Genomic DNA, 57,671 nt, shown 5'->3' with positions numbered 1-57,671 from the left:
CGCAATTGCTGTTGCAGCTCCTTCAGACGTTTAAGCAAGACCTTCACCGCAACGCTGGTGTTGTCGCTCGTTTGCGTTTCGGCCTGTGCGCCGGCACTCCCTCCCAACCCTATTGGGCCCGTTTTAACCCGGGCGCCGCCTTCCTTTGTCCCCTGCGCTTGAGCAGCCACATCCTCTGTCGCATCGCCCAAAGCACGAATGGTGGTCGCAGACTTTCCCCCGATGGTGATGCCCGCGGCATTTGGGAAGCCAATAGTTAACGACATGTGAACTCCTGCAGAAAAAGATCCCTTGAAGGAGCATCGACCGACGCACGCGTTTCTTTAGTCATTAACGACGTTTTGATGCGTTGAAATCTTAAACAGGACTGCCATCCGTTTCGGAGAGCCGAACGCAAAAGCCGAACATGTTCGGCAATCCGAACATCCAGCCTCGAAATCACATCGGACACAAACAGCAATACCATTACAAATCATTAAGTTACGCGTGTTTTTCGATTCAAAGTATTACTGGTACAGATCCTGCTCTTCTCCTCGTACCCCGACGCTCAGATTCGCCAGGGGCATATCTAGATGAACCTGCATCAGCACCGTCTCACAACTAGAAGAGAAAAATAATGACATCTGCACTCAAGACCTTTGTTCCGGGCGCCTTGGCCCTCCTGCTGCTTCTGCCCACTGCCCTTCAGGCCAAAGAAGCCGAAACCCGACAGAAACTGGCCAACGTGGTGATCCTGGCCACCGGCGGCACCATTGCCGGCGCTGGCGCCAGCGCCGCCAACAGCGCGACCTACCAGGCGGCGAAAGTCGGCATTGAACAGTTGATCGCCGGCGTTCCTGAACTGAGCCAATTGGCTAACGTTCGCGGCGAACAGGTCATGCAAATCGCCTCCGAAAGCATCACCAACGAAAATCTGCTGCAACTGGGTCGCCGCGTAGCCGAACTGGCCGACAGCAAAGACGTTGATGGCATCGTGATCACCCACGGCACCGACACCCTGGAAGAAACCGCATACTTCCTGAACCTGGTGGAAAAAACCGACAAGCCGATCATTGTCGTGGGCTCCATGCGCCCGGGCACCGCGATGTCCGCCGATGGCATGCTGAACCTGTATAACGCGGTGGCCGTGGCCGGCAGCAAAGATGCACGGGGCAAAGGCGTGCTGGTGACCATGAACGATGAAATCCAGTCGGGTCGCGACGTCAGCAAAATGATCAACATCAAGACCGAAGCGTTCAAAAGTGCCTGGGGTCCGCTGGGCATGGTGGTAGAAGGCAAATCCTACTGGTACCGCCTGCCGGCCAAGCGTCACACCATGGATTCCGAATTCGACATCAAGACCATCAAGAGTCTGCCTGACGTCGAGATCGCCTATTCCTATGGCAACGTCAGCGACACCGCCTACAAGGCCCTGGCTCAGTCCGGCGCCAAAGCCATCATCCACGCCGGCACCGGCAATGGCTCGGTATCGTCGCGAGTGGTCCCCGCCCTGCAAGCCCTGCGCAAGGATGGCGTGCAGATCATTCGCTCCTCCCACGTCAACGCCGGCGGTTTTGTATTGCGCAACGCCGAACAGCCTGACGACAAATACGACTGGGTCGTGGCCAACGACCTGAATCCGCAAAAAGCCCGGGTCCTGGCGATGGTCGCGTTGACCAAAACCAATGACAGCAAAGAGCTGCAACGGATGTTCTGGGAATACTGATTCACCCTCGCCCGACCGGATCCGGTCGGGCACCACGTGCGCCATTCGCCAACCCTGGCGAGTGGCTGCCACTGGATCTGACAAAAAACTCCCTTCGCCTTACGCCAAATGCAACAAACCGTTGTCAGAGGATTTTCTCGATTTTTAAGCAGTTGCGAAATGGCCTACAGTTAAATACTGTATGCACGTACAGCTTAATAAGGAAAACTCCGTGGACACCACCTCTACCTCTCCTGACACCTATGTACGCATGGGCCTGCGCGTTCAGAAAATCATCAACTCTCCCACCGCACAAAAGGCCAGGGCAGCGCTGATCTTCCGCCTTCCTGATGAGCCGGTGGATGAATGGGAACGCTTGCTGGAAGAAATCGACGAGAACGACAACGTCACCCTCGCCTATCGCGACGATGGCGGCGTGCAGATTTTCTGGGTTGTGCCGAAGGAAGATTGAGTCGATGAGTGTCCGCTGGCTTGCTGTGTTGTTTCTGTTTTTTGCCATGGGCGCGCAAGCCGATGCTCCGCGCACGTTCACCGAAGCGAAAAAGGTCGCATGGAAGCTCTACGCCCCCCAATCCACCGAGTTTTACTGTGGCTGCAAGTACACCGGCAACCGGGTAAACCTGGCCGCCTGCGGTTATGTGCCACGTAAAAATGCCAAACGCGCATCCCGCATCGAATGGGAGCATATCGTTCCGGCCTGGCAAATCGGTCATCAACGCCAGTGCTGGCAAGCGGGCGGCCGCAAGAACTGCACCCGCTACGACCCGGTTTACCAGAAGGCCGAGGCTGACTTGCACAACCTGGTGCCCAGCATTGGCGAGGTTTATCTACTAGCGTCCGTGTAACCCAGTTTTGTTGACAACTCATTGTGGCAAGCTAGTCTGAACCTGTGCTTGCTCAGAGGGTGCAGCGTATGCGTATCCAATTAGTTTCAGGGATTCGATGGGCTGGCGGCGTGTTGAATTCCTATGTACTACTTGCGGACGGCCCTCTTGAGAATGATTCAATCATAATAGAACCTTCATTGTATTTGCTGAAGGTAGCCAAAGAAAGTATTAGTTTAGAAACAGTTCGCGCTAAAGCAAACGATCTAAAAACATACTTCGAAGCATTAGAAGCAAAGAATTTAAGTTGGCGTGATATAACAGACAATTTAATGTCCGGCTACATAGAGTCTACGCTCCACCTTGAGTTAGGCCTGAAAAAAAATTCAATCGATCGTCACTGCAGTACTTTCAGTGGTTTTTACGACTTCGCGACCAACTATGGGCTGACCGAAAAAAACTTTGACTTTACCTACACATATAAAACAGCCGCAGGATCATTTGAGCAAGCACAAAACAAAAGAAAATATTATTATGAACTTCATAAAAAATACATCAACCCGCAAATTTTCGACATAATATTATCCAATGCCAATGAAACTGAGGGCTTCCTAAGAGATCGCGACGAACTTGTTTTACTTATTGGCTATCACTTAGGCCTTCGGAGTGCGGAAGTTACTGACCCAGAAAACCTAAGAATCCCAATAATAAAACAAGCAATTACCCAGGCTTCAGGTGCAAAAAAAATTAATATCTCTTTGGACATTATTGGAAAAGGCGGGCGGAAGCTTCGAACAGTTGATTTGAACCCAACGATTATCGAAAAAATTTCTAATTTCATCGAGGGCTCCCGTAATAAAATACCTGGCGAACTGCTGATCTGCTCAATCACTGGCGATCCGCTGTGTAAATCTCACGCTTCTCGTGTTTTCAACAAAGCAAAGAAAGTTTCGCTTCACACGTTAAAGCAAAAATTCAAGGAGATGTTAAATGATAGATCAATGCTATACACCATCTCCTTCCCATCAATTAAAAATTTGTGCTTCCATTGCTTGCGCCATACCTTTACAACAGACCTAGTTACCTTTTGCTACGAAAATGGAATTGACCCAAAAGTTTACATTCCGGGTCAACTAGGCCACGAAGACTACCGAGTTACTAAGCAGTACATTCTCTTTGAAGCAAATATTTACAACCGAGATATTCTTCGCGGAAAACTGAGCCAAAGCGAAGGTGATCAAAAATGAAGGATCCCGAACCGAAATCAAATACACGGCAACCAGCATCCCAAGCGCACGCCGCGCATATAGTCTATAAAAGCCCTGAAAACAAGGAAATAAAAAAAACCATAAAAATACCTCACTCTTTCAAAGGCATGCTGTTACTTCAAGTTATTATAAAATTCTTGCAGGCAAAATCAGCATCAAATGACCCAATGCTCTTTAAATACCCTACAGTAGCTCAAAATTTTATCGACTATATATGCGACAATTACGCCTCGCCTAAAGAGGTACCTTCGATAATACTAAAGCTGTATGCCAATCATTTATCCACCTCAAAAAAACTCGGTAGCACTAGGACGTTGTTTGGAACTCTTTGGTCAATGCTTGCCTGGGGTGATGAACAACCTTGGATGAGCAAAATTAGCTTATCAGAAAAAACACGCTATTTAGTAGTACTTGCAAACCGACCTACGATATCAAGAAATAGTGAACTTGACGGAACACGCCTTGCAATGTCAGAACTTTTGACATCACATAGTCATGATGACGGCATACTCTTATCATCGCTACAAAAATTCTGCTTAGGCTTCCTCAACGTATATCAGAGGCATCGACAAATCATATCTGACTACCCTGCAGTCAGGTATAGAACGACAAATTTAGACCAATCCGAGCATAAAGATATAGATTGGTACTTTCGCAATCCAAACATGCTCGATTACGACTCAATTTTTAATGCGATTGTAGCCAGTAAAGATTCATCTTTGATCGAGCGAGTTCTGATATCAAACAGTAAATATCGTGAGAGGTTAATAACCGCTTCTGAGCCGGACAATCTTGATGAGCTATATCGAAAACTGAAAACTTGCGTTAGATCTAATGGCGCAATAACACCTGCACACAATTTGAATGACACGAATCAATACGTAACCTTTGAGCAATTAGATTTTAGGAGTATCCTTGCAGCATCGGAAGCTGAAGAAATATGTCTACGCTGGTTACTAGCTACCGATCGCATTCAACTCAGCGGCCAAGAGAAACTCATTGTTGATGACATCGAAATAACGCCTACCCATGCAACCATTCATTTTTTAAAAAAACGTTCAGATACCGAAGATCGAATAAGCACTATGCATCGCCGAAAAAGCTGGCAATACAAGATGCTTTCCTACTACAAGGATCTTAAGTCAAACTTTGACAGGTATTACTCTAAAGATCCTGCAAACCAAGAAAAATTCTTTCAATATAAAAACCCGTTCACTAAACATCAAGATCTGAGTTCAATATCCTATAGGCCAATCATACTTGCGTGCTGGCCTAATACTCAGCTATTTAAAGAAATAGGTCGCCTCCATCCAGGTTCTGATTACTTTCAACAATACTACCAACTACTCGCACTGCAGAACTCTAAATACTACCTAGGCAAAGAAAAAGAAAAAGAAAAAGAAAAAGAAAAAGAAAAAGAAAAAGAAATAAAATCGCTTTCCGACAAACCATCATCTCCAGACAAGCTAGAGCGCGCGCATAAATTAACAGTCAATGTTATCGCTCAATCTCGAGCTATAATAGATCCTGATGAGCCAAATACAAAATCGCCTTTCGACCGATACTCACGCGCAGAAGTATCAGCAGACGCCACTGCTCATTCAATAGAAACAAAAGAATTTACTTACAAAAACCGGAGCACAACAATCCACAGAGTTTCGAAACGCTCGAAATTTGTGGAAGCAGTAGGAAGCCTTCAAGAGGTAGATGCGCGAAAATTAAATTACCTCCTCTCAAAAACCAAAAATATAACTTTACAGGAAGTCAACGACACCTTAGGTGTGGAGGTTAGTCACTTCCAGCAAAAAGACATCTCATTTTTCAATGAGATGGTCGATGCAGCTGAGGCTAAGGGATACAAATGCGCACCATTTGGATATTTGGATTCACCTCAAAAAAATATTCGCATCGTAGTGATGCTTCCAGTAACAGCAGCGCTGATCTTGTCTTACATAAGCAAATGTGAAGAAGAGTTGAAGGAAGCCCAACCCATTGAGCGACAAAGGGCGCTTTTGTTGGAGCATGCTTACGCTACAATGACATTGCGTAAATTCGACCAGCGGACTCTAGAGGAAGGTAAGGCTATCCAGGCTAACACCACTCTTCCGACGCCGTTCATCTGAGGTGATCAATGTCCAAATCAGAAACGGGATTTAGAAATAAGCTAGGTGATCCTAAATTCTTGGTCGAGGACTACATCTCAAACAAACAAAAAAACATTAGTTTTGATTGGAAGTGTGACAACACCAAACGTCACTGGGCACAGCAAACCTTTCTTCAATTAAACAATGTAGTTCTATCTGAACGCGGCAAAACCATCAAAGTAAAATCACTCGTTAGCGCGGCGACCGACTCAACCAGCTTGAGAAGAATATGTGAATATTGGGAGCTCCATCATTCAGCCAAGCCACTTTGGAACTGGAGCAGAAAGGATATTATTAACTTCCTGCGGACTCTGCTACCAAGAGTTACATCCGTAATAGGAAAAGCACCAATTTACTCGTACCATACATTCAGTCTTTTTTGTATTATTCTAAATGGAAGTCACAAAGCGAAAGTTGAAGGAAAAGCCGCAGATGGCCCGAGCATTGCAATCACAACCAAGATAAAAAGGGAGGCCGCCGAGCCTATTTTGGCAAAGTATGGCCTCACATATGGCGAGTGGATGAGAGGCAAGAGTTATCCCTCTGTCCCTTTTGGCATTGCGGCTTCTCTGCTAAGCAGATCGATTGAGATCATAGAATCTGAAGTTACTTCAATAGCATTATGTGTATATACCACTTGGAGAAACAGACCTCCGACTGAAATTCCGTGTTGGTTTGGTAGGCCTGGAAAAGTTGGAGACACAGTTGAGCGGTACCATAACGGACTCGGAGATCAGTTTGGCTTAGTTAAAGTACTTCATGACAACGGACATTTCCTAACACACTTACCATGGAAGAGCGCCGGACAATTTGTCAACTGGTGCGACAAGGTTATGGATGCCTCATCATGCATATTTTTCATTCAAACCGGTTACCGGTATTCTGAATGGATGTCGTCGCGCTCAACGGAGCAAGCCCGCGACCCTCAAACAGGGACAGCGTTAATTTATCAAACACTTGATAAAACCTTAGGAGGCATGCGCGTGCTTCGCCCTCTCCCGCGCCTTAGCAAGAAGGCCTTAGATATTTCTTGGGGCCTTTCGTTTCTTGACACCAAAAAAATCCCGCACTCTATAATCCATAGATCTGGCCGTATACCAACATGTGAAAATAAAGTGTATTGCCGTATAGATCCGGAGCAGTTCATTATCAATGGTTATGGATTCTCGTACCAAGCACTAAAGGATAGACTAAATAAATATTACCAAGAAGAAATTATATCCAAGCTGCCTGAGGCAGGTACTATTCATCCTAAAGTGGCTTTTCACCAGTTTCGCCACGCGTTCGCGGAGTTTTCAATTCGCCGTTTCGACGAAGATGTTCATGAGAAGCTTCGCGAGCATTTCTTTCACTTAAGCTCTAGCACCACTGAAATTTATGAGAGAAATAAACTTACTGATGAAGTTCGAACCATTGTTGAAAAAAATTATCTCCGAGAACTTTTCGGAAAAATTGCAAGCGGAGCTCTTGAAAATCGCTTTTGGGGCCCGGCATACCTCAGGTTGAAAAACTTGTTGAGTCAAGTCAAGTTCGTCACACCTGCGCAAGCCGAAGAAATATACAATAATCTACTCGATACTATAGAACGAATTATTGCTTTCGAGTGGGGATACTGCGTCTATTTCAAAGCATCAAAAAATGAGGCTCGCTGCCGCGATCCCCAAACGGGACTTCCCCAACTCGAAGGTGGTGGCAGTGCCGAGCGCTGCACCTCCTGCCCCAATAATATGGGTAACAGCATTCAAAAAAACAATATTCTACGAAGGATCGTTACTCATAATGAAATCGCCGCAACACATGATATTAAAGCACTAGGCAAACTAAGTGCCGACATGGCTGAACAAATGTCCTTACGAATCGAGGTGCGGTGATGGTTATTAGACTAGATGACTTCAGAAATAAACCTGCAGAACCTTCGATACCTTCATGGGCTAAATCTAAAACTGCTCAGAAATTATATCTAGCCGCACTAACAGAATACAGCGCGATAGAGAACAAGATCCGGAACTCTAAAAAAACCCCCATACGCGAACGACAACTTATACTTCGCCAAATTGCCAGTCAATGCAACGTTAGCCCAAGCACAGTAACTGAACGCCGACAACCCGAATTGATCGCTTTTATAAAAGATCTTAACAGCGACTTAACATTAATATTTGACGAAACCCAAGCAACCCGCAACGTGAGTGGAAAAAGACTAACAAAAGAACAATTAATTTTACAGAACAGAAAATTATTAGATGAAATCACCCGGCTACATAACCTAAATTTATCAAACGCATTAAGCGTTGCGCTCGACCATAGCTTAACGGAAGAATGTCGAAATCAAGCCTCAACAATATCCGCATTAAGAAAAGAAGTTAAACGACTTGAAACTGTTATCAGCGAGCAAGCCCAATTGAATCAAAGATACATTGACTCCACTGAATAGCAAATTCATCCATTTAAAAATAAGTAACCCAACCGCTCCACCTTGGCTCTACAACTAATATCACTCACCATTCGAAGACTCATACCAGGAGATTGAAGTCATCTTACTCTTACATACGACAAGCTTACGTCTTTATACAAAACTTCGCAGAAGCAGTTAGCCACAATTAATTTAATCTACGAGCCAACTCCGAAAAACCTCAGACTACCAGCTAGCCTAGAGCTCTTCTCATCGAGATCTTATTCAACTCCAACAAAAAATCGATCAGAAGGTGCATAAAACTTTTACTTTATAGTCGACACAATCACCGCCTCATCCTTGACGGAAGGTGATTTCATCCCGTTTTTTTACTTCAAGAATCTTAAAACCAAAATACGCAAAAAAATCCCTCGTAAAATCATAAAGTTAAATCAACCCAAAAAAACATATTATATTAATTGACAAAAAAAACAGCTTCGCAACCTTGCAAAGCTGGCAAAGCTATACCAATACTCAATCTGCGAATTCAAGAAATCTTACGGTGTAGTGATGAACGACTATAGCTACTACGAGCAGATTCTGGTCTTACTTGCGAGAGCCTCATTGTTGCCCGCTGGTGATCTCGATCAGAAATCTATTCTTACGGAAGCTGGAGTCCTTATGTGGCGATTCGACAAACGACTTTATCCAATAGCAGCAGAAGAATTATATTCGCTTTTATCCATTGATCTAAAAAAGTGGTTCCCGGAGAATAATTTTTTTAATATTTCTGGCTGCCTATTATTGAACAACAAGCCCACTCAACTCGCGGACAATATTTTGATTGATCTAGATGGTAATGCGCTTGAAAAAAGGGATCGGATGATTCAGGAAGCCCTAGAAAAGGAGGCTGCTTATGGCTCGAACATCACTAACTATCGAGAACTAGTCGCCCGCTACGACTTAGACAGCATAATAGGCCGACACAGCTCGCTCCCTCAACACTTGATCTCCATATTCTACGAAGACATTTTGCCGCCATTTCATAGTGAGTACATACATATCTGCTCTTTCTGCAAATACCCACTAGATCAAGCAAATTTTATAATGAGCTGTAGTTCTCCATTCTGCCCTAATTACTATTTTTCGGTCATGCCTCCGCACCAAACCATTCCCCCACAGACAAAATACAGACCCCCAATCAGGGTGATTTTTGAAAACCAACTAAAAATCAAACATCTTTTTTGGAGGACGATCCGGTGCCCGATGATAATGGAAAAAAAACTTCTAAAAGGCCTTACGCTTGTGACACCGCCGGACTATAAACCATCACTTTCTTACAGCGAAAATTTTCCAGGCGTGACACTCACCAAGGATAATACACTCATAGAATTCGAACCAATATCCGTTAACAACCCAATTTCAGTCCTTGATTACTTCACCTTAAATATCCCCAACCACCCGAAATGGATTGTTGTACCACGCGGGCTTGGCTCCTCATTTACTTTTTTAAAAAGGAATCTTCCGAAAAATTTCACTGTTGTCACAGCTCATAGCTACAAAAGAGTCTATCTTTTTGAGTACCACGGGATAGGTAAATACCACCTGCACAAACCATGGGAATACAAAAATAAAACCCCGCACCATTAGTCTTTATACAATCACTCTATTTTGCTAGGAGACATAATGAAAACAATCAAACGATCACCATCCATTCGAATTTGCTCACGCTTTTTCCAACCAGAATACGACATGATCAAATCTGAGGGAGGCAACCTCATCTACACAGTTTATGCGGCGCCTCAGCGTATTGATGCCGAGCTTAAAATGCAGTTCTTGGGGTTACAACGTTTTGCTATTGTGTGGGACACTAATCCGCAGTTTGAAATTTTTCAAATAATTGAACGGGCTCTCGTTGCTGATGTGCTTTCCCCCGTTTCAATGCTCTATCTCTCTCCTGAAAAACTCACTATAGTCGCTTCCTCGCCGCACGGGAAAAGCGAAGATGAAATGTCTTTCTTCTATGATCGGCGATGGTGTGATTATGCGCTCCAGACTCAATGGGGAAATTGGGAACTGCAGAGAGTAGAACCTGAGCAACTTGCATTATTGGAGTCGAGCAATCCAATCCGCCTTTATGGCGATGAGATCCTGGCTGCTGAGAATTTTGGCGTATTTGATTATGAGGAACAGTACCTTGCTTTCAAAGACCTCGATGACTTCTGATTGGTCACACAACAACGAAATCGGAATCACGGACTTTCCGACCCATATGTTCCTGTTTAAGGATGATTGGTCGCTTGAGAACGTCTTCGGTTCAGATCTCCTCGAGGAGGCTTACGCGAAATCGAAACAGCTGCAAGAAACGCCAGATCTATTTGACGATGATGTGGATTTTGGGGGCGAGTCGACCACGTCTCCATAGCGCGAGCCTGTTAGCGTTTGTATCGTGTCCCCTGCACTTGAACTACACCGAGAATGGAACATTCCTTCTATCGTATCTTGGCTGTTCTTTGCGTGCCCTGACAGGCCGGCTGTCGTGACTCTGGCCCGGCGATACTCTCTCGTCCTGGCCCCGTCAGGCTTTCATACTCACGCCTGCGCGCTCCGCTTGCCTCGAAGACGAGACCAATAACGCAACGAAAGCGGAAAGCGATCAACCCTGTTTGTGCACATCGAAGATAGGATGACCACTCTAACAGGGGCATTGGCGATGGGACACCAAACCATAACAAGGGAATCGATTTCGTGAACAACAACTACGTCACCCAAGCCAAAGGCATGCTGTCTGCGATTGGTGTCCATCAGCTTTCGGAAGGTGTATGGGCATTCACGGATGTTCACACTGCCAGCCAAGCCTACATCCATCACTCACTACAACCAGTCGCCCTTGCCGCCTACGCAGCGGTTAACGCCACGTTTGCTGCTGGCCGTTTTCCCAACTGGGCGTTGGTCGATATGGTGGATAAAGTGCCTTGCATGGACGGTGCTGAGCTTACGGCGCTGGCGATGGTTTGCGGAGCTTCCAACCCTTCATTCCCCAGTGCAGAAGAGCGCGGAAGTATTTTTGGGCAAGCAGTGTGGGGCATCGTAGAGGCTTACTCGCTTGAGGGTTGTTTTGAGCACGTCGAACGCGCCTATGGTAGTCAAGGCAGCCATTACAACTTGCGGCCTCGCGGCTTCAATTGGGCTGGCGGAGAAGAGCCTGTCCCCGAATCCTTGAAAGCAATGCGCAAAAGCTATCGTGCAATGTCGCCGCTGCAACAGATCATGGTTTTAACGATCATGCACTTGTACAACCCGAGTAAAGACAAGACATATCTGACTGGGGGCTGTCCGACCAAAATCCCTGCCGCCGAAGCAATGAACATCCTTCGCAGAAATGGGTCGGCGCTCCCGGCTTGGGGCCACCTGGTTACTCATTATGCGGGCTGGTAAGTACACAATTACCGACTTTGCTATCGACGAGAGCCTAACACCTAAGGAAATGAACACTGACAGTATGATGTGGTAGCAAATGCCCGCAAGCCGGGCCCAAGGGCCCGAAATCACGACGTCTTTAGATAGCTCCAGACCTCCCACCCTGTAAGCAGCCTCATGAGTCCACGCAGCGCGACGGAGCTGATCCTGTCGACCTACCATGTACTTAGGGGGCATGATCAGCTCGAACAGTTGCACGCTAATCGTGGATCGAATAAACGAGCTCACTGGGGCCTGGAGTAGTGGAAAATAGTGATGATTGACGCGAGTCGTCTCTGGCAACGCGAACGCAAACGTCGCTACGCTTTGTGGAATTTAGAAAAGCTGCAACCTGGATCTGATCGAGCGATTCAGTACCTTGCGATTCTTGATGAAATTGAGCGTCAAGATCGAGATGACCCCATTGGCGATGCAGTCGCCATGTCGGTTGATGAGCTACAAGAATGTGTCCCAGAAACCGAGATCGTGGGAGTCAGCGGATCCCACTTTGTAGTCGTGCTTGACGAGCACATACCAGAACCGTGGAAGACGCGTTTCGAAGAAGCGAGCACCGGGTCTACTCGATTGCGGCAAGGCTGTTATGCGAGAGATTGGCGTCGGTTTTTACGACTATGGACAGCCGAGATGCAGCACCTCGCAGCGCATAGGGAGATGCGTTAAGCCCTGGCCTGACGAATCTCACACAAGAGCTCCTCTCTCCAATCGACCGATAAGATCGAGGACAGCCTCGGTTTCTGCCCTCGTCCCAAACATATCCAGCGGACACTTCGAACCTAATCCTGCGTGCAGTAAGTAAGGAGGGCGATTTATAGCAGCTGCATGCTGCCCAAATCCTCATGACGCCCGCAATTCCATTTGCCTTTTCTCATTGCCCCAATGGATCGCAAAATCAATCTCTCGCGATACTGGGCGTCCACACTCTCGCAAGAACCTAACAGCTAGGAGGATCTGATCAATGGCCTTCGAGATTTCACTTTCGGAAGGTTTGATGAAGCGGCCCTGAGGAAAAAGACCATCCACATACATCTTCTCATCGGTAGGTACGTCGCCGGGATACGTCATCATGACTGAACCGGGCCGAAGGCCTCCTAAAGAGTGCGCCATCGGATCGTAGAACACAGCAACGACACCTCTGCCCATGGGTAAAGATAGCTTCCAAGTTGACTTCGGTATCCATATTCCGGCCAATTTCGAATCGCGGAGAGCGAGCCGTTGCTGTTCTTCTTCGATGATGGCCAACATGTGTTCCACGTCCTTGGGCGACTCACTGTCGAACCGACTTTTTACTGGATCGATAAGCTCTACTAAACCAGACGCTGTGACGAACCCATCCTCCGTTTTGGTGATTTTCCTAGCCTGGACTCCGGAGGGCTCGGATGAGCCTGACGTATAGATCGAGAATGTCTCACGGTCGGCGGCGAGGACTACGCAATCCTCCATACTGATCATTGCGATGAACGTCATATGTAACTCCTTGTTGTGGCCAATGGTTATTTCGTCCGCCTCCTGCGCAACGAACCCCTTGCAGGCTATGTCGCTCGCTACTACGCAGTGCCGCTGGAAGCGCTGGTGTCCGTCATGGAGTAGTTACCTCTCCCGCCAGGCAGCTTGAACATGAACAGCCTCTTACCCTCACCGTACTCGCCCTGCATCTGAATGCTTTGAGGAGATAGAGTAAAACGGTAGTCGGGCGTCACGCGAAAGCGCTGCATGAAGTGACGGCTCCAACACATAACGTGAAGACGTGAGGTCGAGCCGGGCTTTAGCCCGAAGGAGCGACGGTTTTTTACCTTCTCATGTGCGAAGGCCAAAGGCCACACTTTACCAATGGCTAAGACGTACAGCTCTACCTCTTATTCGAGAATCAAGTAGCAGTAAATAAGGCCTTTCGTAAGCCTACCTATTGGGCCTTGTGACCGTCATCTCCTGAGCTCAATTATTCAAGCTTCTCGATGACCGTACTAGTCAACTGATCCCTAAAAGGTTCACCTGGCACGTTGCCCTTTTCGAATCCTGTCCAAGATCGTAGGAATCTCATCATACTCTTCGTACCAAACTACTATTACGCCTAACTCCCGCATGAGCTCCTCATTCGTACTATGGTGACGATCCAAGAAGCGGTTAATTACTGCGCTTGGCAACTTTAAAGCTTTGTCGCTTCCTCCTTTCTTAAACTTATCCGAATTCAATCGACGCATAAACGCAAAGTGCTTCGGTTTCTCTAGCGATTTTGAGGCTATTTCTAGCAATCTTCGCAGATTTGGATCCGTTAGCGAGAGCCCGACCATAAGACATGATGTTTCTTTAAAGATGCTGAGTTGCACAAGGTTAGACCAGTGATACGCATCTCGATAAATCTGATGATATCCCTCTTCCGAAAACACCAACGTACATCTATCTAAATTCGAGTGCTCCTCTCTATTTTCGGGGAGGAAACCATGCACATGATAAACCGGGAGTTCCTCAGCCAAGGGAGTTTCAAACTCCTCAAACACACTTTTGTACACCAAGCCCTTACTAATTAAAGCCCTCTCTAGTAAATCATCGAAATTATACGTAATTATCGATTTAATTTTGGCCCCTGTTCGCGTTGGGGTGCATAACGAAGCGACGGCTGTAATGAGCTTTGACTCAATGGGATAATCGGCATTGCGCAAAGCGTAAAGCTGTTTTGTAATCGCTTCCACAAAATTTTGCTGCTCTTTTGGTGAGCCTGCGGAAAGTCCCTTCCGAATGTATCTAGCCAACATCAGCGCAGACGGGCCATCCACCTCCATCAACCTCCCAACTATCTGCGCCACCTGCGCGGTATGACCCTCTCCCTCACCGATGTTCTCCTCGGCAAGCATTGATACAAAAAGTGAATTAAGAAGAGTATTCCAATCTGGTAGTCCCGCACTACTAGAGACACCGGCGCCTAGAGCCAATGAAAAGCTTCCTGACCGGTATTGTTCTGACAGCGCCTGAACTATTTGCTCCCGTTCTTCAAGCCACGGCGTTATGGTACGAGAGGCAGCTAATTTCAGTCGAACAGAGAATAAATTTTCAGTAACTTCTTCAAGATCTTTTTCGTGTTTAAGAATCAACTCCCGTATCTTCTCTTCCCCCCATACATGGATAGGATTGGCAGCCAGCCTATCCCAATCGCTGAGAAAATACTGAACGTTGACATCTTTAAGCTTAGGGGCCACCACTAACAAGCCATAACCAGCACCAACCTGTCTAGTATAATTATTAAAAAGTTTTTTTAGCTTATCCCTACTAACAGAGAAAATTATTTCCACAACAAGCGGAGTGGCAATATCTCCAATCCCCAAAGGAGCACTCGCATCAAATGCAGACGTTCGGCTTTCTTGACCAATAATTTCCTGACCTTTGGTTTTAGCCTCAAGCTCTAACAACTTAAGAATGAAAGCTTCAAGAAAGTAATATCCTCCTGAGCCATAGGAGGCCAATCGCTCTTCCAATGCATAGAAATCCATATAATTCAGCTCAATTATTTATTAATTCGCAGTCTACGCCGCACCTAAGGTGCTAGGCGCTCCAAAAAGCAAAGCTATCACATACATCAACTTCTAAGAAGAGAAAGGAAAGGCCTGCAGACCCCGTTGACTGAGTGAATGGCCTGATTACTCTTAAAAGCTCGTGATTGCTCAAAGCCTTCGCTAATTCTGGTCTCCCTGTTCTGTATTAGGGGATAGATTGGTATTCCTGGATTGAGAAAAAGCACTTTCACCTCCAACTGAAAACCCTCGCAAAACCGAGATTGAGGGAGTCAGCGGATCCCACTTTGTAGTCGTGCTTGACGAGCACATACCAGAACCGTGGAAGACTCGTTTCGAAGAGGCGAGTACTGGGTCTACCCGTTTACGACAGGGCAGTTATGCGGGAGATTGGCGCCGTTTTTTACGAATATGGACAGCCGAGATGCAGCACCTCGCGGCGCATAGGGAGATGCGTTAGACCCTGATGGGGGTATTCGTGAGTCTCGATTGTCAGAGGGTGCCTAGGTGACAGAGTCTATCAATTAGTCCGTCTGACGGGTCTCACACAAGAACGCCCTTCTCCAACTGGCCGATAAGATCCAGGACAGCTTTCGTTTCCACCCTCGTCCCCAGCATGTCGATTGGACGCTTCGATCCAAGCCCTCGAACCGGAGAACTCATCCATTTCGTTGCTGCGGCCTTATCGTTTTCGAGGAGGGAAAGTACGTCCTCAAAGACAGCTACCAATGCAACGAGGCGGTCGCTTTCTACGGCGTTGAACCGCCCTGCTTTCGCTCTACGCGCGAACGTCGAGGGTGCTATGCAAATAGCCTTGGAGATGACGCACCGCTGCACCTGCAGCACGCTCGCTATCCGCTCGAGGTATTCGAAAGGCAGTCCTTCATGTATTAGGTCATGAAGCCTGGCACCGCGTGACGGCAGCCCGAGGCTCATCCAAATGCTCGGTGGGATCTGGGGCCCTGGTTGGTATTCCTTGATCGATGACAGCACTTTCACCTCCATCTGAAAAACCTACCACCAAGCCGGGCCAGGTGGCCCGAACCAGCGACATATCCTCTCGCCGCCACACACCCACTTGGTTTCTTTCGAAATCTGCACTGGGCACATGACAAGCGCTTCAACCACGGATAGTGTCACTGCCATGAACGACTCAAAGCCTACCTCACCTGTTACCAGGATCCTCGCTCGCAATGAGTCAGAGCGCACACACTCCTCCGAGGGTGAGCGGGAGCTTTGTGAGTTTCTGACGCTGCTGAAAAATGACATCCAGAGCAACCCTGAGAAACTGGTCGCTCTCGATTCAACTCTCCTGGCTCGCCTCGACTCGTTGATCGGCGGTATGGATATTGACATCAACTCTCCGCTTTCAACGGATGATGAGTGAGCAATGCCCTCTGACAGATACTCACGCAGATGACTGAGCACTGGCTCCTCCCCTCCCTCCCCGATTCGATTCCTACATCGACTCTGGCTCGAGCAGATGAGCTTGTAAGGAAGACAGCGTTCCTCGCTGGTATGGTCGCGCCAGAGACAGCTTCATGCTTGAGTGAGCTGCTTGAAGTCACCAACGCTCATTACTCGAGCGTGATTGATGGGGGCCTTTGTGAGCCAGAGATTCTGGAGCGTGCGTTCATACTTGAGCACCATCAGAGCGCCTTCGGTGACATCCCAGAACATCGTCGACGTATCGTGGCGGTCTTGTGTCAGCACTACCATCTGCTCCATAGACGAACAGAACGTGATGGCATTGCGGCTTTTGCGCGGGGGCTTACGTTCGAGCATTTCGCACTGCTTGGACTTCACCCACACCTGTGGTCGCTTTCGCGAGGCCTGGGTCGAAGGCTCGACGAGTATCAGTCTGCTACCGCGATGAATGATCCGACAGGTAAAGATGAGCATGAGGGTGCTCAACAACTCTTAGTCGGAGGGCAGCTTGCCTTCATCGACTTCATGCTTGATGTTTGTCATGACGAAGTGGATTACATGACTGCTACCCTGGATCGTCGCAGGCTTCGTGAGTCCGTCACTCGTGCGTACAAAACAAACTCGCGTTTGAAGGAGTCAAGCATTCGACCAGAAACGATGCCGGCGTTGTTAGCGCTACTGATCCAAGGCGCATTGCCTCGCAGCGAGTTCGTAACCTTTACCGGTCTTCCGTCTGAAGCAGCGAGCGACCAGCTTAAACGGCTGATACACCTCGGCGTCGTGGTGAGCCCACCATCTAACCTCCATCGGCTGGAGATTGGTTTACCTGTTTGGTTTGCTCAAGAGATTTTTCGGGTTTGCAGTAGCGTTGTCAGCTGATAGCCAAGAAGCAGCCTCATTGAGCCGGGCCTATTTGGCCCGAAGCAGCGACCTTCTCCGAGTGTTCGCGAAATCTATCTGGCACAGCCGTGATATGGATAGGCATTGGGGTCAACATGGCAGGAGTTGGAATGAAAAAATCGCTTTCATACCTTCGCCCTCAAGACTTACCTCGACTGGTCGAGTCAGCAAATGCAGCAATGATGGCTGAATTCCATCACAGTGGTTGGAGTGCCGGGGCGGCTCAGCTAGAGTTCCGTCATCTATCAGCCTGGCGCTCAGTCGCTGAGCAGTCATCAGGGAAGAGACCATGCAAATTCAGCATCTGGAAATCGCGAACTTCCGCAAGCTCCTGTCTGTACGAATCGACCTCGCAGCTGAGACTACCCTCCTTGTTGGAGCCAACAACAGTGGTAAGTCCTCTGCCATGTTGGCCCTGCGCAAGTTCCTATTGTCGAAAGCATCGATTTTCAGACTGCAAGATCTGACTCTGAGTCATCTCGCCACAATCGATGTGATTGGTGAAACTTGGGAGGCTGCAGATAATAGTTTTCAAATCCCCGTTGCAAATGACTGGGCTGACTGGCTACCAACGCTGGATGTATGGCTAGAAGCATCTCAGGGTGAGCTTCACCACATCCGTGATCTCATTCCTAACTTCGCGTGGAAAGGCGGCCATGTTGGCATGCGGTTCCGCTTGGAGCCGGACGACATGCCAACACTGTTCGCTGATTACCGTAAAGAACGGGCGCGTGTGAAGCTGCTTCAACAGGAAATTCAGAAACAGACAGCCCAAGGTACTGAACCGCCCTCGCTTCCTCTTTGGCCGCAGAGCCTGCATGACTACCTGAATCGAAGAATTGGTAGAACCTTCAAGATTCGATGGTACCGCCTTGATCCAAACCAGCTCCAAGACCCTGACCCTGAAACTCGTAAAGCGAACCAGCAGCCACTCGCAGCCACTGTCACACCACTTGAGCGCAACCCCCTTACTGACTTGATTCGAGTCCATGAGATCAATGCTCAACGTGGCTTCGGTGACAGCGCTGATGAGGGCGTCTTGGAAGGAGGGCATGGCTCGGGTAAGAAGCTTTCGGAGCAACTGCGAGCGTATTACAGCAGGCACCTTGATCCAGGTGATAGCCCAGATGTCTCGGATCTAGAAGCACTCAGGGCAATCGAGGCTGCTCAAACAGCGTTCGACACGCGCTTGAGTACGAGCTTCGCTCCTGCGCTCAGGGAAGTGGCCGGCTTGGGCTATCCGAATAACTCCGATCCCTCTATCCGAGTCGCAACCCGCCTCGCCCCTACGGACGGAATGAACCACGAAGCGGCTGTGCTTTTTGAGCTGGATTCCGTCGGAGGAGCGCCTGGAGCGCCAGCTCTCAGGCTTCCCGAAACGTCCAACGGACTGGGATATCAGAACCTCATTTCAATGATATTCCGATTGATGGCGTTTCGAGATGAATGGCTGAAGAAGTACAGGAGTCCTGAAGAGCAGAGCGCAACCGGTGTTGAGCCTATCCACTTGGTTCTCATTGAGGAACCGGAGGCTCACCTACACGTCCAGGTTCAGCAAGCATTCATAAAACACGCCTACCATGTGCTGTGCAGCGACCCACTGCTAGCAAAGTACCCCAACCTCAGAACACAGCTAGTGGTCAGTTCTCACTCCAGCCATGTGGCTCATGAGATTGACTACGAAAACCTAAGGTACTTCCGCAGACTCCCCTCTGGCATGGCCGGGGTACCAATTCCGGTCTCTACCGTGTCGAACCTTAGTACCGTCTTCGGCAAGCCCAATCAAACAAAGGAATTTGTTACCCGTTACCTTCGCGCCCAACATGCCGACCTATTCTTTGCGGATGCGGTGATCCTGGTCGAGGGAGCTGCTGAGCGCATGATGCTTCCTCATTTTTTGAGGCAGCACTTCCGCTTTCTTGACCAGTGCTACATCACCATCTTGGACATCGGGGGAAGCCACGCGCATCGTCTCCGGCCACTGATTAATGCCTTGGGTATTGTCACTCTGGTGATAACCGACTTGGACGCCGGCATACTTCAGGTTGGCAAACCTGTCGAGCGGAAGAAAGGCCAATCCACTAACAACCCAACAGTGCGCCATTGGATGCGAGCAGCAGGCCTTGGACATGATGTGGATTCACTACTGGATCTGCCCTTCGACAGTAAAGCTCAGCAAATTGACGATCTGTTTTCGATCAGGATCGCTTATCAAACGCCCATTACCGTCCGCTTACCCAAAACCGGGATGAACGTCGAAGCATTACCAAATACGTTTGAAGATAGCCTTGTGCTGAGCAACACCGAGCATTTTGCTAGCAAAGCAGGACGAGGACTGATGCGATCCTTTGCCAAGGCGCTACGTGAGGCTGAGACATCCCTCGAGCTTGGCACAGAGCTGTTCACCAAGCTCAAGGATGGTGATAAGGCTGAGTTCGCCCTGCACGTTCTCGGCGACTCTAATTTCGCCCAGTTGACCGTGCCTACTTACATCCATGATGGCCTGGCATGGTTGCAGTCCAAGCTCGAAAGAAAAAGCAAAGAGCTACTCGTCATCCCATCAGCGATTGTCGAGGTGACGCCATGAGCCCCCAGCCGGAAGCTGCTATGGATGATGTTCCAGATGCCGATCAGGTTATTCAGGACTGTCTGAATTTCGACCATCCGAAGAGTTTTTTCCTATACGCCGGCGCTGGCTCTGGAAAAACCCATTCGTTAGTCGAGGCCGTGAAAAATCTAAAGAATAGGGAGCGGCAACGACTGACGTTTGAAGGTCGTCAAATCGCGATCATCACCTATACCAATGCGGCGTCCGAGGAAATTTCCCGCCGTCTTGAACACGATCCTCTAGTGATTGTGTCAACCATCCACGCCTTCTCTTGGCGGATGATTCAGGGCTTCAATGACGACATTCGCGAGTGGCTTCGAGTAAAGCTGACCAACGACATTGGAGAACTGGATGAAAGGCTTGGGAAGGCCCAACGGCAGAACAAGACATTTCTAGCAAACCAAGCCTCGAGAGATAGCAAAGCTCGACGGCTCGATTCGCTGGGTGAGATAACGACATTCACTTACAGCCCTACTGGTGACAACCGAGGTAGGCAGGCTCTGAATCACAGTGAAGTCATCCAAATGGCGGCTGCGTTTATTCAACAGGCACCACTGCTGAACGTTATGGCAGATCTGCACCCGGTACTTTTGATCGATGAGAGCCAAGATACCTACGGGCCGCTCATGGACGCTTTTCTGCGAGCACAATCCCTCATCCCTGACCGGTTCTGTCTCGGGCTTCTCGGCGATACCATGCAGCGCATCTACACCGATGGGAAGGTGCGTTTGGAAGACGCGATCCCTCGAGACTGGGCCGTGCCCGAAAAACGTGTGAACCGTCGCTGCCCCACACGAGTCGTTGATCTTATCAACGTAATCCGTGCGGGCGGAGACAGTCACAAGCAAACGCCAAAGCCGGACGCCATAGAGGGCACGGTTCGAATGTTTTGCACCCAACAGCCACCAGGTCAAGGTTTCGGGTTGGAGGAAGACATAGCCCAGCGCATGGCAGCCATCACCGGCGATGCTCAGTGGGCAACTGGTAAGGATGGAAGGAAGACCCTCATCCTTGAACACAAGATGGCTGGACGTCGAATGGGGTTCGAGGGTGTGTTTACACCGTTGTCTAGGGTGGAGCACCTACGAACGGGGCTACTGGACGGAACACTGCCGATCTTGAAACTGTTTTTCGAACGGCTGGCCCCTATTCTTCAAGCGGCCAAGACGAACGATTTCAGTCTCATGGAAGCTGTGCGGCTTCAGTCTCCGCTTCTTGACCCGAAATCCATGAAAGAGGCGCCTGACCAGTTAGCCTTGCTTGAGAAAGCAGGAGGCGCTACTGAGTCGCTGTGCAAACTGTTCGATGACAACGATCCCCTAATAGGAGACGTCGCTCATGTGCTGCTCCAAACAGGCCTTCTAGATCTCCCTGACCGACTTGTAGCCGCTCTACTGCTGGGCGTTACGACTGATGACCCTCCCGATACATCGGATCGTGATGCATTAGAAACCCATGCGTATCAGGTTCTACTGGGGCGTCCCTTCTCGGAAATGGCTGCGTTCGCTGGCTATACCGAGGGGCTATCCCCCTTCGACACGCACCAAGGTGTGAAGGGGCTGGAGTTCCCCAGAGTCATGGTCATCCTCAATGACGAAGAAGCAGGTGGTTTCCTTTTCAGTTACGACAAGCTCTTGGGCATCAAGCCAGCTTCTGACAGCGACATAAAAAATCAACGTGAGGGCAAAGATGATTCCTTGGCTCGCACTCGTCGCCTGCTGTATGTCACTTGCAGTCGGGCCGAAAAAAGTCTCGCGATTGTGGTTTACACCGCTCAGCCGGGAATAGCTAAACAACGAGTGATCGAAGCTGGATGGCTGAAGGCTGAAGAGGTTGAAATTCTGTAATGGCGCCAATCGGTAATTGGGGCTGAGGGAGTCGCTGCAACCCCAAGTGTATAGGGGACACTCCCCTCTATACCCACCGAGCAAATCCTAGCTGATGGGTGATCAATGTTGACGCGTTTGACAAAGAGGCGAACGTGACGTGAGCGTCGCAGATGGAACGATGTGACGTGGGAGAGCGCACCGCGTTAGGGCTACGAGGTAGCGGCAGCAAGGTTTGAAGAATGTGGTTACTGAAGGAACCGATGAGGCTGAACCGCCCTCTAACTTCGCAGTGATCGCCGCTCGATCAGCCCGCACTGACACGAATAACGGCCTTCTAGCAGTCCATTAGGTGCGTTTGTTATAACTAAATTGATGGACGGGTGGGGTGATCCGCTGCCGCTTAATTGCTATCATTTCACTACCACTATGACGGTGGTTCCCAAATACGGAGCACGACTGTGCAACATTTCCGACTCCAGGGCAGGAGCGAGCAGGACGTTAGGGTTGGCATCAACCGTGAGCGTCTTGAACACGCCCGAAAAACACCAAAACATAAGCTCCCGCAGGGCATGTCGTTGGACGAGATGCGTAATCACATCCTTGCAGTGGCCGAAAAATCGAAACAGCAGTAGGCCACCAGCAAGGATGCCAGATTGACGTACACTGTCCACTTCAATACCCAGTTCGCGGTCGAGTTTGCCAACTATCCGGTGCTCCAGCAGAATGCCGTGTTGTCTTTTGCGCAGACATTCCAGCAGCACGGGCTGAGCGATTTCACTTTGTATCCGGGCAAGATTTCTCCATCGTGGGCAGGCTTGGAACCTACCGATCCTAACTACGACTACACCATGAGCAATGCGCTGTGGCACTACCACATTGGCATTCCGAACTACAACATCCGGCATAGCAAATACATGACGAGTGATGTTGTTCTGCACTTCGAATGGCCAAGCAAGGGTAACGAAATCAGCCTCGTGGACACTTATGACCACTACCGCGCGGATGGAAGCTTCTACATTCCACCACATCAGTATTTGAGCTCGAAACCATAGTCGCATCCGGGGTCTAGACCGGCCCCACCTCGCAGCATCGTCGCCCCCGCCTTCCCCCACCTGTTTGATTGATCGTCACTAACTCGTAACCACACACTCGCGTCTTCTACCCTACTCGCTGACCAGCCAATAGGCTTTCGCAGCTCCACCTTGCCGTGCGTATCCGATACAGAACGCCATCAGGTCGCTCAGCCGCTCATCAACCATGGATCGGCGAATTCCGGGCTGGACGCCGATGACCGAAAAACTGAGCTGTGTTGCTTGGGTCGACGTCAGAAGCTGAGCAGTATCTCGAAGATTGCCGCTTACGAAAAATGAAGGTGACGTATGTCGGCGATGCATGCGATCTTCCATGTGGTGCAGAAGCGTAGGCACATCGCAGTAATAAACTGACTTTACCAACTGGCCAGCGACTTCATACACATCCCCTACCCGTCCGCCGTTAGCCGGGCCACCAGCGCCTTTGCAGTGATACAGGCTGACGTTCACTTCCCCATCGCCGCCTCTGGTTACACAAATGTAATCCGCCGCTTCGCCTGTCCTGTGGTCGTAGAAGATTGCCTGAACATCAGGCAATGTCAGCAGGTGCTGTTGCAGACGCTCCTGCACCGTAGCTCTGCCCGCGAGCAGTGCTCGCCGCTGCACTGTCCTGGGCGTTGCGTCATTAGGCAAAAATTCAACCGTGATATCACAATTGCCCCAGGCAATGGCTTCAGTGTCTCCAGCTACGAGCCTGAGCGTTTGCTGTAGCGGAGCAGCCATGAGATTCATTCCTTCGAATGAAGATTTGTCGGCAGCATAGAAAACGGGGCAGTGCTCACATAGCCAATCAGCGAGGGGCATCCAAGCGTCATGCGCAGATTCAATTTCAAGCGTTGCCGCCTGATCCAGACATGTGATCACTCTCCCCTGAACAAGGTTGAAGCACATCTCAACAACCCCATCGACGTGCGCTACTGCAAACCCCATCCTCCCCGCTTGTGGATCGCTTCGAAAATCCTGCAAATCCCACTCAATCAGTTTTGAATACTTATAGGCTACCTGAGCAGTCGGACGATAACGAGTTTTCGGATTGGCCTTGAAGCCCTGCTTCGGCCAGTTCGCCGCGATGACCATGTCAGGCAGCCGGCGTAGAGCGGTGGACGTTCTGACTATGTCGAGGTGAGTAGCACTGAACGGTATATCCCCTGCTATCCGAGTATTGAGAGTGCGTATCCAGTCCACAAAATCGGGAATCGAAAGACGCTGATTACTCCAGATTCTAGAGCTACTGCTGGCCCCTACAGTCTCTTTGATTTGTCCGTTCATGCCGCTCCCGAAAAAGTGCCCCTGTGCGTAAGCACGACTATCCCCAGACGTCACCGCACGCTCCGCCTGAGGCCCAGTCAGCGTTCGGTAGGTCTCACTCTGTGAATTGAACGTCGTGTTCTTGAGTCCAACATTGAAAAATTTCACGCCTTGCAATCCTGCTCGGGCGCGGCTTGTCTCCTCATAACTCAACGGCCGGCAACTGTCCGGGCAAACGACATCCATGATCGCGAGGTAGAGTTTTTCCGTTCGCAGTGTGGAGCCGATGTAGCAGAAGTTGGACTCAGGAAAAAACATCAAAATGAACACTTCATGGCGAACGTCTATCAGCGCATCCAGGATCGTCCATTTCGGGGGGGCTTCATCAGCAGTAAGTACCACTGAGACGGAGCCATCAGTTGTTCCCCACTGTTTCACCACCCGAAGCCGGCGCCCGACCTTTTCGCCGAATAATGAGAAATCGGGGGCTTGGGAGCAATGAAACACTCGAACGTGCGCGTATAGGTGAAATGAAAGTGGTGAGACAGATTCGTAGTTTGATTCGGTGATCCTGCTGACGGGCAGGCTTTCCATGAACGCTTGGTCTTCCACGGTGCCTTGGATCTGCGCGAAGGCGGCGTCGTCAATCATTTGCGCCAGCTCTACCCCTTCCTTAAGCAAAGAAGCTGTGGCCTCACGTATTCTGAAGGTAGGTGCAATGAGTGTCGGCTGCCCCGTGGCGGCATCAATTCTTGCAAACCGCCCGATGAATTGGATGGTAGGCACCAAGGATTTATGTGGAGCATGCAACGCAGCCACTTTTAGCTTTGGAAAGTCATAACCCTCCCCGAACATGTCCACACATACGATTGCGTTTAGCTCACCGGAAATGAGCTTGCCTTCAACGTCATCTTGCTGGCGCTTCGTCAGCCGGCTGCTGATCGCTTCGACCGTAATGCCCAGCTCACGGTACAAAGGGACTAGGTTTTGAGCTGCCTGGATTGTTGAGGCACGGATGAAAAGTCTGTGATCAAAGCCGTTGGCCAGGTCTTCATTCAGTTGTTGAACAGCGGCCCTGGCAATCACCTGATCAACGTGTGCGTCGTCGAGTTCGTTCTCGATTGGCGCTGCACAGAATCTGATGGGATCGAAAGCGCCCTCAGCGACGGCTCTCATCACCGGGTATCGGTAAACCAGCTTGCCAGGGATGAGGCGCCCATCGCGCCGGAATGGCGTGGCGGTCAGGAATACAAATTTAGCGCTGGTGTAGTGTTCGACATACGCGACCCATGAGTCGGCGGGAGCATGATGCGCCTCATCGAAGATAATCAAGTCAAACAGATCTGGGGCGGCCCCTTGAGCGATCGCGGGTGATGAGCTCCCTGGCGTGGAAACAACCACATCAAACTGCTCAAGAAGGCGCCAATCCGCTTCAGACTGTGGACGCTTAGCGTGAAGGTGAACAGATGGGAGCGGCCCCTCAGCTGGTAGCGCCCCGATTCGCCTCAGCGTCGATAGCACCGAAAAATGAGAGTGTACCTGTCTCCTCAAAGCGCTGGATGGCTCGATGATCAAGACGCGGGCAGGCCCAAGAAGCAAGGGTAACGCCATCATCAAGGAAGTTTTGCCATATCCCGTGGGCAGACAAACTATCGCCGGATCATCTTGTACTGAAAAGTGAGATAGCACAGCATGCATGCCGCCCAATTGACCCGGCCTGAATCCAGTATTGGGACTTCGATACTGCTGAAAAAGACTTAGGGTACCTGCTTGCTCACCAAAAAAACCTGGCACGGCAGCTCCTCCTTGGAATTAAAAAGCTCCTAGCTAAGCCTAACCCGATAATAGCCTTAGGCAAGTATCAAACTAGCAGCATAACCCAATGCCTTCTGGTGGTGGCTGCCGGCATCAACATTGCTGATCACCTCGGAGTTCGGCAAGAAAAACCCACCAAACCGATTGCGCCAACAATATTCCTACAAGCTACATGGTTACGGCCATCTCATGCTGCTTCATCGAAATGAAAACATCGCGGCCTAGACGACGCGCAAAGGCATTGAGCAACTGGCATCAATGATGGAGGCCATGATGCCAGCTGCCCGACAGCTGGAACGGGAGTAGCGTTCAGACATTCCCGTACTATTCTCTTCGTTTTCATGGAGGAATCGAGATGTCGAATGCTGATCTGCTCCCCTCCCTGCTCGTAAAAATGAATCAGAACCAACTCGGCCTAGAGGCCGCCATCATGGAGCTCACGCTTTGGGTGGAACAGCGTGGATCAGGGGACGTAGCCGAGAACGTACGGGGCGCACTAGAGGTCATCACAAGGGACGAAGAGTTCATCAATATGACTCTCGCGGTGCTTATGGCGCCGGAGTAACCAAGCCTCGACGTGGTTAACCTTAACCGCTAGAGCCGCCTGCCAGCCACGTCAGCCTGCTGTGAAGCTATATGTTGATTGCCTACCTGGTTGCAGAGTAGAAAAAACAAAGCCCCGGAGGTTCGCGGCTCCAGGGCTTCTATTTTCGCCTCCATCCCTTAATGGTTTGACGAACGTAGCCAAGACATTACCAGCGTCGCTTTGGTATTTCACTACGACTTTGGATAAACGTGTTCGATCAGCGAAGCATCGAGGAAAACGTTATGTCGTGTTTACCATGAACGCCGTTTCAACAGGAGGACTGCAAATGGATCTGAAATTCAGTCACGTAGATGTACTGGTCAAGAATCTCGACGAAGCCTGCACTTACTACGCGCAGATATTTAACGCCAAGATCTCCAAAACGCTCATCTGGGAACGAGGTGGTCTGCATGTGCGCTACGCGATTGTGTTGATGGGCCGGGAGCGTTTCATGTTGGTACAGCCGTTGGCGGGGAACCTGAAAGAGCTATTGGATACGTCGGGTGAAGGGATGATTTACCGCCACTGCTACTCGACACCGGACATCGAGAAAGCCTATGACGATTTGATGGCCGCAGGTGTTCAGCCAGAAGACGAAAATGGAAAGCCATTGGCTCGTGCGAACCTGCAATCCCCATCTGGAGCACGCATCATTTGGTTGCCCAAACGCTTCGGGCACTTCTCTATTGAGATACTGGAAGATAAAACGCTGGAGGCATTTATCGAGGCTGCGTTTTCCTAAGAAAATTCTGCAGTGGGCGTGGGCGTCGTGAGTACAATGCGCGCCCTTAATTGGCTAATACTTTCCAATGAAAAAACTGCTTTCCGTAGTAGCGCTGCTGACCTTCTCAGTAATCCCCCCCGCCTTCTCAAGCCCTCCATCGACCTTTTCCGAAGCCAAGGTCATCGCCAAGCAAAAGATCTACCTCGACCAGGCGAACAGTGCCATGGGCGAGCTGTATTGCGGCTGCAAATGGACATGGGTCGGTAAGTCGGGTGGTCGGATTGATGCTGAATCTTGCGGCTATCAAACAAGGAAACAACAGAGCCGCGCAGAACGGACTGAATGGGAACACATCGTTCCTGCCTGGACATTCGGTAACCAACGCCAATGCTGGCAGAACGGTGGTCGAGAGCATTGCGTGGATGATGATCCCGTATTCCGAGCGATGGAAGCTGATCTGTTCAACCTCTACCCATCTGTTGGGGAGGTGAATGGTGACCGCAGCAATTTCAACTACGGGATGGCCTCCGGGATAGCGCCGCAGTATGGGCAATGCAAGACGCGGGTTGATTTCGAGCAACGTGCTGCGGAACCGCGCGACGAAGTCAAAGGGCTAGTCGCTAGGACAACGTTTTACATGTTCGATAGATACAACCTGAGCATGTCTCGTCAGCAGCAACAGCTACTGATGGCCTGGGACAAGCAGTACCCGGCTTCGTCCTGGGAGAAAGAGCGAGATCGACGCATTGCAGCAATCATGGGGCATTCCAATCCATTCGTGACTGGCGAGCGTCGATGGTCGCAAGGATACAAGGCAGTTGGTGAGGGGGTGGTTAGTGCCCTTCCCGTCAACCCTCCGCGAGTAGCAGCCCAACAAACCCTGGCGAGCGTGACCGGTACAGGTGTGATAATCGGTAATCGGAAGAGCCAGGTGTATCACCTCTCAGTGGGGTGCCCTGGTTATGGTCAGGTGTCTGCGAAGAATCAGATTTCCTTCACATCAGAAGCTGAGGCCCAGGCAGCGGGATATCGAAAGGCAGGCAACTGCAAATAGTTGCTGCTTGTTGAAAGTCGGCCTTGCGAAACCGAGGCCGGCCCCCAACATTAGACTTAGACATGCGTCCTGCTTTTGCTATTTTCATACTTGATAACGTCATTAACCGCAGGCGGTTCCAGCTAAGGCTTAGACGCCCCCATCTTTCACCATCCAATGAGCCAACCGCTGACTGCCAACCAGGAGTAACAAATTGCTGACCCGTCCCGACAAAGACGCGCTACGTGCGATGCTGGAATCGCAAGTCCAAGAAAAGCTGCAGCACGACCCAGACGCGTTAACGACATATGCAGCCAAGCCTGTACCAGAGCGCAAACCGTACACCAGCAAACCCACGGTTCAAGACAAAGCATTTCACAAAGAACTCGAGCAGATGCGTGCGGACGCTGAAGCTGGAGTGATACACGCGCCTAAGTGCGAGTCTGAGGATGGAGCTGCTCCTAGCCTTAGACTTGATGATTACCCGGGTCTGTAAGATGTACTGCTGAGAATCTACAGGCGGGAACGGTTTGCCGGCCGAAAGCAACTGAGACCACACGTGAGAAAGCCACCTATGAAAATCATGATCGAAGAATGGGATGGTGATGGTGCAATCCGGATTCCCGATGAGGCACTGCAAGAGCTGGAGTTGGATGTCGGCGACGCGGTGTATCTAATTGAAGAATTTGTCGGCAACACGCGATGCCTAGTCCTATCAAAAACGGCTCAAATCGCGGATCGAATAGACGAGCTCACTGAAGCCTGGGATAGCGGACAGCTTGGTAACGCCCAGGAGAAATGAGACAGCCGTAATGCGCTTCCTTGACGCCCTCAAGGAAGGCCACCTGCAATTATTGATGGGCGAGAGCTGCCTCGATCAAGCGTGCGTTAGGTACGGCTCGGCGCACGTCTACTATGGCGCTCTCAATTGCGTCATCTGCCGAAGGTGCTTCACGGATGAATTCAAGAGCTAGGCGCCCTGGCTGCCCTACTCCGACCAATGCATCATCGCAGCCTTCCTCAGCCAAGCGTTCCACAAGCGTGTCCATATCGCTCTCGTCAGACGTCAGTTGGTAATGAAGGGTGAAGGTAAAGACCATCTATAACACTCCGCTTCAGCTAGACCCTGCGTGTTTTCTATTTTCGCACGACGCGAACAGCAGTGAGCCCTGGGACTGCGAAAACATGGCAACACCGGGGAGAAATAAGGCAGCGCAGGCATGACAGGCATAATTGCGGAGCGAGTCGCCTAGGCTACCTATCACCGGGGGGTAGACGATGCTAGGAATGTCGCATCCATCATTAAGGAGATGCTCGGCTGATTAAGTGAGCCGGGCCCATTGGCCCGAAGAAGCGACCTCTCCATTTATGTCACCCCGCAGCTCAGCTAGGGCAAGAGATGACTCGGACGCAAAATAACTTGAACACAACCTGTCCTCTCACCGCCCGCGAGGTCTGCCAGGTGCTGACGGAAGTCAGCGCTCGGCACTCGTACTTTGCAAAGAGCCTGCAGTCACTATCTTCAATGGCTATGACACAATCGGCTACTGCGAGTGCTGCAGTTCGCCTGACGGACGAGTTGGGACATTTGAAGATGCTTCTCGAAATCCAGGCTTTGGTGATCCTTGCTCGGAACAACTGCTGGGTGGCATTTGCTTTTTTTGAAAAATTATTGCCAATACCCATCGGCGTGGAGCTGTAGGGTTTTCCTACAAAATTGATCTCCCACAGTAAATGTGAGTATTCCTGTGGGAGCGGCTGAAGAGCGACCCGACTTGCCCGCGAAGACTGCAGTGCCGACGACACAATCCTGACCAGATATCAATCCAACTGATACCGAAAAGGTAAGTCCGGCCCGGTTTTACCGCAGGTCAGGGCAGCGGCGCTGATGGCAAAGGTGAGCATTTCGTCGATCTGTTCACGGCTCAAGCGTTGCAAGCCCTCCACCGAATCCAGCTGCTGTTCAGTCAGCCAAGCGATCAATGCCGCTTGGAAGGTGTCGCCGGCGCCTACGGTATCGACCATCACCACGGCACGGGCCGGCACCGACCAAGTGCCATGACGGCGGCTGAAAACTGTCGCGCCCTGACCGCCACGGGTGAGGAATACCAGTTGGCAACGGTGTTCCAGCCAGCCCTCGATCACGCTCTGCGGATCACGCTCGGGATAGAGTAGGTGCAGGTCTTCGTCACTGACCTTGATCAGATCGGCATGTTCGACCAGAGCGCCGATACGTTCACGCCACAATTCGATATTCGGCTCTGGGTTGAGTCGCACGTTGGGGTCGAGACTGATCAGGCGTTTGCCACTTTCCCGGCAGACCAGAGCCAGTAGGGTATCGGCAATCGGCTGCACCACCAACGAGAACGAGCCGATATGCAGCCCTCGCACGTCAGCGCCCAACTCAGGCAAATGCCCCGGCAACAGCTGACGATCAGCGCAGCCTTCGCCGCGAAAACTGTAATGCGGCGAGCCATCGGCACCAACGGCGACCATGGCAAGGGTGGTCGGTGCGTCGAAGTCCTGAAGGTAGTCCAAACGCACGCCCTCCTCCTGCAATACTTGCTGTAAACGCCGGCCCAGGTAGTCGGTGGACAACCCGGCAAACAGCGCCACGTCGATACCCAGGCGCCGCAGCCCGACGGCGACGTTGAACGGTGAACCGCCGGTAATGGCCTTGTAGTTTATTTTTGAAGCTTGAGCTCCGGGGTCGTTTTCACTAAAGAAATCGAACAGCGCTTCGCCACATACCAAATACATAGTCGTTTGCTCTTTAAAGGTTCGCTACAGGTTGTTGATAGCGTTAATAGGTCTGTTGATAGGCAGCCACGCTGGCTGCGACGGGTAATGTTTCGCTGGCGTGACTGGCACAGCGCTCGCACAGTTCGGCCTGTCAATAAGCAGAAAATGGCCGCCGACGCCTCCGGACTGGATTTTGCCGGTGGCGATGTCGCCCAGCATTGTCACCGCTGCCGCTGGAGACCAGTGCCTTGAGGTTGAGACCAACTGCTCGGCGATCTCTAAAAGTATCGTGCCTACAGGTGTATAGAATTGGATCAATTGCGGCAAAGCGGACTCCAGATTAGCGATAAAAATACTAGCTAAGCGAAGCTCTTGGGTAGCGGCATGATTCTCTCTCAAGGAGAAGAAGCGGGTTCTTCATCTGTGATCGTAAAGTCAGCACTACTGCTGGCCGAAATCACAAATTCGGCATTCGGAAGGTCGTTGCAACGAACTTTTTCATAGGAAGTAGACTCATCGAACCCGAAGGATCTCCATCGATCAAGCAGTCGCGTCTCCAAGGTTTTACGGTCAACCTGCAGCATAATGGTGGTGTCAAAACAGTCCCTTAAGGACGACCATGGGGCAAGATTTAATAGAAGGTAGTTTCCTTCTACGATGAGATATTTCACGTCAGAGGAAACCAATCGTCCTGCGGCACGGGATATCTCCAGGTTACGATCGAATACTGGAACGGCAACCGTTGGTTCGTTGTTCGCACGAAGCCGCAGCAGCAGACTCCTGAAGCCACCCACATCGAATGTATCGGGGGAACCCTTACGATCTAAAAGGTTCAAGGATCTAAGAACCGCGTCATCATAGTGAAAGCCATCCCCGGGAATGACCGCTGCACTCCCCGGCATAATACTATTAAGGGCCTCTACCAAGGCCTCAGAGACGGTGGACTTACCTGCACCAGGCGGCCCCGCTAGCGCAACGACAATTCGATTACCAGACAGAGCCTTAACGTAGTCAAGTAGCTCTATGCTTACTATTGTGTTTGCGTTGGAAAACATGCCAAGTTTCTCGTCAGCAAGCGTCGCTCAGGCCCCCATACCGGAGATACGTGGAGCTTGAACAATACTTATGGATACATAATTACAACAGGTTCAACAGAATCCCTAGCAAGCAAACCTCTAAGATGCCCATAATTGAAGCACATCTATGGGCCTGATACTTAACTAGAGCCACCGGAAGATCATTAAATTTAGGCTGTTCGGCTACTGCGAGTACCTCGCAGCAGCCATTACCCCCATTCCAGATGTGGCTAGATACCCCTATGCCACCTGACTAAATCGCTTATTAGTCATTGGTCAGCTTGCCAGCCTTTGTACTCCATAACATTAGTTCGGGTTACAAGTGAGGGTTGAAGCAGTACCGTTGTGCTTTGCAAGGATTTGCCATTCAGCAGGTCGTTACCCATCGTTACGGCCTGTTGTGCTTGGCCCCAAGGGGACTGAGAGGCAGAAGCCTGGATCTGTGTATCGCTTTTGAGTGCTGTCTCTATATCGGGAGCCCCATCCACCGATGCGATAATGATGCCTTTACGCTTGAGTTGTTTTGCTGCCAGGTCTGCACCTATGGCTTGGGGATCATTGATAGCGAACACCGCGTCGATTTTCGCAAAGCGAGTCAGGTCGCCTTGCATCACGCTGTAGCCACCTTCTCGCGAGCCTTTGGCATCCTGATTATCAGACAGTACCTTAATATCAGGTGCCTGTGCGAAAACACTCTTACACCCATTGACACGATCCAAGACTGCTGAAGTCTGCGTACCATTCTGGATAATAACGTTACCCTTGCCACCAAGTTTTTCAGAAATGTACTGACATACAATCCTGCCGGCTTCGACGTTATCTGTCTGTACCGTGGCGTTGGCACCTTGCACCATAACATCTACACCCACAACCACTATGCCTGCCTTTCTCGCTTTCGCAATCGCAGGCGCGATTGCTACAGGGTCGACGGCATTGACAAGAATCAAGTCTACGCCCGATGAAATGAAGTTATCGATCTGAGTGAACTGCTTGTTTAAATCGTAATCGGCCGAGACTGAGGTAAATTTTGCTGCTGGATTGATATGCAGTGCCTCCGCTTTAGCGCCATTTACCATCGCTACGAAATAAGGATTTCCCAGCGAGCCAACAGTTATCCCGACGGATTTCAACTCTCGCGCTTGAGCGGTGCTAAATGCCAGTAGTGCACAAACAGCGGTAAATATTATTTTTTTCATGGGTGCTGCCTCTTATTATTGGAGTTTGTTGCGGTAATTATATTTATGATTCAGGTTCGTGCGCCTGTCTGCCGAAAGCGATCGAGTGCTACCGCTCCGATAATGACGACACCTTTGATGATGTATTGCCAGATATCCGAAACTCCCAACAATATCAGGCCGTTGGAAAGTGTAGCGATAATCAAGGCGCCAATTAGCGTACCGATGATGGTGCCGACGCCTCCTGTAAAACGTGTCCCTCCCAGGATAACGGCTGCGATAGCGTCGAGCTCATAGGACTGCCCCATTTGCAGTCCGTTAGCAGCCATCAGTCGAGCGGAAGTCATGATGGCCCCCACACCCGCCAACAAACCGGATAGTGCATAAACAAATAACAGGACTTTCCAGACCTTGATTCCCGATAACCGTGCGGCCTCAGGATTGCCACCCACTGCGTAAATTTGTACACCTAAAACTGTCCGTCGAAGAATGAGCCACGAAAGAGTAACCACTACCATCGCGATTACAACCAACCATGGCACCCCAAACAACGTATCGTTTCCAATGTAAGCAAACGATAGATCGGGATTGAAAACCGTTTTGTCTTCGCCGATTAGGCGTGCGATTCCACGCATCGCAGTCAATCCGCCTAGGGTGACTATAAACGCAGGCAGCTTCCCAAAAGCGACCAATGCACCATTGACGAGCCCTAGCAGCAATCCGACTCCAAGCCCAGCAGCGATGGCCAGGGGAGCGAACCCCGGGACTTGCGATACCAATAGCGCCACTACTGCAGAAACAGCCAGAATCGAACCAACCGAAAGATCGATTCCACCTGTCAAAATCACGAAAGTTAAACCTGATGCCAACACCACATTGATAGAGGCTTGTTGACTAATTATTGAGAAATTCTGAGCCGAGAAAAAGCTCTCGCTCATCAGGCTAAAGCCCACACAAAGGAGCAACAATACGGGCAGCATGCCCGCCACCCTCATCATTTGGCGCATTTTATCCTGCGCGGTAGCTCCAGTGATGTTTCGTACACCAGGTGTGGTGAAGTCACTTACTAATTTTCGTTGCAATGGGGAAGTCATTGGACTAAGTCTCCGTTGGCTAGAGTCAACCTGTCGCTGCCTGTGGCAAACGCAATAATGGTTTCAGGTGTGATATCAAGACCGCTGTGGCCACCGAGTTCGGTGACAAGTTTTCCTTCACACATGACCAATACACGGTCAGCAATTCCAACGATTTCTGGTAGCTCACTTGAAATCATCACTACACAAACGCCAGATGCGGCCAATGCATTGATTATTTTATATATTTCTGTCTTAGCTCCAATATCTACACCCGAGGTAGGCTCGTCGAGGAACAATACCCTGGGTTTCATCTCAAGCAGACGAGCCAGCAAAACCTTTTGCTGGTTGCCTCCAGACAACGCTCCGACATTGATATCTGAGGACGCTTTGATATTGAGTGTTTGAATTGCTTGTTCGGCGCGTCCAGTTCCGGCCGTTCGGCTCACAAAGCCCGCAAATAGAGCATCACTTCCCACAACACATACATTGATATTGTCGTGGACACTCATGTCGAGAAAAAGGCCCAGTGCTTTGCGGTCTTCTGTTAGATAGGCGATACCTGCATTACCTGCATCGCGAGGAGAGCGTATGACTACAACTTTACCATCAACTTCAATCTGTCCACCTGAGTAAGCATCGACACCTGCGATTAATCGGGCAAGTTCTGTTCTCCCTGAACCTACCAGTCCTGCAATGCCAAGAATTTCGCCGGCATACAGATCGAAACTGCAATCTTTAATATTGGAGCCATCTGTAAGGTTGCGAACACGTAGTATCGGTTTCTCATAAGAACACGAAGGACGCTCATGGGCATAGAAACCGGAAACATCGCGGCCAACCATCATCCGGACTAAGGTTTCAGCTGATAGCGTGGCACGATCCAGCGAACCTACGTAATGACCGTCTCGGAGCACCGAAACAAAATCGGACAATGCGTATATCTCAGCCATTCGATGGCTGATATAGATGATCGCGACGCCATCATCACGTAACTGGCGAATCAACGTAAATAGACTTTCAGTCTCTTTTGAAGACAGCGGCGTTGTAGGCTCATCCATCACCAGGATTCGCGTATCGGCATGAATTGCACGGGCGATTTCAACAAGTTGTTGGTCGGCGATCGACAATGTACCGACCAGCGCGTGCGGATCAAATGTGACGCCAAGTCGCTTTAGTACAACCTGCGCGCCTTCGGTCATTGCCTTGTGGTTTACAACCCCACATCGACGAATTTCTCTACCCAGGTAGATGTTCTCGACCACGCTCATATTCGCGCACAAGCTGAGTTCTTGATAGATAACTGAAATGCCATGGCGCTTCGCATCGTTCAGGCCATAGTTTCGAATATCACATCCATCGATTCGGATAGTGCCACTGTCGGCTATATAGGCCCCCGACAAAATTTTCATCAGAGTGGATTTACCGGCGCCGTTCTCGCCCATTAGCGCGTGGATTTGTCCAGGGAAAATACTGAGGTCGATGTCATGCAGGACGCGCACCCCATTGAATGACTTCGAGATGGAACGCATTTCCAATAGGGCAAGAGGTGGACTTTCAGAGCCAGTGCTCAGCATTGCGGTTAACTCCTTATCTGCCGATTTGAGAAGCAGTGAAACCTCTCATCGGTGTTCTTGTTCGAGAAACATAGTCCAAAGGAAAGCGCTTGCGCAAGCGCTTTCCTTTGCATACGAAGGAAAGATGAAAAGGCTAGGAAAGCGCTTGCGCAAGCGTTTTCGTCTCAGCTATGCTTTTTTCAACAGCGTCCCTGCGTCCCGTTAACGGTTCGCTATGTGATCGCAAAAATAATAAAAAGGAGTGCCCGGCTATGCTGCATAGCGGATTCCACCATCTCGCCTCACCCACTTTAGGTGCACAGCGCACCTCGCTGGGTCTCTCTCGAAATTGCGGGCCCGCCCCGGCATCAATTCCTAGAGCCTCCGACACATTTTCTCGCCGTGAGCTTTACAATGGCTTACCGCTGGGCATGAGTTCAGCGCTATCCATGAAATCACGTGAGAAAGGAGTGGTGCACAGTGGGCGCAAAGATGAGTGATGTAGCGCGAGCCGCGAACGTATCAATGTCTACGGTATCCCACGTACTCAACGGTACTCGCAAAGTGCATCCTGACACCGTCCGTAGCGTGAATCAGGCTGTAGAGTCCGTAGGCTATATTCGAAACTCGCTCGCTCGATCTCTAGCTCGCTCCTCTTCAGGTGCTATAGGGGTGGCGATTGCTACGCTGTCGAACTATTACTTCAGTGAAACAGTACGTGCCATCGAAGCGGCATGTGCGAAAAGCGGCTTGATGATGATTCTGGTCAATACGCAAAAAGATCCTGAACAAGAGCTTAAAGCGGTCAAAGCACTGCATGAGAGACGTGTTGACGGCATTGTACTCGCCTCGGAGCATGATCCAGAAAATAGAGTATTTAATTACTTAAAGGCCAACAAGATACCCACGGTTCTCATCGATCGACTTCTGTCGACGTCTTTCGATCAGGTGGGGGTAGAGAATAAGCAATCATCTCAAGAGTTGATTGCACACTTGATTAAACTTGGACATCGGCGTATCGGGATGGTATCCGGACGATTGAGTCAGTCTTCTTCTCACGAGCGAATTGACGGTTACCGTGCGGCCTTGGCTGATGCAGGAATTCAGTACGAAGATCAATTAGTTTGCTGTGGTGAATCGGCGATTGAGCCGGCAATGGAAGCGACTCGCCGTCTACTAGCGCTAGAGCACCCGCCTACCGCAATAATGACCGCTAACAACTTGATGACCATTGGTGCAATGCAGGCCCTTCGTGAAGCAAGGCTTGAGGTGCCAAAGGACATCGCACTGGTCGGCTTTGACGACTTCGAATGGGCGGATGCTTTTAGCCCTCGACTGACAGTTATAGCGCAACCTCTCGAGGAACTCGGGGCCCAGGCTGTGAAGCTTTTATTGAAGCGTATCAAGCAACCTGATGGGAAACGTCAGACTATTCGATTGAAACCCTCTTTAATTCAACGAGATTCTTGCAGCGCTCCCAAATGACTGTACTCGGGGATTTATCCTGAGGATCTAGCGGTTGCAGGCGTGAATTATTTGACTCTTGTCCACGTCTCGCCGCCTAGATAACTTTTAAACTAAATGATCCGCACCTGGCTTCCATTTGTCGCGCACGCATATGTATGTTTATTTTTTACTTAAACAACCGACTTTCGGTTTTGTTTTCTTCAGGCCTCAATGATTTCGCTAAAGAGATAGGCGTCTATTTAAATTGCAATGAAAAACTCTGACCTCGTGGAGTGGAGTCCGATAGCCGATTGTAACTACAAACCGTAGAACCTATTTCTGCCGGGGCGTTTCTGCGTGTGCAAAATTACAAAACTCCAAAATTTTAATCGTTGATTGAGACGGCTGAAGCCGTATTGGCAAAGAGAGGCTGAGCATGAATAACTACAACAAAACGAATGATGTGACTGCATTGCCGGCATGGCGCAATCTGCTCGACCATCGGGAGAGCATGAAAAATTTTAGTATGCGCGATGCCTTTCAAGATGACAGTAAACGCTTTCAAGACTTTTCCTTGGCGGGCTGCGGGCTGTTTCTGGATTACTCCAAAAACCTGATCACTCACGAGACGCGTTCATTGCTTGTAAACCTTGCTCGCGAGGCTGGCGTGGAGCAGGCAGCGCATGCCATGTTCAGTGGAGAAAAAATCAACTGTTCCGAGGGGCGCCCTGTGCTGCATACCGCGTTGCGGCGACCAGTGGGGGAACCTTTGATGGTCGATGGCCGCAACTTGATGCGCGATGTGCATGGTGCTCTGGCCCAGATGACTGACGTTGTGAGTCGTATCCATAGTCATCTTTGGCGTGGTTACAACGACAAGGTCATCACTGATGTCGTAAATATTGGTATTGGTGGCTCATTTCTGGGCCCTGAGCTTGTCTCTGAAGCACTCGCGCCCTTCGCTCGGCATGGGGTGCGGTGCCATTACCTGGCTAACATCGACGGCAATGAGTTCCGAGAGGTTACAGCCGATCTGAACGTAGAAACAACGCTGTTCATCATCTCCAGCAAAACCTTCGGCACCCTTGAAACGTTGAAGAACGCGCAAGCTTGTCGAAGCTGGTACTTGGCTAAGGGCGGGACGGAAGAGAAGCTATATCGCCACTTCATTGCGGTGACAAGCAATCGTCAAGCTGCGCTGGATTTCGGCATCCGTGAAGCAAACATTTTTCCTATGTGGGACTGGGTCGGTGGCCGTTACTCACTATGGTCGGCAATTGGCCTGCCGATTGCTCTGGCCATTGGCATAGCTAACTTTAAGGAACTGCTGTCCGGCGCGTACGCTATGGATCAACATTTCCTGAATGAGCCATTGGAACAGAACCTTCCCGTTCTTTTAGCGGTACTCGGCGTTTGGTATCACAACTTTTGGGGTGCGCAAAGCTATGCGTTCTTACCCTACGACCATAACCTGCGCAACTTCGTGAAACATCTGCAGCAGATGGACATGGAGTCCAATGGCAAAAGTGTTCGTCATGATGGCACGTCAGTTTCCTACACCACTGGCCCAGTAATCTGGGGTGGCGTGGGATGTAACGGACAGCACGCTTACCACCAGTTATTGCATCAAGGGACGCCTCTCATTCCAGCCGACTTCATTGTGCCTGTGGTCAGCCACAACCCAGTGGCTGATCATCAGGAATGGCTGTACGCCAATTGCTTGTCTCAAAGCCAAGCGCTGATGCGAGGCAAAAACCGCGCTGAAGCTGAGGCAGAGCTAAAAGCCAAAGGCCTTTCGTCCAGTGAGATTGAACGACTGGCGCCGCATAAGGTGATTCCCGGTAACCGGCCAAGCAATACAGTTGCTCTTGAGATCATCAATCCACATAGCCTTGGTGCGTTGATCGCCCTTTATGAACACAAGGTCTTTGTCCAGGGTGTAATTTGGGGAGTCAATTCGTTTGATCAATGGGGCGTGGAGTTGGGCAAGGAGCTAGGCAACAGCGTCTACAACCTTCTGACTCGCTATGACGCGGAACCGGCAGATGATTCCTCGACGCAGGGCCTTATAGATTTCTTCCGGGGACGTCATCGTGGTTAGAGCCTCAAAAGATTGGGTGGGACTAATGCCTTCCAGTCTTGGAGAAAACGAATGCCATGTAGTAGTGCCTCTGCGCATGTATTCACTCGCGTTGTACTTCTGAGGCTACAGGGTGATCGACCGGCCCTGCACCGTGATTAAGTTAGTTTGGGCTTCCAGGTTCGTGACCTGAATATACATTCCAAAGGGTAAAACTTACGACGATTAACCAACTCATTTTTTAAGTAATCGCTTGCTTACCGTAGTCACTCCGCACTGGCACTGCCTGGATTCTTCTCATGCTTTGGCTCAGGTAATACGGTGCGTTTTCTATTCGATTTAACCTATTTCCCATTCGGGAACTTGTGCGTGGAGCCAGTTGCGTACTTGGTTACAAAGCGTGCTGACTCGCGTTATCGACCTTGTCCAATAAGTATAAAAAAACAAAAGGTGTTATGAATGAACGTTAAAACTCTCAGTGCAGTTCTGGGTGTGTCCTTTGCTGTCGGCTTTCTGCCTGTTGACGCGTATTCAACAGACTTCAGTGGTTATTTCAGAACCGGAGTGGGGGATTCTACTCAAGGAGGGACACAGTCGTGTTTTCAGCTACCGGGCGCGCAGTCCAAATATCGCCTTGGCAACGAATGTGAGCAGTATATGGAGCTGGATTTGCGCCAGGATCTACTTTCACTGGACGACGGCTCGTTGCTTAGCGTGGAAGGCATGGCACAGTTTTACAACGAGTATGGCCATGAACCAAAATTTGACGGAGAGCACGGTTATACGCGGATGAGTCAGCTCTACGCAGAGTGGAGCAAGATGCCGGCATTGAATGGCGGCTCTTTCTGGGCGGGCCGTCGTTACTACAACCGAAACGACATCAATATTTCCGACTACTTCTACTGGAACCAAAGCTCAACGGGCTTTGGGTTCGACCAGGTCGCATTGGGAGATCTGAAATACAGCTACGTGCTCTCACGCAAGGACAACGTCTTCCAAAAGGATTTTGTTACCCGTCATGATGTGACCGTCAGCGGATTCAACACAAATCCCGGTGGCGAAGTTCAGCTGGGCGTCAGTTATCTGGATAAGCCAAGCCGCGAGGATGCTCATCAGGGCTGGTCAGTGGTTGCCCAGCACAAGCAGGTCGCGTTCCTGGGCGGAGTCAACAAGTTCGCTGTTCAATATGGCCGAGGGCCAGGCACTGCATTGGGCTATACCGGTGATACCACGTTGGATGAGAGCAACAAAAGCTGGCGGCTCGTGGAGTTTTTCGATTGGCAATTGACTCATGCTTTCAGTGGTCAAGTTGAACTGGTCTATCAAAAAGACACGCGCCCTGAAGGTGATGATCAGAACTGGTTATCCATTGGTGTTCGGCCAATTTATGCGTTCACGGATCAGTTCAAGCTGATCACCGAGGTTGGGCGCGACCAGGTTGAAGCCGCAGACGGTACCCGAAAACTCACTAAGTACACCATCGCGCCGACTTGGTCACCGAAGGGCCCGGGATTCTGGGACAGGCCGGAATTTCGTCTGTATTACACCTACGCTACCTGGAACAAGGCTGCGCAACGCGCCGCCAGCTTGCAATCTCCGGGATCGGCTCTATCTGATACCGGTGCGTTTGGTACAGACTTGCAAGGCTCCAACGTAGGGGTTCAGATCGAGTATTGGTGGAAATAAACTCCCTTGTTGACGCCGATGCCAAATTGAACCAAATGCCGACGCAAGACCGACCCACCTCCAAATCAGCACAAATTCAGCAAAGGCAACGGTTTGTGAGGAGTCAGACTGGGTCAGTGACATCTCGGCAACTGGGTGTATTCGGCTTCGGCACCAACACCTACTGCCCCAGAGGGCATACACGGGGCTGTGGGCGGGTGTTGGTTAGCGGATGGAAGAGACAGGCGTCGAAAAAAAAGGGCCTCAGTCGAACAGGTGCATCAGGTGTCCATCCAACATGGGTTCTGCAACCTGCAGCTCAGGTAAGCAAGGCCGCTTTGTACTCAATCCAATATTACTTGGTCAGCCAGGACTCAACGGTCACGAGGCCGCACTAAGCCCTCCAGGACTTTTGCTACGCTGACCTCTTCCACGGAGGAATCACAATGTCGAATGCAGACCTGCTCCCTTCCCTACTGTCCAAAATCTATCAAAACCAGCTCGCACTTGAGGCTGCCATTATGGAGCTGACGCTGTGGGTCGAGCAGCGCGGATCAGCAGAGGTAGCCGGCAACGTTCGCGGTGCTTTAGAGGCAATCAGTAAGAATGAGCAATTCATCGGTATGACGCTTGCGGTGCTCATGACACCTGAGTGAGTAGGTCTCGAGTTTGATAGGCTAGCCGGGCCATTGGCCCGAAGGAGCGACCTCCCCATTACGTCACACCACAGCTTAGCTATGGGTATGCGATAACTCGCACGCAGAATGATTTGAACACAACCTACTCTCCCACCTCCCGCGAAGTCTCTGTCCTCACGCAGAGAATCATTGCGCCCTGTCATAAATTGTCTCAGCTCAGTCCTGCATAATTGTTGAAATCATGGAGTCATACCGGTACTCCTAAAGCACCAGTTTCAGCAGGGAACGCATCATGCATTCAAGATTCAGGGTCATTGAGACCACCGGACTGGAAGATGGCAATAAGCGATACAGGGTCGTTGATCTCGTTGAAGGAGGCTCAGCTAGCAAGCATGGTGTGTTTAAGGCCAGAGCAGATGCAGATGCTGTTTGTTCGCTCCTGAATGCCGAACATACGCGTCAGAGTGCTGTCGGTCGTATGTCTCGGAGCCTTTGATCCACTCGCTTCGGAACGCCAAGCGCCGGATGGTTTGTAGGACTGCTCATACCTACATCGCAGTCACGGACTTTCACTCCGAAAGTACGTTTTGAAGGCGCTCCTAGTTAAGTCGATGACACTCATCCTTGACCTCTTCTCGGGCCTGATAGGTCGTCTTCAGTCGTGAGCTTCGTACAGAACGCTACGAGCTGCTGCCCTCCGCCACAGGCAACAATCGGCCAATAGCGGACGTTTGAGTCTGAGTCTCGCCCGGCTCGACTCCGGAGACGAATCTGCTGAGATAGGCGAAAAAAGGCGCCAAATTGGCGCCTTAACGTTATTAAGCGATTTTGATCACAACCTTTCCAAATGCTCCCCTCGCGAGATGCTCGTAAGCTTCTCGTGCTTTCTCGAACGGATATACCTGATCGATCACGGGACGGATCTTGTGTTCGTTGAGGAAAGCGTTCATCCGGTCGAATGATGAGCGCGGCGCCACGGCGATACCGCGAATGGTCGTCTGGCGGAAAATGAGTGGCATCAGATTGAGTTCAACAGTTTGCCCTGTCAGAAAGCCGATCTGCGCAATACGTCCCGATGCCTTGGTTGCTGCGACCGATTGATTGATGCCGCTGCCGCCGGCCACATCGAGTAGCAGATCCACGCCCTTGCCTTCGGTCAGCTTCAGCACTTCGTCCGCCCATTTCGGAGTCGTCCTGTAGTTAATGCCCGCCAGGGCCCCCAGCCCCTTCACGGTTTGCAGATTCTGGTCGCTACTCGACGTTGCGATGACCTTAGCGCCAAGCGCAGTCGCGATCTGCACGGCGAATATCGACACACCTCCAGTGCCTTGAACCAATACGGTTTGGCCCGGCTGGATTTGTCCAAAGTCCACCAGCGAATACCAGGCCGTCAGCGCAGCAATAGGAAGTGTTGCCGCCTCTTCGTCGCTCATGTTGTCGGGTGCACCGACGGCGCTGTCTTCATGGATGATCATGTATTCGGCCAAACCGCCGGGCAACGGCGAACCGAAGCAGTAATCGGGTTCGTTCGGCCCCGGCTCGCCATCTAGCCAACGTGAGTAAAGATGCGAGTTGACGCGATCACCGACTTTGAAACGCGTGACGTTGTCACCGACAGCTACTACCGTTCCGGCGGCATCGCTCACCGGTATCAGTGGTTTGGGCACCATGTGCGGCTCATAAATGCCGTCGACGATTGCCTTGTCGCGAAAGTTGAGCGAGACAGCACCGACCTTGACCAGCAACTCGCCAGCCTTTGGTTGCGGGGTCGCTACCTCTCCCAATTGCAGGTTGTCGAGTCCGAAATCTTTCAATAACCAAGCTTTCATTGCGAATCTCCAAATACACGTCGATGGCCTCGAACCAGAGCCGGTTCTGCCTTGGGTGCATCTTTCACTTTTGACGGTGCGCAATAAATGCGTGGAAAAAGACATGATTGTTCTATTCTTGGATAACAATCATGTTCAACTTCGTGAGTCAGGCGGGGTTCATAGGAAAGCGTCATGGAATTACTTCAATCGATGCGACTGTTCGCCAGACTTGCCGAACTCGGCAGCTTTACCAAAGCCGCCGAATCGCTGGACATCGGGCGACCTCAGGTCACTCGGTATATCCAGGAGTTGGAGACGTCATTGGGCGTGCGCCTGTTCCAGCGCACCACGAGAAAGGTGGCACTCACCGCCGAGGGCGAGAGGTTCTATGAGCGGGTACAGGAAATTCTGGCGGGTATTTCTGCTGCGACCTCGATGTTCGACCGATCCGGAGCTACGCTCGCAGGCCGACTTCGCGTCGACATCCCGACCGCTTTCGCGCAAATGGAATTCATCAAAAGCCTTAAAGAATTCACCGCCTCCTACCCTGGTATCAACATGGTTCTGGGCGTGACTGACCGGGCCGTCGACCTGATCGGTGAAGGCATCGACTGTGCGTTGCGTATCGGCGACCTACCGGATTCGACCTTGATCGCTCGTCCTATCGCGATGGCGACCATGGTGACGTGTGCAGCGCCCGAGTATTTGCACGAGCATGGCGAACCCGAAACACTCGACGATCTGGCCTCCCATCGTGGCGTCAACTTCTTGTCCGGTCAGAGCAACAGGACATTGCCTTGGCATTTCTCGGTAAAAGGTCAGGATCGAGCGTTTGTGAGTAACGCCGGCATCACCGTCACCGAGTCGAATGCGTACGTTCAGTGCGGCGTGTCGGGCTTCGGAATAATCCAGGCACCTGGGATCACCGTGGCCGAGCATTTGGACAGTCGCGGTTTGGTGGAAATTCTAAAGCCCTATCGGCCAGCCCCTCGCCCTGTGTCGTTGCTATACCCAAGCCGGACGCACCTGGCGCCACAGGTTCAAGTTTTTATTGAGTGGCTGCAAGAGCGTTTTCCGCAACTTCATTCTGACTGGCTGGAACCTAGCGATCATTGAACCGGTTTCGTAAACGGCCGTTCTGGGTCGATTGCAACCCTTCGTGACAGGCAGTAAACGGCCAATAGCTGCCCCTTGGCGAGAGGCAGCTTACAACGATGAACTCAAGGACGATCGTTTCAAACCAGTAGCGACCTGTGCGCTATTGCAAAGGCACATAAATATCGGTCTGCCATTGATCCTGCGGTGTCTCGGGGAAAATGCTTAGATAATCGAAGAACAGCGGCTGGTCTCGAAGCTCCTCGCCACTGGTAGGGAGCCAGTCGCGATAGATCGGATAGATCGATTCGCCGATGTGATCCGTCGAGCCCACGTGACGCACCACGACGCAGCGCCCGCCAGGGATAACCCTCTCGGTTACGCCGAACTCATTCGCTGCTACCGCCTCGTGAATCTCGCCGCAAATTGCAAACCGGAACTCTTCGGCCGGGGTCGTATCGGGGTTGCCGAAAGGAATACCAAAGCTGCGACTTGATGCCACCGGCGACTGTCCGCTCTGCATGCGCCACTCGATAAATTTACGGACACTCTCATTAATGAGCCCGGGCGCTCCGCAATGCTCTAATGCTGCAACCCTGACTTCGTGAAACTCCACAATTCGTATCTGCATGATGATGCTCCTGGAAAAATGAGGGATGGTGAACACCGCACTCCAGACCTGCCAATTCGGCTGCTTCCTGAATGCACTCGGCGTCGTACCGAACGCCCGTCTGAACGCCCTGGAAAATGCTTCGGGGCTTTCGAAACCCGCACCAAAAGCGGCGTCCAGCACCGAGTAATCCGCGAGGGAGGACAAGCAATGCGCCGCGCGTCGTAGTCGCATCAGTTGTACATAACGTGAAACAGGCACGCCCACGAACGCGGTGAATTGTCGATGGAAGTGAAACACCGAAAAATTCGCGACTTGGCTCAACATCCTCACAGACAAGTCACCTTCGAGATTGGCGTCAATGTAGGCGAGTACCAGGTCGAAGCGTTTTGTGTAGGCGGCGTTGATCAGCAAGTCAGACACTGGATGGAGGCTCCGGAAAATACGCTAGGCAATAGAGTCGACTATACCGGCGTACCCGCGCCTAGCCGTGTTTGCTCAGGTCGCGATTGAATTGCCTGTTCGACGTGGCCGCCTTGGATGCACCGTCTTGAAGGCTACCGGGCCGCTCATCTGAGCCTCCGATTGTAAATCCTGTACGACCGACAGCTTTGGGTTGTGGATTCAACTGCCCTTCTCGACTGTCAGCAATCGGCCAGAAACGTACGCTCAGCGTTGGTAGGCGCACCTAACCGCGCTAGCGGATCAGCGTTCAGACATCATGGGCATGTCCGCCGACTTGTCCAAATACACCGATCTGCACATTTTCGCCAAGGCCCACCCGGATCGTTTCTATCAGATGGGCATGGCCGAACAGTTGCTCATGAGTGCTGCAGCAGGGATGGCACGTGAAGGTTTCGTGCCGTTCGCCACGACCTACGCCGTGTTCGCCTCGCGCCGTGCCTATGACTTCATTTGCATGGCGATTGCCGAGGAAAACCTCAACGTCAAAATCGTCTGCGGCCTGCCCGGCCTGACCACTGGCTACGGCCCAAGCCACCAGGCCACGGATGACCTGGCGATCTTCCGTGCCATGCCCAACCTGATGATTGTCGATCCGTGTGATGCACTGGAAATCGAACAGGCGGTGCCCGCTATCGCGGCGCATCAAGGGCCGGTCTACATGCGGCTGTTGCGCGGAAATGTGCCGCTGGTGCTGGACGAGTACGGCTACAAATTCGAGATCGGCGAGGCCAAAACCCTGCGCACCGGTAACGATGTGTTGATCATCTCCACCGGCTTGATGACGATGCGCGCACTGGAAGCGGCCAAAGAGCTACAAGCGGACGGAGTTGATGTCGCTGTACTGCACGTACCGACGATCAAACCACTGGATGAGCAAACCATTCTCGCTGAAGCGAGGAAGTCCGGTCGCTTGGTCGTTACCGCAGAAAACCACTCGATTATCGGTGGATTGGGTGAAGCCGTTGCAACGGTCTTGCTACGTAACGGCGTAACACCAACCTTCAGGCAAATCGCGTTGCCCGATGCTTTCCTAGATGCTGGCGCCTTACCTAAGCTGCATGATCGTTACGGAATTTCGACTCAGGCGGTCTGCGCCCAGATCAAAGCATGGCTTTGATCTGGGCCTAAAGAGAAGAGCCTAAGCATCGGCTTAGCTGTCAAGAGCGATGAACAAGGGCGTCTTTCGACGCCCTGACTTGTTAAGCGGTCTTGATTACTAACTTCTCCAATGCATCTTTGGTGAGATGCTCATAAGCTTGACCAGGCGGATTTAAGAGAGGCGAACCTCGAGGACATTGGGCAAAGCCAATATCCGAGCGACAAGATTCCACCAAATTCTCCTACCGCTACTGAATTGTCACGCCCATTCCCTCCCCCTTCGCAATGCCCTCACTACACATACGATCAAGTCGGCTGTCGCGCCCCCTTGCAAGCCTACCAACTAGATGGTAGATTCTATCGGATTCACATCTCCTCCCGTAAACCTACAGGGCGCCCCGCCCAGGTGAGTCCCCATGCAAGATTGGAAGCAAACTCGAAAAGACATCAGCGCCCGCCTAGTACAGCTGAATGGCCTGTCCCCAGAGACCATGAAAGGTATGGCTTCTCTAGGGAGCGCCGGCGCAAAAACAAACCACCTCGATGCTAAAACTCGTGAACTGATTTCGCTCGCCGTAGCGGTGACCACCCGCTGTGATGGCTGCATCGCTTTCCACGCTGCTGAGGCCAAAAAGCTTGGTGTAACTACTGAAGAGGTTGCTGAAGCATTGGGTGTAGCAATCAACATGAACGCCGGTGCTGCATTGGTCTACAGCACTCACGTTTTGGATGCGTTCGACAAACCTTAATGCAGGGCATTGCGGGAATATCAGAACTAATTGCTGCCATCCGCCCAGCCAATAAACTGCGAGACTTTTCATGAATGAGCTTTTCACGCCTACGATCTGTGCTGAACGCTATTAGCCAACCGTGTCGTTTTAGCCCACATGACTCGCACTCGAACGCTGAAAAACAATTCAAATGAACTTATCGCTCTCTACTACGCGCAGCAAGCGTCTGCCGGTCTGATCACAGAAGGACTGGAGGCCCGTGGCTATTTGTATACCCCGGGTATTTACACTGCGGAACAGGTTGAGGCTGGCGCCAAGTCAGTGATGCTGTATGAGGAATAGCGACATGAACAAGTCTTATGAGCAGTCCCTGAAAATCGATGCTCCCCGTGATGGCGGGTTGCGTCAACTGCGTAGCCTGTGCGGTTACGAAATAGGGGTAATCCCACTCCCAATTTTTCTCGGCATCGCCGTAATCGTATATCTCTCGGCACACTTGGGTTTTTTGCCTAATAACATGATCGGTGGCCTCGCCGTCATCATGACGATGGGTATGTTCTTCGGCCAACTGGGTTCGCGTCTTCCGATTCTGAAGGAAATCGGAGGAGGAGCCATTCTGTGCTTGATGCTGCCATCGATTTTGGTGTTCTACGGCTTCTTCGGGCCAGCCACGATTGACGCTACAAAAATGCTGATGAAAGAAGCCAACTTTTTGTACTTCGTGATTGCCAGCCTGGTAGTCGGCAGTATTCTCGGGATGAGCCGATTTATTTTGATTCAGGGCATGATGAGGATGTTCATACCTCTTCTCGTCGGAACCCTGGCTGCCGTGGCAAGCGGACTCATTGTGGGAAAACTCGTCGGCTATAGTTTCTACCACACCTTCTTCTTTATCATTGTTCCCATTATTGGCGGGGGTATTGGTGAGGGAATCCTGCCTTTATCGCTTGCTTACTCAGCTATTCTCGGCGGTACGCCGGATATCTACGTTGCTAAATTGGTGCCTGCCGCTGTAGTCGGCAACATCGCGGCGATTATCTGTGCCGGCTACTTGGCCCGGCTGGCGCTAAAACGCCCGCATCTCAATGGCGAGGGTTCATTGATCCGTGCCAAAGACGAGAATGATAAATTCCAAGCCAGGGAAGATAACGGCTCGACTATCGATTTCAGAGTGATAGGTGCAGGCATTCTGGTCATCTGTGCATTCTTCGTCCTTGGCGGCCTGCTTGAAAAAGTCTTGGGGATTCCTGGCCCTGTCCTGATGATCTTGGCCGCTGTACTTTTTAAGTACGTTCGCGTTCTGCCGGAAAAACTGGAGAAAGGCACAAGCGCTTTCTACAAGCTGATTTCTTCCGCCTTCATTTGGCCGGTAATGATCGGCTTGGGCATGTTGTATGTCCCTCTCGATAGCGTCGTAAAAGTCTTTTCTATCAGTCATGTCCTAGTCTGCGTATCCGTCGTTGCCTCAATGGCCATCGCAGGTTTTTTCATTGGCAACCTGATGAAAATGTACCCCATCGAATCAGCCATCGTGACCTGCTGCCACAGCGGCCTTGGCGGTACCGGGGATGTTGCGATCCTCTCAGCCTCCAATCGTATGTCGCTGATGCCATTCGCTCAGATCTCCACCCGCCTCGGCGGCGCTTCGACGGTGATCATTGCTAGTATTCTTTTGCGTATTTTTGCTTGATGCCGAGTGCAGGACACTCATCATCAACCCCTCAATAAACCCAATGGTTTTCACTTTCTAGTGAACACTATCTGAGGTCAGATTTTGTCTGCCCTTGGTGCTGGATTGCCAAACGGCGCTTTAAAGCAGCCCTTGAGCAGTTTGAGCACAAACATCTGGTAGAGATAAAGCTGCGGGCCTACCGGCACGCACCAGGCCAGGTATCAGAGCCGTTCAAGGAAATTCATGATGAGCAAACAAAAGATAACGTTCCGAAACGCCCAGGGTATAAGCCTGTCAGGTCTGCTTGAGACGCCGGAGGCGCCCAAAGCCTATGCATTGTTCGCCCACTGCTTCACCTGTGGGAAGGATATTAAAGCTGCCGCGAGAATTGCTAAGGCGCTAGTCGACAATAATATCGCTGTACTGCGATTTGATTTCACAGGTCTAGGCAGCAGTGAAGGAGACTTCTCCAACAGCAATTTTTCCTCCAACGTTGCCGACTTGGTAGCGGCGGCGGAGTTTTTGCGTGATACATACCAGGCTCCATCCATCTTGATTGGCCATAGTTTGGGCGGAGCCGCAGTCATAGCAGCGGCGAAGTACATCCCAGAGGCAAAAGGCGTGGTGACAATAGGTGCCCCCGCTGACGCGACCCATGTCCTGAAGCAGTTCAAAGGTCACGTAGAAGCGATCAGAGACATTGGTGAATACAAAGTAATGCTGGCAGGAAGAGAGTTTACTATAAAAAGGCAGTTTCTCGATGATATTGAAACCCAACAGCAGGATACAAATATCGCTAACCTACGACGCGCATTGCTTATTTTTCATTCCCCAGCAGACAGCGTTGTATCAATAGAGCAAGCCCAGAAAATTTACCTAACAGCTAAACACCCCAAGAGCTTCATTTCACTCGACTCGGCTGACCACTTGCTTACTAATAGTCAGGATGCGGATTATGTTGCGTCATGCATTACTGCCTGGAGCTCTAGGTATCTGTAACCCTAGGCATTGCTTCCCGGCGAAAATGCCATAGCACTTTGGGGGTCAATTTAATATGGCATCAGCACTTGGCCGGAGCGAGCTGGATATCGTGATAAGTATTCCCTGTAAGAAAATCTGACTTTTCCGACATCGATAACAGTTGGCACACTTAATGAACTTACCAACACAAATCCGGCTGGCCTTGGTCGATGATCACACCTTAGTGCGCGATGGGATCAGAGCTCTACTATCCGTCATTCCGACTGTGACCGTGGTTGGTGAGGCTGAAAATGGTGCGGATGCTATGGTGATGGTTGAGCACTGCAATCCTGATCTTCTATTGGTCGACATCAACCTTCCCGACATAAACGGTCTTGAGCTGACGCGAAAAATACGTGACAGGTTCCCCACCCTGAAGGTGCTCGTGCTCAGCATGTATGATAGTAAAGAGTATGTAAGTGAATCCCTACGCTCCGGTGCGAGTGGCTATGTATTGAAAAACGCACCCTCAAGAGAGATTGTCGCTGCGATTGAAGCAATTAAAAACGGAGGTACTTTCTACAGTGCTGAAATCGCACAAAAGCTGCTTCTTGATGATAGTATTATCAACGAGCTAACGCCCCGGGAAAACCAAGTTTTATATAAAATGACTCAAGGGCTGAACAACAAGGAAATGGCACAAGAATTGAACATCAGTGTCAGGACTGTAGAAACCCATCGCTTGAGCATTCGACGCAAAACCAATATCGACAAACCTGCTGCGTTGGTAAAGTATGCAATAGACCATGGAATAATTCCGAGATAGGGAATTTAGCCAGTGGTCGTGGCGTGTCATTCAATTCATGTTTATAACAGTGCCCCCATCGGAACTGTATCGCCCATCCGCGACAGAAGTTGCCTAACGTGCCCACAAGATGTGGGCGTCATAGTCAGCGCGCCCTTGCAACCCTACCAATCGGATGGTAGATTCTGATCACCCTCTAGAAATGACTAAGAAAAACTATAGGGCCTGTGCTCGATGAGTTGCAGACTTCCTACGACAGTCCGGCACGCTATTAGCCAACCGCTCTTATGCTGGGTGCCTGCCGAGGAGATTGAAAATGCCCTACGATTTTGACCTTTACGTGATTGGTGCCGGTTCCGGAGGCGTGCGGGCTGCGCGTTTCTCCGCCGGTTTTGGCGCGAAAGTGGCTGTGGCCGAGAGCCGCTATCTGGGCGGTACATGTGTGAACGTTGGCTGCGTGCCGAAAAAGTTGCTGGTCTACGGCGCGCACTTCGCCGAAGACTTCGGGCAGTCGCAAGGTTTTGGCTGGACGCCGGGCGAGGCGAAGTTTGACTGGGCGAAGCTGATTGCCAACAAAGATCGTGAGATCAATCGACTGAACGGCATCTACCGCAATTTGCTGGTCAACAGCGGCGTGACCTTGCATGAAGGCCACGCCAAGATCATCGACCCGCACACGGTCGAGATCAATGGTGAGCGTCACACCGCCAAGAACATTCTGATCACTACCGGTGGCTGGCCACAAAGTCCGGAGATTCCGGGTCATGAGCATGCGATCAGTTCCAATCAGGCATTCTTCCTCAAAGAACTGCCGAAGCGTGTTCTGGTGGTGGGTGGTGGTTACATTGCGGTGGAGTTCGCCGGGATCTTCCACGGGTTGGGCGCCGAGACTACGCTGCTATATCGCGGCGATTTGTTCCTGCGCGGCTTTGACGGTGCAGTGCGCAAACATTTGCAGGAAGAGCTGACCAAGCGCGGCATGAACCTGCAGTTCAATGCCGACATCGAGCGCATCGACAAGCAAGCCGATGGCAGCCTGAAAGCAACCCTCAAGGATGGTCGTCAGCTTGAGGCGGACTGCGTGCTCTACGCTACCGGTCGACGTCCGATGCTCGACAACCTAGGACTGGAAAACACTGGGGTCAAACTCGACAAGAAAGGTTTTGTCGAGGTCGACGAAATGTATCAAACCGCTGAACCGTCGATCCTGGCCCTGGGCGATGTGATTGGTCGGGTGCAGCTCACTCCGGTCGCTCTGGCGGAAGGCATGGCCGTAGCGCGGCGTTTGTTCAAGCCCGAGCAATACCGCCCGGTGGACTACAAGATGATCCCGACCGCCGTGTTCAGCTTGCCGAACATCGGCACTGTCGGGTTGACCGAAGAGGAGGCGCGAGAAGTCGGACACGAGGTGGTGATATTCGAAAGCCGTTTCCGGCCGATGAAGCTGACCCTGACCGAATGTCAGGAGCGTACCTTGATGAAGCTGGTAGTAGATGCCAAAACCGACAAGGTTCTCGGTTGTCACATGGTTGGCCCGGATGCCGGGGAAATCGTTCAGGGGCTGGCGATTGCCTTGAAGGCAGGCGCGACCAAGCGCGTTTTCGACGAAACCATCGCCGTGCATCCGACGTCCGCCGAAGAGTTCGTTACCATGCGCACGTCGGTAGCCTAGACGATTCCGACAGCGGTACTCCGGCGCACGCGAAGTTTCGAGGTAAGGCTAGTTTTTTTGGTTTTCGGGTTGCTCTGAAATCAAAAGCTAGCCGCGACTGACGTCGCAAAAAAACGATCTCCCCTGCCCTGCGGGCAAAGCCGTCCACCGTCATTCCCTGCCATTCACTCTAATCAGAAAAAATCGCTCATCCGATAGGTGGCTTTATCCAGCCAAGTTGGATCGATATACCCATGGATCACCTCGGAACGACTACAGTCAGAAACTCCCATGTAGTAGGCGCGCAACCGTACCGGAGGCATCGATTAAATAATTTTTTTACAGACAGCATAATTATTGGAAGTAAATTCTAAATTCGCGCCTTTTCTTGAAAAATACGGAAAATTTTTCGTTGGGAGATGCCCTATATTTTATTGAAGCCCATGTGTCGTTGATAGCTTGTAACTGAGCACCACAATGAGTTTTTAGCCAAGCCGTGGGACGTTGAAACCATTAGCAACTATGAGAGGTGATCATGGAACAAATACCATTGTTTATTGGCGGTGTATGGCGTAACACGCATCCCACTGAATCGATCCCCGTAATCAATCCGGCAACTGAAGAGCAGATCGGACTCATTGCGAAAGCTAGCTTGGCTGACATAGAAGACGCGGCAATCGCTGCGGAAAAAGGTTTTGCCACCTGGAAACAAGTCTCTGCGCTCGATCGCGCAACGATTATGCACAAAGCGGCAAACCTGATTCGTGAGCGCGCAGAAAATATCGCCCTCACCCTCACCGCTGAGCACGGAAAGCCCTTGGCCGAGGCGATGGGTGAAGTCGCTGCAACTGCAGACACCATCGATTGGCATGCTGAAGAAGGCAGACGCGCGTATGGGCGTGTCATCCCCTCGCGCGCATTAGGAATTCATCAGTTTGCCTTGATGGAGCCTATCGGGCCTGTAGTGGGATTTGCGCCATGGAATTTTCCGCTCATTCAAGCGGTGAAAAAGGTCGCTGGTGCGCTGGCCGCCGGCTGTTCGATCATTTTAAAAGGCGCAACCGAGGCACCTACGTGTGCTGTTGAGCTTGTGAAAGCATTCGCTGACGCTGGCGTTTCTCCAGGAGCCGTAAACCTACTGTTTGGCGACTCGAGCCAGATTTCTGAGTATTTGATTGCTCATCCTTCCATCCGGAAAGTGACCTTCACCGGATCAACACCAGTGGGCAAAAAGCTTGCAAGCCTCGCAGGGCTGCATATGAAGCGATCCACAATGGAGCTGGGTGGCCATGCGCCGGTAATCGTTATGGACGACGCGGACATCGCAACCGCAGTCAAGATTTCTGTCGCCGCTAAATATCGAAATGCGGGCCAGGTCTGTGTCTCCCCGACTCGCTTCATTGTTCACTCAAAAGTGTTCGACGAGTTTGTTTCCCGTTTCGTGGAAGGCGCACGCGCAATCAAGGTGGGCGACGGTCTTGATCCGACGGTAACAATGGGCCCAATGGCTCACCTGGGCCGGCTTAAGGCAACAGAGGAACTCGTGGCGGATGCGGTATCCCATGGAGCGAAGCTGGAGACTGGCGGCAACCGCGTAGGCGACAAGGGTTATTTCTTCGAACCCACCGTTCTCACCAATGTACCGGTGACCGCTCGCGCCATGGTTGAAGAACCGTTCGGGCCGATTGCGTTGATCAATTCTTTTGACGACATCGATGAAGCCATCAAGGAAGCCAACAGACTGCCATACGGCCTCTCTGCCTACGCATACACGCGATCGCTTAGCTCGGCTAATAAGCTGTTTAACGGCATCGAGTCTGGCGCCATCTCGATCAACCATCACAGCGTTGCCCTACCCGAGCACCCGTTTGGCGGCGTAAAAGATTCCGGATACGGAACCGAAGGAGGCCCTGGCGCACTGGATGCTTTCATGACCACGAAGTTCGTTTCGCTTGCGAGCGTTCTTTAACGTTCGGCGAACGTGTTTTTTAGTCGCTATCGAGCACTGCTGCATTCAGGAAATAACGCGTCGCTAACTATTGGAACTCTTATGCTTACTCCGAACATTATCGAGCGTCTTGTCGGCGCAAACGAAAACTCTCCGCTTGCGATGGCCATTGCTGAGCGGGCAGAAATTATGGCGCTGAGTCAAGCGAGCCATGATGCAGTGATCATTCCGAAGGATCCCGGTGGTCTGTCACATGCAGAACGTGCAGCCCTTGCTGAACGAATCGCTCGGTTGAGCAACTCTGAAGAATTGGCTGATCACTACCATGCTTGTCTTGAGACAGCAGGTGGCGAAGAGGGCCTTTATGTTGCCGCCAATCCTCAGCAGTCCGCTTACGGGGATGAACGCTTTATGGCGATCATCCGATTCACGGATCTGGTCACTCAAAAGCCGCGAGAAGCTACAAAGCAAGATATCGATACGTTAAAGGCCGCTGGGATTTCAGAACCGGACATCGTAAGGCTCACTGAAGTCCTCGCTTTCGTGAACTACCAGCTCCGGGTCGTAGCAGGATTCAAAATTGCAGGAGAAATGAAATGAGCCAGGTCGTGCATAATTTCACCGTATCGGTGCCTCATTGGTCGCCGTACATCAAGCCTGTTGAGTTAGAAAGCGCGAGCCAAGAGCAGCTTGATGCGATGAAAGTGACTCCATCGAGCAAAAAAATCTCGGAGTATGTGCTCACTCTCGCCCATGACCCCGAATCGCTCGCGGTGCGATCCCCTTTGTTCAACGCCATTATGTATGGCCGCGCCGGCTTGCCCCCAGCTGAGCGTGAACTTGGGGCGATTGGTTCTTCAATTGTTAATCGATGCGTCTACTGCGCTGCAGTACACGGCGCCCGATACAATCAGCTGACTAAAAGTACAGAGCTGGTCGCAAAAATCTTTGCAGACGAAACCGAAGCACAATTGGATGATCGCTCTCAGGCGTTGTTTGACTTTGCGGTTGAGTTGGCCAAGTCACCCCCAATGCTGAATACACGGCATGCCGATGCCTTGAAAGAACTCGGCTTTGACACGCTTGGGGTTGTCGACCTCGTGCTGGCCACAGCCATCTTCGGTTGGGCAAATCGCCTGATGCATGTTTTAGGTGAACCCGTAAAAATCTGATCAGACGCTCCATTGAAGTGATATCAAAATAGCGGGCAGCCCCAAACTGCCCGTTCATCAAAATGACCGTTTTCTATAGCAGCATTTCCGCATCCTCTGACTTCCCCATACTCGTATCTCGAAGCGAAATCGACGCTGCCGGCCAGGCCTTGGAATATCCCTATCAGACGTGCTACACAGTCTGTCGTAATACTTCGCTGCCCCTGAGCAATCGATTTGCAACGCAGCGCCAAGTAAGGGTCTCACCTCTTTCCAAGCAAGCATTGCGTGGCAGCTAACGGACATACAATGACCCGACCTCTCACCGTCAGTGCCACTTGGCTTGTAGGCGTCATCGAGGAACTGACTCGGCAAGGTATCGAGCCTTCCCGTTTGGGCGCTCCCTGGACTCAACAGTGGGACGACGTGGCGCCTACGCGGCAGCTGCAACTCGTGCAAGTTAGGAGGCTTTGGCAGCGCGCGATGCAACTCTCCCAGGATCCGCTGCTCGGCTTGAAGGTTGGCGTAGCACTGCCACTGCAATCGATGAACGTCGTAGCACTGGTGTTGATGCACAGTAGCTCATTGCGCCACGCGCTCGCTCATACGGTCAGGCTGCAGCAGTTAGTTAGCAACTCTGGTCGTTTTTCAGTTGAACCTGTTTCCAACAATGGTGTTCAGCTGGTTTACCACGTAACACCCAGCCCGGTTGCCATGCATCCGGCCCAGATAGATTCGCTGTTTGCCGCGTACATGCGCCTTCTCTATAACTGTATGCCGACTGATCGAAGGCCAACCAGAATTGAGCTACCTGGTACTGACGTGTGTTTAGCCGACCGCTATCAAGTCTATTTTGAATGTCCGGTCATTCTCGGAGTGGAGCACGCTCGTGTTGTATTTGGCGCTGAACTGCTGGACGCACCTTGGCAGGCTGCTGATCCAACACTGCTTCGCATCGTACTCGGTCGCGCGGAGACGATGCTTAAAACCCAGGGTCGCTCCGACACGCTCGTTGATTACGTGACAGCAGCCATCGCAGCGCAGGGATTTTCGGAAGCGAATTGCGACAGCGTAGCGCGCTCGCTGGATCTCAGCAGGCGTACTCTTCAACGTCGATTGGCTGAGCGCGGCTCATCCTTCCGCCAATTACTGGAAGCGGTACGTATGAGCGAGGCATTGGAAGGCCTCGCTGATCCCAATCTGCCGCTTGTGATGCTGGCAGAACGGCTGGGCTATGCAGAGCCCAGCGCTTTTTCGCATGCTGTGCGAGGTCATTTCGGTAAAGCACCTAGTGCGCTGCGCCATGAATTAGCAAGCAGCTTCTCTGCAGGAGGAAAGGCCCTTGCAATCAACAGTTCTGAGAGTTCTGACCACCAAAGGGCGCCTTGTAAGACCGATTCGACCCGGTGTGAACTTGAGGGCTAAAGCTCTCGGAAAAGATCACGTTCAAGAACGGCGCTCGCTGCGACCAGCCCACTGACCATCGCGCCACTGACTCCGGCAGCGGTCACATCCTGTCCGCCGAAGAACAGACCTTTAACAGGGCCGTGCGCGCGCATCCAACGCTGTGCAAAACGAAGCGGCGTTTGCTCATACCCCATGAAATTGCCGTGGCTACGGTTTAGAAAGTGATTGAAGGTTAGAGGTG

The 57,671-nt window shown here is 51.1% G+C and carries 48 protein-coding genes and 5 pseudogenes (2 of these 53 running past the window's edge); 38 read left to right on the top strand and 15 right to left on the bottom strand.

What is annotated here, in order from left to right; all coding sequences use genetic code 11:
* On the bottom strand, window positions 1-266 hold the 5' portion of the coding sequence (locus tag AC06G5_RS10460; RefSeq protein ID WP_413705293.1) for a hypothetical protein. The gene continues 193 nt to the left of window position 1, outside the view; only the first 266 of its 459 coding nucleotides appear in the window; the start codon lies at window positions 264-266; its stop codon lies beyond the left edge, outside the window.
* A gap of 350 nt (window positions 267-616) precedes the next feature.
* On the opposite strand from AC06G5_RS10460, the gene AC06G5_RS10455 reads away from it, so the two are divergent.
* The 11 genes and pseudogenes from AC06G5_RS10455 (at window position 617) to AC06G5_RS10405 (ending at window position 12,470) form a co-directional block, all read left to right on the top strand.
* Window positions 617-1,705 carry an asparaginase gene (locus tag AC06G5_RS10455; RefSeq protein ID WP_413422226.1) on the top strand — a complete coding sequence of 363 codons (1,089 nt, stop codon included), beginning with the start codon at window positions 617-619 and terminating at the stop codon, window positions 1,703-1,705.
* Between the two features lie 181 nt (window positions 1,706-1,886).
* Entirely contained in the window at window positions 1,887-2,156 is a 270-nt protein-coding gene (locus AC06G5_RS10450; RefSeq protein ID WP_057396111.1) for a DUF1654 domain-containing protein, read from the top strand.
* 4 nt (window positions 2,157-2,160) lie between these two features.
* Window positions 2,161-2,529, top strand: a pseudogene (locus AC06G5_RS10445) (endonuclease); the annotation flags it as partial.
* A gap of 89 nt (window positions 2,530-2,618) precedes the next feature.
* Window positions 2,619-3,776 carry a tyrosine-type recombinase/integrase gene (locus AC06G5_RS10440; protein ID WP_480459409.1) on the top strand — a complete coding sequence of 386 codons (1,158 nt, stop codon included), beginning with the start codon at window positions 2,619-2,621 and terminating at the stop codon, window positions 3,774-3,776.
* Complete coding sequence (locus tag AC06G5_RS10435) at window positions 3,773-5,920, top strand: hypothetical protein (RefSeq protein WP_480459408.1); 2,148 nt, start codon at window positions 3,773-3,775, stop codon at window positions 5,918-5,920. Before AC06G5_RS10440 ends, AC06G5_RS10435 begins: the two co-directional genes overlap by 4 nt.
* Before the next feature lie 8 nt (window positions 5,921-5,928).
* Window positions 5,929-7,812, top strand: a complete 1,884-nt coding sequence (locus AC06G5_RS10430) for a hypothetical protein (RefSeq protein ID WP_480459407.1) — start codon at window positions 5,929-5,931, stop codon at window positions 7,810-7,812.
* On the top strand, window positions 7,812-8,372 hold the full coding sequence (locus AC06G5_RS10425) for a hypothetical protein (protein WP_480459406.1): 561 nt from the start codon (window positions 7,812-7,814) through the stop codon (window positions 8,370-8,372). Before AC06G5_RS10430 ends, AC06G5_RS10425 begins: the two co-directional genes overlap by 1 nt.
* Before the next feature lie 528 nt (window positions 8,373-8,900).
* Complete coding sequence (locus AC06G5_RS10420; RefSeq protein ID WP_480459404.1) at window positions 8,901-9,980, top strand: hypothetical protein; 1,080 nt, start codon at window positions 8,901-8,903, stop codon at window positions 9,978-9,980.
* Window positions 9,981-10,016: 36 nt separating this feature from the next.
* Window positions 10,017-10,556: a hypothetical protein gene (locus tag AC06G5_RS10415; RefSeq protein ID WP_480459402.1), complete on the top strand. Its 540-nt coding sequence runs from the start codon at window positions 10,017-10,019 to the stop codon at window positions 10,554-10,556.
* Window positions 10,557-11,078: 522 nt separating this feature from the next.
* On the top strand, window positions 11,079-11,768 hold the full coding sequence (locus AC06G5_RS10410; protein ID WP_480459400.1) for a hypothetical protein: 690 nt from the start codon (window positions 11,079-11,081) through the stop codon (window positions 11,766-11,768).
* Between the two features lie 297 nt (window positions 11,769-12,065).
* The gene (locus tag AC06G5_RS10405) at window positions 12,066-12,470 is read left to right on the top strand and encodes a hypothetical protein (protein WP_480459399.1); all 405 of its coding nucleotides are present in this window, start codon (window positions 12,066-12,068) and stop codon (window positions 12,468-12,470) included.
* An 18-nt stretch (window positions 12,471-12,488) separates the two neighbouring features.
* On the opposite strand, the pseudogene AC06G5_RS10400 reads toward AC06G5_RS10405, so the two are convergent.
* The 4 genes and pseudogenes from AC06G5_RS10400 to AC06G5_RS10385 form a co-directional block, all read right to left on the bottom strand.
* A pseudogene (locus AC06G5_RS10400) lies at window positions 12,489-12,590 on the bottom strand (antitoxin); the annotation flags it as partial.
* A 54-nt stretch (window positions 12,591-12,644) separates the two neighbouring features.
* Window positions 12,645-13,274 carry a hypothetical protein gene (locus AC06G5_RS10395; RefSeq protein ID WP_480459398.1) on the bottom strand — a complete coding sequence of 210 codons (630 nt, stop codon included), beginning with the start codon at window positions 13,272-13,274 and terminating at the stop codon, window positions 12,645-12,647.
* Between the two features lie 521 nt (window positions 13,275-13,795).
* On the bottom strand, window positions 13,796-15,292 hold the full coding sequence (locus AC06G5_RS10390; protein ID WP_480459396.1) for an SIR2 family protein: 1,497 nt from the start codon (window positions 15,290-15,292) through the stop codon (window positions 13,796-13,798).
* Between the two features lie 564 nt (window positions 15,293-15,856).
* Complete coding sequence (locus tag AC06G5_RS10385) at window positions 15,857-16,318, bottom strand: antitoxin Xre/MbcA/ParS toxin-binding domain-containing protein (RefSeq protein WP_480459395.1); 462 nt, start codon at window positions 16,316-16,318, stop codon at window positions 15,857-15,859.
* 139 nt (window positions 16,319-16,457) lie between these two features.
* Between AC06G5_RS10385 and AC06G5_RS10380 the strand changes: the two genes are divergently transcribed.
* The 5 genes from AC06G5_RS10380 (at window position 16,458) to AC06G5_RS10360 (ending at window position 23,130) form a co-directional block, all read left to right on the top strand.
* Entirely contained in the window at window positions 16,458-16,700 is a 243-nt protein-coding gene (locus tag AC06G5_RS10380) for a type II toxin-antitoxin system PrlF family antitoxin (protein ID WP_480459394.1), read from the top strand.
* 158 nt (window positions 16,701-16,858) lie between these two features.
* Window positions 16,859-17,620, top strand: coding sequence for a hypothetical protein (locus AC06G5_RS10375; protein WP_480459393.1), 762 nt, complete (start codon window positions 16,859-16,861; stop codon window positions 17,618-17,620).
* A gap of 310 nt (window positions 17,621-17,930) precedes the next feature.
* Window positions 17,931-20,228, top strand: coding sequence for an AAA family ATPase (locus tag AC06G5_RS10370; RefSeq protein ID WP_480459391.1), 2,298 nt, complete (start codon window positions 17,931-17,933; stop codon window positions 20,226-20,228).
* The gene (locus tag AC06G5_RS10365) at window positions 20,225-22,096 is read left to right on the top strand and encodes a UvrD-helicase domain-containing protein (protein ID WP_480459390.1); all 1,872 of its coding nucleotides are present in this window, start codon (window positions 20,225-20,227) and stop codon (window positions 22,094-22,096) included. The genes AC06G5_RS10370 and AC06G5_RS10365 overlap by 4 nt, the downstream gene beginning before the upstream one ends.
* A 635-nt stretch (window positions 22,097-22,731) precedes the next feature.
* Window positions 22,732-23,130, top strand: coding sequence for a hypothetical protein (locus tag AC06G5_RS10360; RefSeq protein ID WP_480459388.1), 399 nt, complete (start codon window positions 22,732-22,734; stop codon window positions 23,128-23,130).
* Window positions 23,131-23,241: 111 nt separating this feature from the next.
* Here the strand turns inward: AC06G5_RS10360 and AC06G5_RS10355 are convergent, their stop codons facing one another.
* The gene (locus AC06G5_RS10355) at window positions 23,242-26,211 is read right to left on the bottom strand and encodes a DEAD/DEAH box helicase (RefSeq protein ID WP_480459386.1); all 2,970 of its coding nucleotides are present in this window, start codon (window positions 26,209-26,211) and stop codon (window positions 23,242-23,244) included.
* 376 nt (window positions 26,212-26,587) lie between these two features.
* Here AC06G5_RS10355 and AC06G5_RS10350 point away from each other — a divergent pair, with 376 nt between their 5' ends.
* From AC06G5_RS10350 to AC06G5_RS10330, 5 genes are all read left to right on the top strand, one after another.
* Entirely contained in the window at window positions 26,588-26,797 is a 210-nt protein-coding gene (locus AC06G5_RS10350) for a hypothetical protein (RefSeq protein ID WP_480459385.1), read from the top strand.
* Between the two features lie 307 nt (window positions 26,798-27,104).
* Window positions 27,105-27,560 carry a VOC family protein gene (locus tag AC06G5_RS10345; protein ID WP_480459384.1) on the top strand — a complete coding sequence of 152 codons (456 nt, stop codon included), beginning with the start codon at window positions 27,105-27,107 and terminating at the stop codon, window positions 27,558-27,560.
* A 67-nt stretch (window positions 27,561-27,627) separates the two neighbouring features.
* Window positions 27,628-28,596, top strand: coding sequence for an endonuclease (locus tag AC06G5_RS10340; protein ID WP_480459382.1), 969 nt, complete (start codon window positions 27,628-27,630; stop codon window positions 28,594-28,596).
* A 193-nt stretch (window positions 28,597-28,789) separates the two neighbouring features.
* On the top strand, window positions 28,790-29,071 hold the full coding sequence (locus AC06G5_RS10335) for a hypothetical protein (protein ID WP_052037634.1): 282 nt from the start codon (window positions 28,790-28,792) through the stop codon (window positions 29,069-29,071).
* A gap of 78 nt (window positions 29,072-29,149) precedes the next feature.
* Window positions 29,150-29,377 (top strand): AbrB/MazE/SpoVT family DNA-binding domain-containing protein, encoded by a 228-nt coding sequence (locus tag AC06G5_RS10330; protein ID WP_480459380.1) that lies wholly within the window; start codon window positions 29,150-29,152, stop codon window positions 29,375-29,377.
* 64 nt (window positions 29,378-29,441) lie between these two features.
* On the opposite strand, the pseudogene AC06G5_RS10325 reads toward AC06G5_RS10330, so the two are convergent.
* From AC06G5_RS10325 to AC06G5_RS10300, 6 genes and pseudogenes are all read right to left on the bottom strand, one after another.
* A pseudogene (locus tag AC06G5_RS10325) lies at window positions 29,442-29,675 on the bottom strand (hypothetical protein); the annotation flags it as partial.
* 721 nt (window positions 29,676-30,396) lie between these two features.
* The gene (locus tag AC06G5_RS10320) at window positions 30,397-31,335 is read right to left on the bottom strand and encodes a carbohydrate kinase family protein (RefSeq protein ID WP_008015687.1); all 939 of its coding nucleotides are present in this window, start codon (window positions 31,333-31,335) and stop codon (window positions 30,397-30,399) included.
* 377 nt (window positions 31,336-31,712) lie between these two features.
* Window positions 31,713-32,372 carry a nucleoside/nucleotide kinase family protein gene (locus AC06G5_RS10315; RefSeq protein ID WP_008015688.1) on the bottom strand — a complete coding sequence of 220 codons (660 nt, stop codon included), beginning with the start codon at window positions 32,370-32,372 and terminating at the stop codon, window positions 31,713-31,715.
* Between the two features lie 290 nt (window positions 32,373-32,662).
* Window positions 32,663-33,589 (bottom strand): ABC transporter substrate-binding protein, encoded by a 927-nt coding sequence (locus AC06G5_RS10310; protein WP_008015690.1) that lies wholly within the window; start codon window positions 33,587-33,589, stop codon window positions 32,663-32,665.
* A 50-nt stretch (window positions 33,590-33,639) separates the two neighbouring features.
* Window positions 33,640-34,662, bottom strand: a complete 1,023-nt coding sequence (locus AC06G5_RS10305) for an ABC transporter permease subunit (protein ID WP_008015691.1) — start codon at window positions 34,660-34,662, stop codon at window positions 33,640-33,642.
* The gene (locus AC06G5_RS10300) at window positions 34,659-36,218 is read right to left on the bottom strand and encodes a sugar ABC transporter ATP-binding protein (protein WP_480459378.1); all 1,560 of its coding nucleotides are present in this window, start codon (window positions 36,216-36,218) and stop codon (window positions 34,659-34,661) included. The genes AC06G5_RS10305 and AC06G5_RS10300 overlap by 4 nt, the downstream gene beginning before the upstream one ends.
* 459 nt (window positions 36,219-36,677) lie before the next feature.
* Here AC06G5_RS10300 and AC06G5_RS10295 point away from each other — a divergent pair, with 459 nt between their 5' ends.
* From AC06G5_RS10295 to AC06G5_RS10280, 4 genes are all read left to right on the top strand, one after another.
* Entirely contained in the window at window positions 36,678-37,682 is a 1,005-nt protein-coding gene (locus AC06G5_RS10295; RefSeq protein ID WP_008015695.1) for a LacI family DNA-binding transcriptional regulator, read from the top strand.
* Between the two features lie 397 nt (window positions 37,683-38,079).
* Window positions 38,080-39,744 carry a glucose-6-phosphate isomerase gene (gene pgi, locus AC06G5_RS10290; RefSeq protein ID WP_008015696.1) on the top strand — a complete coding sequence of 555 codons (1,665 nt, stop codon included), beginning with the start codon at window positions 38,080-38,082 and terminating at the stop codon, window positions 39,742-39,744.
* Between the two features lie 438 nt (window positions 39,745-40,182).
* Window positions 40,183-41,409: a maltoporin gene (locus tag AC06G5_RS10285; RefSeq protein WP_008015697.1), complete on the top strand. Its 1,227-nt coding sequence runs from the start codon at window positions 40,183-40,185 to the stop codon at window positions 41,407-41,409.
* A gap of 425 nt (window positions 41,410-41,834) precedes the next feature.
* The gene (locus AC06G5_RS10280; protein ID WP_008015698.1) at window positions 41,835-42,044 is read left to right on the top strand and encodes a hypothetical protein; all 210 of its coding nucleotides are present in this window, start codon (window positions 41,835-41,837) and stop codon (window positions 42,042-42,044) included.
* Between the two features lie 800 nt (window positions 42,045-42,844).
* Here the strand turns inward: AC06G5_RS10280 and AC06G5_RS10275 are convergent.
* Window positions 42,845-43,855, bottom strand: coding sequence for a zinc-dependent alcohol dehydrogenase family protein (locus tag AC06G5_RS10275; protein ID WP_008015700.1), 1,011 nt, complete (start codon window positions 43,853-43,855; stop codon window positions 42,845-42,847).
* Window positions 43,856-44,029: 174 nt separating this feature from the next.
* Here AC06G5_RS10275 and AC06G5_RS10270 point away from each other — a divergent pair, with 174 nt between their 5' ends.
* Complete coding sequence (locus tag AC06G5_RS10270) at window positions 44,030-44,953, top strand: LysR family transcriptional regulator (RefSeq protein WP_008015702.1); 924 nt, start codon at window positions 44,030-44,032, stop codon at window positions 44,951-44,953.
* A 142-nt stretch (window positions 44,954-45,095) separates the two neighbouring features.
* Here the strand turns inward: AC06G5_RS10270 and AC06G5_RS10265 are convergent, their stop codons facing one another.
* On the bottom strand, window positions 45,096-45,965 hold the full coding sequence (locus tag AC06G5_RS10265; protein ID WP_008015703.1) for an AraC family transcriptional regulator: 870 nt from the start codon (window positions 45,963-45,965) through the stop codon (window positions 45,096-45,098).
* Between the two features lie 265 nt (window positions 45,966-46,230).
* Here AC06G5_RS10265 and AC06G5_RS10260 point away from each other — a divergent pair.
* The 12 genes and pseudogenes from AC06G5_RS10260 to AC06G5_RS10205 form a co-directional block, all read left to right on the top strand.
* Window positions 46,231-47,124, top strand: a pseudogene (locus tag AC06G5_RS10260) (transketolase family protein); the annotation flags it as partial.
* Between the two features lie 397 nt (window positions 47,125-47,521).
* Window positions 47,522-47,854, top strand: a complete 333-nt coding sequence (locus tag AC06G5_RS10255) for a carboxymuconolactone decarboxylase family protein (RefSeq protein ID WP_008015705.1) — start codon at window positions 47,522-47,524, stop codon at window positions 47,852-47,854.
* A gap of 70 nt (window positions 47,855-47,924) precedes the next feature.
* Window positions 47,925-48,168 (top strand): annotated as a pseudogene (locus AC06G5_RS10250) (oxidoreductase); the annotation flags it as partial.
* Between the two features lie 14 nt (window positions 48,169-48,182).
* Window positions 48,183-49,526 carry a 2-hydroxycarboxylate transporter family protein gene (locus AC06G5_RS10245; RefSeq protein ID WP_480459374.1) on the top strand — a complete coding sequence of 448 codons (1,344 nt, stop codon included), beginning with the start codon at window positions 48,183-48,185 and terminating at the stop codon, window positions 49,524-49,526.
* A 71-nt stretch (window positions 49,527-49,597) separates the two neighbouring features.
* Entirely contained in the window at window positions 49,598-49,816 is a 219-nt protein-coding gene (locus tag AC06G5_RS10240; RefSeq protein WP_081500264.1) for a DsbA family protein, read from the top strand.
* Window positions 49,755-50,507 (top strand): alpha/beta hydrolase family protein, encoded by a 753-nt coding sequence (locus tag AC06G5_RS10235; RefSeq protein WP_052037635.1) that lies wholly within the window; start codon window positions 49,755-49,757, stop codon window positions 50,505-50,507. The genes AC06G5_RS10240 and AC06G5_RS10235 overlap by 62 nt, the downstream gene beginning before the upstream one ends.
* Window positions 50,508-50,661: 154 nt before the next feature.
* Window positions 50,662-51,294, top strand: coding sequence for a response regulator (locus tag AC06G5_RS10230; RefSeq protein WP_480459373.1), 633 nt, complete (start codon window positions 50,662-50,664; stop codon window positions 51,292-51,294).
* 295 nt (window positions 51,295-51,589) lie between these two features.
* The gene (gene gorA, locus AC06G5_RS10225; protein ID WP_008015711.1) at window positions 51,590-52,945 is read left to right on the top strand and encodes a glutathione-disulfide reductase; all 1,356 of its coding nucleotides are present in this window, start codon (window positions 51,590-51,592) and stop codon (window positions 52,943-52,945) included.
* A gap of 514 nt (window positions 52,946-53,459) precedes the next feature.
* Window positions 53,460-54,893, top strand: coding sequence for an NAD-dependent succinate-semialdehyde dehydrogenase (locus tag AC06G5_RS10220; RefSeq protein ID WP_008015712.1), 1,434 nt, complete (start codon window positions 53,460-53,462; stop codon window positions 54,891-54,893).
* An 81-nt stretch (window positions 54,894-54,974) separates the two neighbouring features.
* Window positions 54,975-55,472 carry a CMD domain-containing protein gene (locus AC06G5_RS10215; RefSeq protein WP_008015713.1) on the top strand — a complete coding sequence of 166 codons (498 nt, stop codon included), beginning with the start codon at window positions 54,975-54,977 and terminating at the stop codon, window positions 55,470-55,472.
* Window positions 55,469-56,044, top strand: a complete 576-nt coding sequence (locus AC06G5_RS10210) for a peroxidase-related enzyme (RefSeq protein ID WP_008015715.1) — start codon at window positions 55,469-55,471, stop codon at window positions 56,042-56,044. Before AC06G5_RS10215 ends, AC06G5_RS10210 begins: the two co-directional genes overlap by 4 nt.
* Before the next feature lie 288 nt (window positions 56,045-56,332).
* Window positions 56,333-57,448: an AraC family transcriptional regulator gene (locus AC06G5_RS10205; protein WP_008015716.1), complete on the top strand. Its 1,116-nt coding sequence runs from the start codon at window positions 56,333-56,335 to the stop codon at window positions 57,446-57,448.
* Here the strand turns inward: AC06G5_RS10205 and AC06G5_RS10200 are convergent.
* On the bottom strand, window positions 57,445-57,671 hold the end of the coding sequence (locus tag AC06G5_RS10200; RefSeq protein ID WP_480459372.1) for a phytoene desaturase family protein. Its footprint extends 1,372 nt past the window's final position; the window shows 227 of its 1,599 coding nt (coding positions 1,373-1,599); its start codon lies beyond the right edge, outside the window — the gene reads right to left on this strand; its stop codon occupies window positions 57,445-57,447. The genes AC06G5_RS10205 and AC06G5_RS10200 overlap by 4 nt on opposite strands.

The sequence above is a fragment of the Pseudomonas sp. WT-JTC genome (assembly GCF_056711565.1).
Note: the sequence above shows the minus strand (reverse complement) of the source record. Positions and strands in the feature narration are given on the sequence as shown.

Excerpts from the sequence above, each read along its gene's own strand:
- AC06G5_RS10455 (WP_413422226.1), top strand. The coding sequence starts at position 617 with ATGACATCTGCACTCAAGACCTTTGTTCCGGGCGCCTTGGCCCTCCTG.
- AC06G5_RS10450 (WP_057396111.1), top strand. The coding sequence starts at position 1,887 with ATGCACGTACAGCTTAATAAGGAAAACTCCGTGGACACCACCTCTACC.
- AC06G5_RS10440 (WP_480459409.1), top strand. The coding sequence starts at position 2,619 with ATGCGTATCCAATTAGTTTCAGGGATTCGATGGGCTGGCGGCGTGTTG.
- AC06G5_RS10435 (WP_480459408.1), top strand. The coding sequence starts at position 3,773 with ATGAAGGATCCCGAACCGAAATCAAATACACGGCAACCAGCATCCCAA.
- AC06G5_RS10430 (WP_480459407.1), top strand. The coding sequence starts at position 5,929 with ATGTCCAAATCAGAAACGGGATTTAGAAATAAGCTAGGTGATCCTAAA.
- AC06G5_RS10425 (WP_480459406.1), top strand. The coding sequence starts at position 7,812 with ATGGTTATTAGACTAGATGACTTCAGAAATAAACCTGCAGAACCTTCG.
- AC06G5_RS10420 (WP_480459404.1), top strand. The coding sequence starts at position 8,901 with ATGAACGACTATAGCTACTACGAGCAGATTCTGGTCTTACTTGCGAGA.
- AC06G5_RS10415 (WP_480459402.1), top strand. The coding sequence starts at position 10,017 with ATGAAAACAATCAAACGATCACCATCCATTCGAATTTGCTCACGCTTT.
- AC06G5_RS10405 (WP_480459399.1), top strand. The coding sequence starts at position 12,066 with ATGATTGACGCGAGTCGTCTCTGGCAACGCGAACGCAAACGTCGCTAC.
- AC06G5_RS10395 (WP_480459398.1), bottom strand. The coding sequence starts at position 13,274 with ATGACGTTCATCGCAATGATCAGTATGGAGGATTGCGTAGTCCTCGCC.
- AC06G5_RS10390 (WP_480459396.1), bottom strand. The coding sequence starts at position 15,292 with ATGGATTTCTATGCATTGGAAGAGCGATTGGCCTCCTATGGCTCAGGA.
- AC06G5_RS10385 (WP_480459395.1), bottom strand. The coding sequence starts at position 16,318 with ATGGAGGTGAAAGTGCTGTCATCGATCAAGGAATACCAACCAGGGCCC.
- AC06G5_RS10380 (WP_480459394.1), top strand. The coding sequence starts at position 16,458 with ATGAACGACTCAAAGCCTACCTCACCTGTTACCAGGATCCTCGCTCGC.
- AC06G5_RS10370 (WP_480459391.1), top strand. The coding sequence starts at position 17,931 with ATGCAAATTCAGCATCTGGAAATCGCGAACTTCCGCAAGCTCCTGTCT.
- AC06G5_RS10365 (WP_480459390.1), top strand. The coding sequence starts at position 20,225 with ATGAGCCCCCAGCCGGAAGCTGCTATGGATGATGTTCCAGATGCCGAT.
- AC06G5_RS10350 (WP_480459385.1), top strand. The coding sequence starts at position 26,588 with ATGTCGAATGCTGATCTGCTCCCCTCCCTGCTCGTAAAAATGAATCAG.
- AC06G5_RS10345 (WP_480459384.1), top strand. The coding sequence starts at position 27,105 with ATGGATCTGAAATTCAGTCACGTAGATGTACTGGTCAAGAATCTCGAC.
- AC06G5_RS10340 (WP_480459382.1), top strand. The coding sequence starts at position 27,628 with ATGAAAAAACTGCTTTCCGTAGTAGCGCTGCTGACCTTCTCAGTAATC.
- AC06G5_RS10330 (WP_480459380.1), top strand. The coding sequence starts at position 29,150 with ATGAAAATCATGATCGAAGAATGGGATGGTGATGGTGCAATCCGGATT.
- AC06G5_RS10320 (WP_008015687.1), bottom strand. The coding sequence starts at position 31,335 with ATGTATTTGGTATGTGGCGAAGCGCTGTTCGATTTCTTTAGTGAAAAC.
- AC06G5_RS10315 (WP_008015688.1), bottom strand. The coding sequence starts at position 32,372 with ATGTTTTCCAACGCAAACACAATAGTAAGCATAGAGCTACTTGACTAC.
- AC06G5_RS10310 (WP_008015690.1), bottom strand. The coding sequence starts at position 33,589 with ATGAAAAAAATAATATTTACCGCTGTTTGTGCACTACTGGCATTTAGC.
- AC06G5_RS10305 (WP_008015691.1), bottom strand. The coding sequence starts at position 34,662 with ATGACTTCCCCATTGCAACGAAAATTAGTAAGTGACTTCACCACACCT.
- AC06G5_RS10300 (WP_480459378.1), bottom strand. The coding sequence starts at position 36,218 with ATGCTGAGCACTGGCTCTGAAAGTCCACCTCTTGCCCTATTGGAAATG.
- pgi (WP_008015696.1), top strand. The coding sequence starts at position 38,080 with ATGAATAACTACAACAAAACGAATGATGTGACTGCATTGCCGGCATGG.
- AC06G5_RS10285 (WP_008015697.1), top strand. The coding sequence starts at position 40,183 with ATGAACGTTAAAACTCTCAGTGCAGTTCTGGGTGTGTCCTTTGCTGTC.
- AC06G5_RS10280 (WP_008015698.1), top strand. The coding sequence starts at position 41,835 with ATGTCGAATGCAGACCTGCTCCCTTCCCTACTGTCCAAAATCTATCAA.
- AC06G5_RS10275 (WP_008015700.1), bottom strand. The coding sequence starts at position 43,855 with ATGAAAGCTTGGTTATTGAAAGATTTCGGACTCGACAACCTGCAATTG.
- AC06G5_RS10270 (WP_008015702.1), top strand. The coding sequence starts at position 44,030 with ATGGAATTACTTCAATCGATGCGACTGTTCGCCAGACTTGCCGAACTC.
- AC06G5_RS10255 (WP_008015705.1), top strand. The coding sequence starts at position 47,522 with ATGCAAGATTGGAAGCAAACTCGAAAAGACATCAGCGCCCGCCTAGTA.
- AC06G5_RS10245 (WP_480459374.1), top strand. The coding sequence starts at position 48,183 with ATGAACAAGTCTTATGAGCAGTCCCTGAAAATCGATGCTCCCCGTGAT.
- AC06G5_RS10235 (WP_052037635.1), top strand. The coding sequence starts at position 49,755 with ATGAGCAAACAAAAGATAACGTTCCGAAACGCCCAGGGTATAAGCCTG.
- AC06G5_RS10230 (WP_480459373.1), top strand. The coding sequence starts at position 50,662 with ATGAACTTACCAACACAAATCCGGCTGGCCTTGGTCGATGATCACACC.
- gorA (WP_008015711.1), top strand. The coding sequence starts at position 51,590 with ATGCCCTACGATTTTGACCTTTACGTGATTGGTGCCGGTTCCGGAGGC.
- AC06G5_RS10220 (WP_008015712.1), top strand. The coding sequence starts at position 53,460 with ATGGAACAAATACCATTGTTTATTGGCGGTGTATGGCGTAACACGCAT.
- AC06G5_RS10215 (WP_008015713.1), top strand. The coding sequence starts at position 54,975 with ATGCTTACTCCGAACATTATCGAGCGTCTTGTCGGCGCAAACGAAAAC.
- AC06G5_RS10210 (WP_008015715.1), top strand. The coding sequence starts at position 55,469 with ATGAGCCAGGTCGTGCATAATTTCACCGTATCGGTGCCTCATTGGTCG.
- AC06G5_RS10205 (WP_008015716.1), top strand. The coding sequence starts at position 56,333 with ATGACCCGACCTCTCACCGTCAGTGCCACTTGGCTTGTAGGCGTCATC.